The sequence below is a fragment of the Streptomyces sp. NPDC058157 genome, from assembly GCF_042884105.1.
Classification (GTDB): domain Bacteria; phylum Actinomycetota; class Actinomycetes; order Streptomycetales; family Streptomycetaceae; genus Streptomyces.
This window is the reverse complement of sequence record NZ_JBHVUQ010000038.1, coordinates 1-51449: the sequence shown is the minus strand read 5'-3', so window position 1 is coordinate 51449 and position 51449 is coordinate 1. Positions and strand designations below refer to the sequence as shown.

Below are 51449 nucleotides of genomic sequence, written 5' to 3'. Positions count from 1 at the left end.
AGGGGGTTGATCTCGGAGACCGCGCCGACGAACGTGGTCTTGCCCACGCCGAAGCCGCCCGCCACCACGATCTTCGCGGAGGTGGTGGAGCGAGCGGCACCGCCGTTAGAGCTTGCGAAGTCCACTGAGCACCCTTTCGAGCAGCGTTACGTCCGGCGTTCCGCCGGCCTCTCCATTGCCCGGCTGGTGGATCGCCACCATGCCGGCCTCCGCCAGGTCGGCCACGAGGATCCGGGCCACACCGAGCGGCATCGACAGCAGCGCGGAGACCTCGGCGACCGACTTCACCTCGCGGCACAGGGTGCAGATGCGCTGGTGCTCCGGCAGCAGGCCGGACAGGTGCATCGGGTCGGCCGTCGTGCTGACCAGGGCCTCGATGGCGAGCTGGTAGCGCGGCCGGGTCCGGCCACCGGTCATCGCGTACGGACGCACCAGCGGCTGGTCGCCTTCCGAGTACGAGTCTTCGTACGCATCGGGGTAGGCGGGGGGCGGGGTCATTGATCCTCCGGGCTGGACAGCAGTGGTCAGCGTGCCGTCTGAGGGGGCGGCCGGTGGGGGGGACTTGATGACGGCCTTCGGGGGTACTGGGGTTCCGGGACGCGGTCCCGGTCCTCCCGGCCGGAAGTACCGTCCGGCCGGGAGAGGGGGTGTCAGGTGAGCAGGCTCCCCTGGAGTTCCGCGCGCAGGTCCGGGGTGAGGACGTTGCCGGCGCGGTCCACGAGGAGGGCCATCTCGTAGCCGACGAGGCCGATGTCGCACTCGGGGTGCGCGAGCACCGCGAGCGAGGACCCGTCGGAGACCGACATGAGGAAGAGGAACCCACGGTCCATCTCCACCACGGTCTGGTTGACGGCGCCGCCCTCGAAGATCCGGGAGGCTCCGGCGGTCAGCGAGGTCAGACCGGAGGCCACGGCCGCCAGCTGATCGGCGCGGTCACGGGGGAAACCTTCGGACATGGCCAGAAGGAGTCCGTCGGCGGAGACCACCACCGTGTGGGACACCCCGGGGGTGTTGTCCACGAAGTTGGTGATCAACCAGTTCAGGTTCTGTGCCGCCTGGCTCATCGAGCTCAACTATCGCTCCTGCTGGTAAGTGGGGTCGATCTGGTAACTGCCGGTCGCCGGGCCGGAACCGGCCTGCCGTCCCTGCTGGATACCGCGTCGGAGGTTGGTGAGACGGCCGCGCACGTCGTCCGGTGCACGCGACACCTGCGGCCCGGCCGGGGCCTCGGCCTGCTGCTGGGCGGTACCGGCGACGAGGTTGGCCCGCGGCACCCGCCGGGGGAGCCCCGAGGTGGTGATCCCGCCGGCCGCGGGCTGGCGCACGCGCTCGGCCTGCCGCATCAGCTCGTCGTTGGGGGAGGACCGCCAGCTGACCTGCGGCGTGCTGCCGGTGACCGCCGTGGCGGGCTCGGCCGCGAGCTCCTGTCCCCGCTGCGGCAGCGGCTGCTGCTGCTGGGGGGCCGGCGCCTGCTGGGGCTGCTGCGGAACGGCCGGCGCCTGTCCGGCGGACGGGCCGCCGTGCTGGCCGGACCAGTTCGACTCCAGCGTATCGAAGATCGGACTGCGCAGCTCACCACCGGGCTGGCCCGGGGCCGGGGGCAGCGCCTCCGGCTGGTACGCCTGCGGGAGCTGCGGGGCCTCGGCACGCGGCGCGGGGGCGTAGCCGCCGGGCTGCCGGTCCTGGCCCTGCTGGTCCGCGTACCCGCCGACACCGGGGCCGCCGGGACGGGCGAACTGGCCCGTCGCGAACTGGCCCGTGGCGGACGGGTCGAGGTGGCCGGCGGGCTGCGGGCGCTCGAACTGGCCGGTGGTGGACGGGTCCTGGGGACCGCGCACGTCCGGGCGCTGGAACTGGCCGGTGGTGGACGGGTCCTGGGGACCGCGTACGTCCGGGCGCTGGAACTGCCCGGTCGTGGAGTTGCCGGCCGGCGGGTACGGGGCGTTGAAGTCGGGGCGGGCGAACTCCGCCGTCGAGCCGGGGCCCGACAGCTCGTCGTGGCCGCGCGGGGCCTCCTGCCCGGCCTGCCCGGCGCCCCAGCTGGTGGCCTGCGGCATCCCGGCGGCCGGACCGCCCGGGCCCGGGAGCTCCGGACGGCCCGCGGCGCCGCCCTGCGGCGGGAGCTGCGGACGCCGGCGCTTGACCGGGGCTCCGGGGCCGCCCTGCTGCTGCGGGGCCTGGCCCGGCTGCTGGACCGGGGCCGGACCGCCCTGGGGCGGCTGCGGACGCTCGAAGCCGCCGCCCTGGGCCGGGAAGACACCGGGGACGGAGGCCTGGGGCACGCCCGAGGGACGGGCCTGCGGGCCGCTGAAGAGGTTGTTGTCCTGGCCGGCCGGAGCACCGGCGGGGCCGCCCTGGCCACGGCCGGGCTGCGGAGCACCGCCGCCGAAGCCGCCCTGGCCCTGCGCCTGGCCCGTCGGAGCGGCGGGACCGCCCTGCGGACGGGGACCCTGGCCCTGCGGCCGCTGCTGCGGACCACCGGCCGGGCCGCCCTGGCCGGGCAGCGCGGGACGCTGCCCGCCGCCGACCTGGCCGCGCTGCTGGCCCGCGCCCACGGGGGGACGCGCGCCGGCGCCGGGGACCTGACCCTGGGCGCCGGGGGCACCCTGGCCGCCGGGGCCGCCCGCCTGGCCGCCCTGGCCCGGAACCGGACCCGGCTTCTTGCCGCCCTGGGCGACGTCCACCGGGAGCATGACGAGCGCGGTCGTACCGCCCGAGTCGGAGGGGCGCAGCTGGATGCGGATGCCGTGTCGCAGGGACAGGCGGCCGACCACGAACAGGCCCATGCGGCGGGAGACGGAGACGTCCACGGTCGGCGGCGACGCGAGCCGCTCGTTGATCGCGGCGAGGTCCTCGGGGGACAGGCCGATACCGGTGTCGTGGATCTCGACGAGCACCCGGCCGTCGGGCAGCGCGTGGCCGGTGACCTTGACCTTGGTCTGCGGGGAGGAGAACGAGGTGGCGTTCTCCAGCAGCTCGGCGAGGAGGTGCACGAGGTCGTTGACGACGCGGCCGGCGACGTCGGTGCCGGGCACCGCCGCCAGCTCGATGCGCTCGTACTGCTCCACCTCGGACGCGGCGGCGCGGAGCACGTCGACGAGCGGGACGGGGCGGGTCCACCGGCGGCCCGGCTCCTCGCCCGCGAGGACGAGGAGGTTCTCACCGTTACGCCGCATTCGGGTGGCGAGGTGGTCGAGCTTGAAGAGGGAGGAGAGCTGGTCCGGGTCGGCCTCGCGCGACTCCAGTTCGGAGATGAGCGACAGCTGGCGCTGGATGAGGCCCTGGGAGCGGCGCGAGAGGTTGGTGAACATCGCGTTGACGTTGCCCCGGAGGAGGGCCTGCTCGGCGGCGAGGCGGACGGCCTCGCGGTGCACGTCGTCGAAGGCCGCGGCCACCTGGCCGATCTCGTCGCGGGTGTGCACGCCGACGGACTCCACGGAGGTGTCGACGTCCTGCGGGTCCGACTCCGAGAGCTGCTTGACGAGCTCGGGCAGACGGTCCTGGGCGACGCGCGTCGCGGTGTCCTGCAGTCGGCGCAGCGAGCGGATCATGGACCGGGCCATGACGAAGGCGCCGACGAGGGAGACACCGAGGACGAGGAGGATCAGGGCACCGTTGATGATGGCGTCCTGCTGCGACTCGTTCTTGAGCTCGCGGGCCTTCTGCTCCATGTCCTCGAGCAGGGTCAGCTCGATGACCTTCATCGCCTGGAGCTTGGTGTCGTCGGCGTCGTACCAGTCCATCCAGGACCGGTTCTTCTCCTTGGCGAACTGTCCCTGGGTGCTCAGCACGCGGCGGGCGTAGTGGTCGGCGCTGCCGATCTCGGTGTTGCCGTCGCCGAGCGCCGCGAGGAGCTCCTCGGGCTTGCCCTGGTAGACGAGTTCGAAGGTCTTCTTCGCCTGGCTCTCGCCGCGGAGCGCGGAGAGGCCGTAGAGGCGGTCGTTCTCTTCCAGCTTGCCCGGCTTGTCGGAGCTCTCCAGCAGCGAGGCGGCGATGATGGCGCGCTGGATGGAGGCGTACTCCTTGGCGGAGGAGAAGGCGGCCAGGGCGCGGGTGCGCTTGATCATCTCCGGGTTGGAGGTGGCCTGTGCCATGTCCTGCGACAGCGAGAGCAGCGAGACGATCAGGGCGTTGTACTCGGTGACCGTCTGCTGGGCGCCGTTCATGTACGCCTTTTTGCGGATGTCCTCGATGCCGGTGAGCTGGCGGCCGATCTGCAGGATGTTGTTGCGGATCGACTTGAGGGTCTCGTCCTTGTCCTCCGCGCTGTCGACCTTGTCGGTCGCGGCGGCGAAGGCCTTGGCGGCGGAGTCGGTCTGGTCGCGCACGCCCTGGACGAGGCTGTTGGCCTTGCCGTCCCTGGTGATCGACATCGGGCCGGCCGACTTGTCCCGCTCCTCCTGGAGCATGGCGGCCAGGTTGGTGGCCTGCCGGGTCATCGTCGTCAGCAGCTGCATGTGCTCCAGCTGGGCGATGTCGTTGAGCGAGTCGTTGATGCGGAAGCCACCGAGGGTGGTGGCCGCGACGACGGGCAGGGTCAGCAGCGACACCAGTCGCGTGCTGATGCGCCAGTTCTGCATCGCGAGGCGCGAGCCCGAGCTGGGGGCCTTGGGTATCGCCTCGTCCTGCTCCACGGTCTCGGCCTTGGCCTTGCCCTTGGAGCGGCCCGCCTTCGGGGCCTTGCCGGACTTCCCGCGGCCCTTGGCCTTGCCCGAGGGGGTGGTTTCGAGCCCCGCCCCTTCGAAGGCCGGGCCGCGGCCCGGGGCGTGCTGGGGCGAGGCGCCACGGTCGGTCCCGCCGAGCGGCTCCTGCTCCGCCGCAGCTTCCCCTCGGCCCTGAAGGGCCTGGGGAGACCCCTTGCCATCCCTCTTGAATCGTCCCTGCACTAGCGTCGCAACCTCTGGACCAGGCGCCCCGCCGGATCAGCGGCGGAACGGTGTCGAGTCGTGGGGCACTGACGGCCCCATGGTGGTCGTCGGTGACCGGCGCGTCTCCCTGTCGATGCCACCGCGCTCGGCGCTCTCTTGCGCCACCTGCGCGCCGGCTGATACCCGCGGCGGTCTCGCGAATTCCAGCACAGTGGGGGATCTCCAACAAGGTGCGCGTGTCGCCCCGGCGAGCCGGTCACGGCTTGTGACAGACGGGCTACGCGACGTGGAAGTCCAATGCGGATGAATCGGACTTACGCCAATCAAAGCTCGCGCCTGGCAAGGTGTCCCAGTCGAGATGATCAGGAGCGGAATGGCGCATTCAGTGGCGCAATGTCCGTTTCGGGGGCGGCAATTGACTGTCAGTTATGTCCGTATTGCCCGCTGACTGGTGAGCAAACTCACACGCCTCTGGCTATTACCAACCGGTTCACTCGGGGATTCGGATGTTTAGCCTTGCCTGTTAAAGGGTTGGCGCCACATCCGGCGCAGCAGTCGACCCACACCCCACCAGCGAGCCGAGGGCCCGAAACTCCGATGAAGACGACGTCGATGATCCGCAACATAGCCAACCCCCGCCGCACCACCCTCGCGCACCTCAAGGACGCCGAGGACCTGCAGGCGGCCCCGGCCTCCCCGGAGCACCGCGTCGAGCTGCCCACCCAGACCGCGAACCCGCGCCGCACCGTCCTCATGGACGCCCCGGTCGCCGCCGCGCAGTAAAAGGAGCGCGAAGCGCCCGCCCCCACCGCGTTAGCCTGGAGTACGCAGACTCCAGCCAGCGGAAACACAAGAGGGGCAGACGCAGCAGGTGCGCATCGCCAGGTTCTCGATCGACGGCAACGTCGCGTTCGGCGCGGTCGAGGGCAGCACTGCCCTCGCGGCGTCCGAAGGCGAGCTCGTCCTCGACATCATCAAGGGCATCCCGTTCGCGGACTTCGAGCTCTCCGGCACGAAGGTCCCGCTGAGCAAGGTCCGGCTGCTGCCGCCCGTGCTCCCGAACAAGGTCGTGGCCGTCGGCCGCAACTACGCGGAGCACGCGGCGGAGCTCGGCAACGAGCTCCCGGAGGCGCCCATCACCTTCTTCAAGCCCTCCACGTCGGTGGTCGGCTCCGGCGACCCGATCGTCTACCCCTCCTTCTCCCAGGACGTCCACCACGAGGCGGAGCTCGCCGTGGTCATCGGGCGCATGTGCCGCGAGGTCCCGAAGGAGCGCGTCAAGGACGTCATCCTCGGCTACACCTGCGCCAACGACGTCACCGCCCGCGACGTCCAGCAGCGCGAGAAGCAGTGGGCCCGGGCCAAGGGCTTCGACAGCGCCTGCCCCCTCGGCCCCTGGATCGAGACCGGCCTGGACCCGGCGGCGATCGCCGAGGGCCTGACGGTGCAGTGCACCGTCAACGGCGAACAGCGCCAGCTCGGCCGCACCAGCGACATGGTCCGCTCCGTCGAGGACCTGGTCGTGCACATCAGCGAGGCCATGACGCTGCTCCCGGGCGACGTCATCCTCACGGGGACCCCGGCCGGAGTCGGCCCCCTCAACGTCGGCGACGAGGTCGCCGTCACCATCGAAGGCATCGGCACTCTCACCAACAGGGTGATCAAGCGTGGCTAACGCGAACGTCCGCGTACGTTTCTGTCCCTCCCCGACCGGCAACCCCCACGTGGGCCTGGTCCGGACCGCCCTCTTCAACTGGGCGTTCGCCCGCCACCACGGCGGTACGTTCGTCTTCCGCATCGAGGACACCGACGCGGCGCGCGACTCCGAGGAGTCCTACCTCCAGCTGCTCGACTCCCTGCGCTGGCTCGGCTTCACCTGGGACGAGGGCCCCGAGGTCGGCGGCCCGCACGCCCCGTACCGGCAGTCCGAGCGCATGGACATCTACAAGGACGTCGCGCAGAAGCTCCAGGACGGCGGCTACGCCTACTCCTGCTACTGCACCACCGAGGAGCTCGACACCCGCCGCGACGCCGCCCGCGCCGCCGGCAAGCCCTCCGGCTACGACGGCCACTGCCGCGAGCTGAGCGCCGAGCAGGTCGCCGCGTACGAGGCCGAGGGCCGCACCTCGATCGTCCGCTTCCGGATGCCCGACGAGACCATCACCTTCACGGACCTGGTCCGCGGCGAGCTCTCCTTCACCCCGGAGAACGTGCCGGACTTCGGCATCGTCCGCGCGAACGGCGCCCCGCTGTACACGCTGGTCAACCCGGTCGACGACGCGCTGATGGAGATCACGCACGTCCTGCGCGGCGAGGACCTGCTCTCCTCCACCCCCCGCCAGATCGCCCTCTACAAGGCGCTGATCGAGCTGGGCGTCGCCAAGAGCACCCCGCAGTTCGGCCACCTGCCGTACGTGATGGGCGAGGGCAACAAGAAGCTCTCCAAGCGCGACCCCGAGTCCTCGCTCAACCTCTACCGCGAGCGCGGCTTCCTGCCCGAGGGCCTGCTGAACTACCTCTCGCTCCTCGGCTGGTCCTTCTCCAAGGACCAGGACATCTTCTCGATCGAGGAGATGGTGGCGAAGTTCGACATCGACGGCGTCAACGCCAACCCGGCCCGCTTCGACCTCAAGAAGGCCGAGGCGATCAACGCCGACCACATCCGCCGGCTGGACCCGAAGGCCTTCGCGGACGCCTGCGCCCCGTGGCTGCGCGCCCCGCACGCCAACTGGGCGCCCGAGGACTTCGACGCCGACGCCTGGGACCGGATCGCCCCGCACGCCCAGACGCGTGTGACGGTCCTCTCGGACATCACCGCGAACGTGGACTTCCTCTTCCTCAAGGAGCCCGTCGAGGACCAGGCGTCCTGGGACAAGGCCATGAAGGGCGAGCCCGCGGCCCTGCTGACCACGGCCCGGGAGAACCTCCTCGCCGCCGACTGGTCGGACCCGGAGTCCCTCAAGCAGGCCGTCCTGACCGCCGGCGAGGCCCACGGCCTCAAGCTCGGCAAGGCCCAGGCGCCGGTCCGCGTGGCGGTCACCGGCCGCACCGTCGGCCTGCCGCTGTTCGAGTCCCTGGAGATCCTGGGCAAGGAGCGCTCGATCGCGCGCATCGACGCGGCCCTGGCGAAGCTCGCCGCCTGACCCGCGCCCTCCCGAAGGGGCGGCAGCCGATCCGGCTGCCGCCCCTTCGGCGTTGTCGGCGCCACGGCCTAGGGTGCGTGCAGTTGACCGCATGCTCCGTGGAAGGCCGAACCTTGCCCCTCACCGCCCCCGACTTCGACCGGTACTTCGAGCCGGGCCACACCTTCACCTACGAGAGCGGCGAGTCCGGCACCCTCGCGGTGGCCGTCGCGGGCGAGCTGTGGCTTCCCAGCGGCCGGGTGACCGCCTGCGACCCCTTCGTCAGCCTCGGCGGGGGATGGGCGGCCCCCTTCACCGTGCAGGTGGCGCCCGGCCGCTACCGCGCCGAGACGGCGGTGGCCACCCTCACCACCCCCGGCGCGGACCCCGGCGGTCCCCCGCACCTGCGCACGGCCGCCGCGCGCCTGGTGATCCGGGACGCGGCGACGGAGACGTGGGAGATGGCCGTCACCGAGGGGCAGGACGTCTCGGGGCTCGTCGAGGACGACGCGTACTTCGGCTACGGGGTGGACGCCGGTACCGGCTCGTTCTACGACCCGGCCGCCGACGGCTCCTTCCCGGACTGCGAGGGCGACGAGGGCCCCCTCTGGGACGCCTTCGAGCAGGCCGGCCACGGGCCCGGCCCGCACCTGGTCACGGGCGAGCACGGTCACAACCTCGTGGCCTTCGGCTCCGGCTGGGGTGACGGGCACTACCCGACGTGGGTCGGAAGGGACGCGGACGGCCGGGTCACCTGTTTCGTGACGGACTTCTTCGTCGTGCCCACACCGCAGGACGACCCGGCGTAGGCTCGCCGGTATGCCGATCCGCGCCGTGCTGTGGGACATCGACGACACCCTCTTCGACTACACGGGGGCCGATGCGGCCGGCCTGGCGCGGCACCTGGGGGACGAGGGGCTCGGCGACCGCTACGGAACGCCCGCCGAGGCCCTGGCCCTGTGGCGGAAGGCCACCGAGCTGCACTGGGCGCGCTTCTCCGCCGGTGAGGTCACCTTCCGCGGCCAGCGCCAGGACCGGGTGCGCGACTTCCTCGGGGAGCCCGCTCTGACCGCCGACGAGGCCGACGCCTGGTTCGAGCGCTACGTGGACCACTACAAGGCCGCCTGGGCCCTCTTCCCGGACGTCCTGCCCGCCCTGGACGCCCTCGCCGGCCGCTACCGCCACGGGGTGCTCTCCAACTCCTCCGAGGCCAACCAGGACCCCAAGCTGCGCCACCTCGGTCTGCGCGAGCGCTTCGAGGTGCTGGTGTGCGCCGCCGAGCTGGGGGTCAGCAAGCCCGACGCCGCCGCCTTCCTCGCCGCCTGCGACGCCCTCGGGCTGCCCCCGGCCGAGGTGGCGTACGTGGGGGACCAGCCGGAGATCGACGCACGGGGCGCGCGCGACGCGGGACTGACCGCCTTCTGGCTGGACCGGGACGGCGGACGGGGCCCCGGACCCGGGGGCGTACACCGGATCGAGGGGCTCGGAACCCTCCCCGACCTGCTGGCCGCTGATACCCGTTTTGGAGCACGGTCAGGCATCCGGTAATGTTCTTTCTGCGCCGGGGAGACGGGCCGAAAGGCCGGGAACCGGAGGCGCTAACCAAACGAAAGGCCCTCAGGGTCTTGAAGTTCGGTGGGCTATAGTGTAATTGGCAACACGAGGGTTTCTGGTTCCCTTATTCTAGGTTCGAGTCCTGGTAGCCCAGCGCAGTGCAGTAGTAACGCAGTGCTTTGCCCCCGTTGTGTAGCGGCCTAGCACGCCGCCCTCTCAAGGCGGTAGCGCCGGTTCGAATCCGGTCGGGGGTACAGATCCTTCCCGCAGGATCTCCAGGGTCGCTCCCGGAGGTTTTGATGCAGGATCGCTAGGGCCCCCGTTGTGTAGCGGCCTAGCACGCCGCCCTCTCAAGGCGGTAGCGCCGGTTCGAATCCGGTCGGGGGTACCAAGGTCTGGCTGGTCTAGACCATTGGGCTATAGTGTAATTGGCAACACGAGGGTTTCTGGTTCCCTTATTCTAGGTTCGAGTCCTGGTAGCCCAGCGCAGTACCGCAGTAAAGCTAGCCCCCGTTGTGTAGCGGCCTAGCACGCCGCCCTCTCAAGGCGGTAGCGCCGGTTCGAATCCGGTCGGGGGTACATGAGGGAGAGGCCCTCCGCGATCATCGCGGAGGGCCTCTTCGCTGTTCCCGGACGGGCGTGGGCCGGGGCACAAGTGTGGGCCCGGAGGCGCGAGTTCGGACGTGTGCGGCGTCGTACGCGCCCCCGGGCCCGGGGGTGTGGTGGAGCAGGGGCGGGGTGTCAGCCGGAGCGGCGCAGGGCCTCCGTCAGGCGGGCGGCCGCGTCGATGACGGCCTGGGCGTGCATGCGCCCCGGGTGCCGGGTCAGGCGCTCGATCGGACCGGAGACCGACACGGAGGCCACCACGCGGTTCGAGGGGCCGCGCACCGGTGCCGAGACGGACGCCACGCCGGGCTCCCGCTCGCCGATCGACTGCGCCCAGCCGCGGCGCCGTACGCCGGACAGGGCCGTCGCCGTGAAGCGCGCCCCCTGGAGGCCGCGGTGGAGCCGCTCGGGCTCCTCCCAGGCCATCAGGATCTGCGCCGCCGACCCCGCCTTCATCGGGAGTGTGGAGCCCACCGGGACGGTGTCCCGCAGGCCCGACAGCCGCTCGGCGGCCGCCACGCAGATGCGCATGTCGCCCTGACGCCGGTAGAGCTGCGCGCTCTCGCCCGTCACGTCACGGAGGTGCGTGAGCACCGGTCCGGCCGTGGCCAGCAGGCGGTCCTCGCCGGCCGCGGCGGCGAGCTCCGCCAGCCGCGGGCCCAGGATGAACCGGCCCTGCATGTCCCTCGCCACCATCCGGTGGTGTTCCAGTGCCACGGCAAGGCGATGTGCCGTGGGTCGTGCGAGCCCTGTCGCCGCGACCAGCCCGGCGAGGGTGGCCGGACCGGACTCCAGTGCGCTCAATACCAGAGCTGCCTTGTCGAGAACGCCGACGCCGCTAGAGTTGTCCATGAAACGATATTCACGTCTCACACTGTGAAACGCAAGTTCAAATTTTCCAAGAACCAGCGAGTCTGTATGTACGGGTCCACGAACCACTGGATCCGGGACGGTGAGCCGGAGGGAAAGAGCGATGGGTAGGACACTCGCGGAGAAGGTCTGGGACGACCATGTCGTCCGGCGCGCCGAGGGCGAGCCCGATCTCCTCTTCATTGATCTCCACCTGCTGCACGAGGTGACCAGCCCGCAGGCCTTCGACGGGCTGCGCCAGGCGGGTCGCAAGGTCCGGCGCCTGGACCTCACCATCGCGACCGAGGACCACAACACCCCCACCCTCGACATCGACAAGCCGATCGCCGACCCGGTCTCCCGCGCCCAGCTGGAGACGCTGCGCAAGAACTGCGCCGAGTTCGGTGTCCGCCTGCACTCGCTGGGTGACGTCGAGCAGGGTGTCGTGCACGTCGTCGGCCCGCAGCTGGGTCTGACGCAGCCGGGCACCACCGTGGTCTGCGGTGACTCCCACACCTCGACGCACGGCGCCTTCGGCGCGCTGGCCTTCGGCATCGGCACCAGCCAGGTCGAGCACGTGCTGGCCACCCAGACGCTGCCGCTGGCCCGCCCGAAGACGATGGCCATCACGGTCACCGGCGAGCTGGCCGAGGGCGTCACCGCCAAGGACCTGATCCTGGCGATCATCGCCAAGATCGGCACCGGTGGCGGCCAGGGCTACATCCTGGAGTACCGCGGCGAGGCCGTCGAGAAGCTCTCGATGGAAGCCCGCATGACCATCTGCAACATGTCGATCGAGGCCGGCGCCCGCGCGGGCATGATCGCCCCCGACCAGACCACCTTCGACTACCTGGAGGGCCGCGACCACGCCCCGACGGGCGAGGACTGGGACGCGGCGGTCGCGTACTGGAAGACCCTGCGCACCGACGAGGACGCCGTCTTCGACGCCGAGGTCGTCATCGACGGCTCCGCGCTCTCCCCGTTCGTCACCTGGGGCACCAACCCGGGCCAGGGCGCGCCGCTGTCCGCGAGCGTCCCCGACCCGGCTTCGTACGAGGACGCTTCGGAGCGCCTGGCCGCCGAAAAGGCCCTGGAGTACATGGGGTTGACCGCCGGCCAGCCGCTGCGCGAGATCAAGGTCGACACCGTCTTCGTAGGTTCCTGCACCAACGGCCGCATCGAGGACCTGCGCGCCGTCGCCGGCATCATCGGGGGCCGCAAAGTCGCCGACGGCGTACGGATGCTGGTCGTCCCGGGCTCCGTCCGGGTCGCGCTCCAGGCGGTCGAGGAGGGCCTGGACAAGGTCTTCAAGGACGCCGGGGCCGAATGGCGGCACGCGGGCTGCTCCATGTGCCTGGGCATGAACCCCGACCAACTGGCCCCGGGCGAGCGTTCCGCGTCCACCTCCAACCGCAACTTCGAGGGCCGGCAGGGCAAGGGCGGACGCACCCACCTGGTCTCCCCGCAGGTGGCCGCCGCCACCGCGGTCCTGGGCCATCTGGCCTCGCCCGCCGACCTGTCCGACGCCAACGCCACCGCCGGAGTCTGAGCCATGGAAGCCTTCACCACCCACACCGGCCGTGCCGTCCCGCTGCGCCGCAGCAACGTCGACACCGACCAGATCATCCCCGCCCACTGGCTGAAGAAGATCACCCGCGACGGGTTCGAGGACGGCCTCTTCGAGGCCTGGCGCAAGGACCCGGAGTTCGTCACCAACCGCCCCGAGCGCGCCGGTGCGACCGTCCTGGTCGCCGGCCCCGACTTCGGTACCGGCTCCTCGCGCGAGCACGCCGTCTGGGCCCTGCAGAACTTCGGGTTCAAGACGGTCATCTCCTCCCGCTTCGCCGACATCTTCCGCGGCAACTCGCTGAAGAACGGTCTGCTGACCGTCGTCCTGCCGCAGGAGACCGTCGACCGGCTGTGGGAGCTCACCGAGGCCGACCCGACCGCCGAGATCACCGTCGACCTGGTCGACCGCAAGGTCCGAGCCGAGGGCGTCGAGGCGGAGTTCGAACTCGACGACAACGCGCGCTGGCGTCTGCTGGAAGGACTGGACGACATCTCGCTCACCCTTCAGAACGAAGCCGACATCGACGCGTACGAAAGCACCCGTCCCGCCTTCAAGCCGCGCACGATTCGCGTCTGATTCCTGCCTGATCAGCGCTTATTCACCCTCGGGTGATCACATCGGCAACACCGTGCCCCCCGCCTCCCGGCGGGGGGCACAGCCGTATGTTGAGGCCCCGTGAGGCGACAACTCGCCCCAGATGGCACAATCTGTGCATGGAACGCGACAGTCAACTCGAGCTCTACGAACTCGTCGCGGACCGGTTGAAAGAAGCACACACAAGGGTGCGCGCACTGCAAGTCCCGGAGGGCGTAAGGATGGCGCTGTCCCGGAAGCTGTTGGTCGTCACTGCCGCGGCGAAGCACGATCTCGCCGACGCGGCAAGGCGCCTGGACAGGTTGATGAAGGACCTCGACGAGGGTCGATTCCCTGAAGGCGACTGATGCGAAGGAACTCCGTAACGGCTCTCATCGTTGCGGCACTAGGGTGATTAGCCCGTTTCGTGTTTGATTTGCGGTATATATCCGCCTAACGTGCGAAATAAGCTTGAACACATTCGTTCTGGCGAGGTCTCCGAAGGGGAAGACGTGAACAAGGCGCAGCTCGTAGAAGCGATTGCCGACAAGCTCGGCGGCCGCCAGCAGGCCGCCGACGCGGTCGACGCGGTACTGGACGCGATGGTCCGCGCGGTCGTCGCGGGCGACCGGGTCTCGGTCACGGGCTTCGGCTCGTTCGAGAAGGTCGACCGTCCGGCCCGCTACGCCCGCAACCCGCAGACGGGTGAGCGCGTCCGGGTCAAGAAGACCTCCGTTCCCCGCTTCCGTGCGGGTCAGGGCTTCAAGGACCTGGTCAGCGGCACCAAGAAGCTCCCCAAGGGCGACGAGGTGGCCGTGAAGAAGGCCCCGAAGGGCAGCCTGACCGGCGGTGCCTCGGCCACGGTCAAGAAGGCCGCCGCCAAGAAGGCCACCACGGCCAAGAAGGCCGCCGCGAAGACCGCGGCCACCAAGACCGCCGCGAAGAAGACCACGGCGAAGAAGGTCACCGCGACCGTCAAGAAGACGGCCGCGAAGACCACGGTCGCGAAGAAGACCACGGCCGCCGCGAAGAAGGCGGCCCCGGCGAAGAAGGCCACGACGGCGGCGAAGAAGACCACCGCCACCGCCAAGAAGACCGCCCCGGCGGCCAAGAAGGCCACCGCGACGAAGGCGCCCGCCAAGAAGACGGCGACGCGCAAGGCCACCGCGAAGAAGACCACCGCCCGCAAGAAGTAGGGGCACGAGTCACACACGCCGGGCCGGCTTCCCCCAGGGGGAGGCCGGCCCGCGGTGCGTTCCTGCGCAGGTCAGGGGGGTGGCGGGGGCGCCGGGCTAGAACGTCTGCAGGGTGACCAGGGTGATCCGCAGGGCCTCGCCCTCGCCGGCCGTCTCGATGCGCACCCGCTGCCCGGGCCGCAGCATCAGCAGGCCCCCCGCGTCGAAGGCCTCGGCCCCGAAGGGCACCGGGGTGCCGTCGTCCAGCAGCACGCTGCCGCTGCGGGTCTGGGAGTCGTACGTGTACGCGGTCGCCTGCATGAGCGCACTGTATCTGGCCGTGTGCCGGCCCACGCCGAGGGAGAGCGCCCTGCGCAGGTCCGGCCCGGTGTCCACGTCCCTGCGTACGCTCTCGACGCCGTCCAGGGCTATTTCCACCGCCCCCGAAGCGGAATGCCGGGCCCGGGACGGGCCGCCGAACGCGGGTGCCAATTCCACGTCCGGGCCGGCGGAAAGGAGCGTCGTCCCGATTCCCGCCGCATCGGCCAGAAATGCCCGGGGAAATGCGGAGGCGATATCGAGCACACGTAGCAATTCCGGCGCCCGCAGAGCGGGCAGGTCCGCGTTCATCGCGGCCAGCCGCGCCCCCGGCCGCCCCGCGCGCACGGCCCGCGCGCCGTGGTCCAGCGCGGCGTTGAGCCCCGCGCCCGGGGTGTCCGGCAGGATCCGCGCCCCGAGCCGGGCCAGTTCCGCCCCGGCCACCGCGTCGTCCGTGACGACCACCACATCCGCGACGGAGGCGCAGGCCAGCGCCCCCGCCACCGTGTCCTGCGCGAAGGCCAGGGCCAGCCCCGGACGGGAACCCCCGACGGCGGCCGCCAGCCGGCTCTTGGCCAGCGCCAGCGGCTTCAGCGGGACCACCAGGCTCCAGACGGCGTTCGTGGCGGACTCCTTCGCTCCGGTGCGCGGCCGCGCACCCGTCCCGGCCAAGGACGGGTCACGGCCCGGTCATCAGTCGGCCCATTGTCGCCTCAGACCGGCCGCAGGGGGCCCGCCGGTCCGGTCGGGGCGTACGGTGTTCTCGACAGAGACCGGACCCGGGGCGACACTTGTCCGGCCCACGAGGTGCCCAGCCACCCCAGCCACCGCTGGGAGGTGCCCCACGCCCCGGTCCTAGAGGAAGGTGCTCCGAGTGTCCCGCCGCAGAATCGGCTTCTGGTACCGCCTGGCGGCGGTCATCGCAAAACCGCCGCTGGTAGTGCTCTTCAAGCGGGACTGGCGGGGAACGGAGCACATTCCGGCCGACGGCGGATTCATCACCGCCGTCAATCACAACTCGTATCTGGACCCACTGTCCTACGCGCACTTCCAGTACAACACCGGGCGCGTGCCCCGACTGCTCGCCAAGGCCGGTCTCTTCAAGGTGCCCTTCGTCGGCGCGATCCTCCGCGGATCGGGGCAGATCCCCGTCTACCGCGAGACCACCAACGCCCTGGACGCGTTCCGGGCCGCCGTGGACGCCGTCGAGCGCGGCGAATGCGTGGCGTTCTACCCCGAGGGCACCCTCACCCGGGACCCCGAGATGTGGCCGATGGCGGGCAAGACCGGTGTCGCCCGCGTGGCGCTGATCACCAAGGCCCCCGTCATTCCGGTGGCCCAGTGGGGCGCCAACCTCGCGATGCCGCCGTACGCCAAGGAGAACAAGGTCCGCCTGTTCCCCCGCAAGACCCTCCAGGTCCTCGCGGGCCCGCCCGTGGACCTGTCGGCCTTCTACGGCAAGGAACCCACGCCGGAGGTCCTCAAGGGGGCCACCGAGGCGATCATGGCCGACATCACGAAGCTCCTGGAGGAGCTGCGCGGCGAGAAGGCCCCCGACCAGCCGTACGACCACCGCAAGGCCCGCGCCCAGCAGCGGCGCAAGGCCGCGGGGGAGGGTTCCAAGTGACGCGTCCCGTCAAGGCAGCCGTATTCTCCGCGGGCTCCTGGGGCACCGCCTTCGGCATGGTGCTCGCCGACGCCGGCTGCGAGGTCACCCTGTGGGCCCGCCGCCCGGAGGTCGCCGACGCCATCAACGGCGGCCGCACCAACCCGGACTACTTCCCCGGTGTGGAACTCCCCGCGAACCTGCGCGCCACCACCGATCCGGCCGAGGCCGCCCGCGGCGCCGACTTCACGGTGCTGTCCGTGCCCTCCCAGACCCTGCGCGGCAACCTCGCCGCCTGGACCCCGCTCCTGGAGCCCGACACCGTCCTCGTCTCCCTGATGAAGGGCATCGAACTCGGCAGCGCCAAGCGGATGAGCGAGGTCATCGAGGAGGTGGCCAAGGTCCCCGCCGAGCGCGTCGCCGTGGTCACCGGCCCCAACCTGGCCCGCGAGATCGTCGCCCGCCAGCCCGCCGCCTCCGTCGTCGCCTGTGTGGACGAGGCCGTGGCCCAGCGGCTCCAGGCCGCCTGCCACACCCCGTACTTCCGCCCGTACACGAGCACCGACGTCATCGGCTGCGAGCTCGGCGGCGCCGTCAAGAACGTCATCGGCCTCGCCGTCGGCATCGCCGACGGCATGGGCCTGGGCGACAACACCAAGGGCTCGCTCATCACCCGGGGCCTGGCCGAAGCCACCCGCCTGGGCCTGGCGATGGGCGCCGACCCGCTGACCTTCTCCGGCCTCGCGGGCCTCGGAGACCTCGTCGCGACCTGCTCCTCGCCGCTCTCCCGGAACCACACCTTCGGCACGAACCTGGGCCGCGGGATGACCCTGGAGGAGACCATCGCGGTCACCAAGCAGACCGCCGAGGGGGTCAAGTCCTGCCAGTCCGTGGCGGATCTGGCCCGCCGCCACGGAGTGGACATGCCGATCACCGACACGGTCGTCGACATCGTCCACCACGGCAAGCCCACGCTGGTCGCGCTGAAGGAACTCATGGGCCGCAGCGCCAAACCGGAACGACACTGACACCTTTCCGGACGCTTGAGCGGGTACCCTCGTGGCGATATGAGCAGCGAGAACCTCCCCCAGACCCCTGAGCAGCAGGGCCGCAAGCCCCGCGTGGCCGTCGTCTTCGGCGGCCGCAGCTCGGAACACGCCATCTCGGTCGTCACCGCCGGCGCCGTGCTGCGCTCCATCGACCGTTCCAAGTACGAGGTGCTGCCCATCGGCATCACCACGGACGGCCGGTGGGCGCTGACCGCCGACGCACCCGAGCGCATGGCCATCGCCGACCGCCGGCTCCCCGACGTCGAGTCCCTGGCGGAGTCCCCGGACGGCACCGTCGTGCTGCCCGTGGACCCCGCCAGCCGCGAGGTCGTCTACACCGAGCCGGGATCCGTCCCCAAGGCCCTGGGCGAGGTCGACGTCGTCTTCCCCGTGCTGCACGGCCCCTACGGCGAGGACGGCACCCTCCAGGGCCTCCTCGAACTCTCCGGGATCCCGTACGTCGGCTGCGGCGTCCTCGCCTCGGCCGTCGGCCAGGACAAGGACTACATGAAGCGGGTGTTCACCTCCTTCGGGCTGAACGTCGGCCCGTACGTGACCATCCGCCCCCGTGAGTGGGAGGCCGACCAGGACGCCGCCAGGGCCAAGGTCCTGGACTTCGCCGCCGAGCACGGCTGGCCGCTGTTCGTGAAGCCGGCCCGCGCCGGCTCCTCCATCGGCATCACCAAGGTCGACGACGCCTCCGGGCTCGACGCCGCCATCCGCGAGGCCCGCCACCACGACCCCAAGGTCATCGTGGAGGCCCTGCTGCGCGGCCGCGAGATCGAGTGCGGCGTCCTGGAGTTCGAGGACGGGCCGCGCGCCAGCGTGCCCGCGGAGATCCCGCCGGTCTCCAGCCACGACTTCTACGACTTCGAGGCGAAGTACATCGACTCCGCCACCGGTCTCGTGCCCGCCCCGCTCACCCCGGAGCAGACCGCCGAGGTGCAGCGGCTCGCGGTCGAGGCCTTCGAGGCCGCGTCCTGCGAGGGCCTGGTCCGCGCCGACTTCTTCCTCACCGAGGACGGCACCTTCGTCATCAACGAGATCAACACCCTGCCCGGGTTCACGCCGATCTCGATGTACCCGCGCATGTGGCAGGAGTCGGGCATCGAGTACCCGGAGCTGGTGGACCGCCTGATCCAGGCCGCCCTGCGCCGCTCCACCGGCCTGCGCTAGCCGCACCCGGCCCCGTACAGCCGACCGCCCGCCAGGAGGAACCCTGGCGGGCGGCGGTGTGCGCGGGGGAGGGGCCGCTCAGTACGAGGAGATCCCGACCGGCACGGCCTTGGCCACCGCGGCGGACAGACCCACGAGCATGCCCGCGTCCGTGGCATGCTCCTTGTCGACCCAGACCTCCGTGTAGGCGAGGCGCGACCCGGTGGTGAACTTCAGACCGCCGTCGGCCGGCCGTTCCACCAGCCAGCCGACGCCGTTCACCTCCACTCCGTCCGCCTTCGGATCGGCCATCTTGGCGGGCTTGGGGATGCCGCACCGCAGTACGATCGCCGAGCCGCCCCAAGCGGCGGTCAGGTCCGACTCCGGTGCGGTGACGCTCCGGTCCAGCCCGGACACCGACTCCGGGAGCTCCTTGTGCAGCGCGGCACAGAGCTCCGCGACGTCGGCGGGCGGCGCGGGCGGCGGAGTCACCCGGGCCTCGGAGGCCCCGGGGGCGCAGCCCGCCAGGGCCAGGCCCGCCGACAGGGCGGGCAGGGCCAGTAGACGCAGGGGCCGGCGGTGCGAAGACATCACCGGCCAAGAGTAGACGGGGGCTACAGATGGACCACGGGGCAGGTCAGGGTGCGGGTGATCCCCTCCACCTGCTGCACCTTGGCGACCACCATGCGGCCGAGATCGTCGACGGTGTCGGCCTGGGCCCGCACGATGACGTCGTACGGCCCCGTCACGTCCTCGGCCTGGATCACCCCCGCGATCTGCCCGATGGACTCGGCGACGAACGACGCCTTGCCCACCTCGGTCTGGATGAGGATGTACGCCTGTACCACGGAACCTCCAGGGCGGCCACGAGGATCATTTCCCCTAACCTTCGGGTGGGCCCGACAGAATCGGAAGGGCCGGGGGAAGAAGGGACGCCACGGTACCGCGTCGCCGGGTGCCGCGGGGAGACCCGCAGACCAGGCGCCACGCACAGCGGGGCGTACGCAGACCAGAAGTTGACGTATCTGTTGACGGTACCCAGAGCTGTGACGGCTCGCGACCGCAAGCGGACTTGCCAAGAAGGGGCACAGCGATGAAGGGCACTGTGGGCGAGCTGGGGGAATTCGGGCTCATCAGGGAGCTCACCTCACGGCTCACCACCACCCCGGCGGTCCGGCTCGGACCGGGCGACGACGCCGCGGTCGTGTCGGCCCCCGACCGGCGGGTCGTGGCCAGCACGGACATCCTGCTGGAGGGCAGGCACTTCCGGCGCGACTGGTCCACCGCCTACGACGTCGGCCGCAAGGCCGCCGCGCAGAACCTGGCCGACATCGCCGCCATGGGCGCCGTGCCGACCGCGATCCTCCTCGGCCTGGTGGTCCCGGCCGAGCTGCCGGTCACCTGGCCCACCGAGCTGATGGACGGTATCCGCGACGAGTGCCAGGTCGCCGGCGCGGCCGTGGTCGGCGGCGACGTCGTCCGCGGGGACACCATCACCGTCTCCATCACCGCCCTCGGCGACCTGCGCAACCACGAGCCCGTACTGCGCTCCGGCGCCCAGCCCGGCGACGTCGTGGCCGTCACCGGCTGGCTGGGCTGGTCCGCGGCCGGCTTCGCGGTGCTCTCGCGCGGCTTCCGCTCCCCGCGGGCCTTCGTCGAGGCGCACCGGCGCCCCGAGCCGCCGTACCACGCGGGCCCGGCGGCCGCCGGACTCGGGGCCACCGCCATGACCGACGTCAGCGACGGCCTGATCGCCGACCTCGGGCACATCGCCGAGGCCAGCCACGTACGGATCGACCTGCGCTCGGGGGCCGTGGACATCCCGACCCAGATGCACGACATCGGCCAGGCCGTCGGCGTCGACCCGCTCCAGTGGGTGCTCACCGGGGGAGAGGACCACGCCATCGTGGCCACCTTCCCGCCCGACGTGAAGCTCCCGGCCCGCTGGAAGGTCATCGGGGAGGTCCAGCACCGCTCCGCCCTGCCCCAGGTGACCGTGGACGGCGCCCCCTGGACCAGCACCGGCGGCTGGGACCACTTCGGGTCCGACCCGGTCGAGGGCGAGACCGCGTGAACGGGCACCCCCCGCTGTGCCTGACCGTCGCCGGATCCGACTCCGGCGGCGGTGCGGGCATCCAGGCCGACCTCAAGACGATGCTGGCGCTCGGGGTGCACGGCATGAGCGTGGTCACCGCCGTGACCGCGCAGAACTCCCTCGGGGTCAAGGGGGCCTGGGAGCTGCCCGCCGAGGCCGTCAGGGCCCAGTACCGGGCCGTGGTGGACGACATCGGGGTCCAGGCCGTCAAAACCGGGATGCTCTCCTCAGCCGTCCTGGTGGAGACCGTCGCGGAGCTGCTGGCCGGCACCGACGCCCCGGTGGTGGTGGATCCCGTCGGGGTCTCCAAGCACGGGGACCCGCTGCTCGCGGCCTCCGCGCTGGACGCCGTACGCGGGGAGCTGCTGCCCCGGGCCACCGTGGCGACGCCCAACCTCGACGAGGTGGCGCAGCTGACCGGGCTGGCCGTCGAGGACGAGGACGGCATGCGGCGGGCCGCCGACGCGGTCCTCGGCTTCGGACCCCGCTGGGCGCTGATCAAGGGCGGCCACCTCGCCGCCCACGGCGGGGAGGCCGTGGACCTGCTGACCGACGGCTCCGAGGAGCTGTGGCTGCGGGCGCCCCGCCACGACAACCGGCACACCCACGGCACCGGCTGCACCCTCGCCAGCGCCGTGGCGGCGGGCCTGGCCAAGGGACTGCCCGTCCCGGAGGCCGTCACGGCCGCCAAGGAGTACGTCACCGGCGCCATCGCCGCGGGCTTCGCGCTCGGCGGCGGCATCGGCCCGGTGGACCACGCCTGGCAGTGGCGCTGAAACCGTCAGGACAAGGCAAAAGGCCGGTTCACCAGAGGTGAACCGGCCTTCTTGGCAACCGGAAAGGGCTGCGCTACGACGACGGGAGGCGTCAGCGCGAGACCTTGCCGGCCTTGATGCACGAGGTGCAGGCGTTGAGGCGCTTCGGCGTCCCATTGACCACGGCACGGACGCGCTGGATGTTCGGGTTCCAGCGACGCGAGGTGCGGCGGTGCGAGTGGGAGATGTTGTTGCCGAAGCTCGGCCCCTTGGCGCAAACGTCGCAGTTGGCAGCCACAGGTCACTCCAAGACTTCAGATGCAATTACGGTGGAATCCGGCACACCGTAATCAGAGATCTGAAGTGGCTTGCCGGACGAATGACCCGACTCTCGACGGGCAACCTGAGCAGCATACAACGACTGCTTGGGTCCGAGAAAACTACCATGACGGGACCGGGCTCCGCCCCGGGGTCCCGGGCGGGCGGCCGTCCTTCGTTACCCTGCGGTGAACCCTGGCCCGCACAAGGAGGAACGCCCGGTGGCGCACGAGCCCGAGCCGCAGCCCGCCGACGAGTTCGACGCCGGGGCGGTGCGCACCTGGAGCGCCCTGGCCCTGGCCGCACTGGGCCGGTCCCGCACGGACATCGACGCGATCAACGTCTACCCCGTCGCCGACGCCGACACCGGCACCAACCTCTACCTCACCGCCGAATCCGCCGACCGCGCCCTGACCGAGGCCTTCGCCGCCGCGGCCCCCGGCGTGACCGACGGCACAGCCCCGGACACCGCCGCGACCTCCCTCCCGGAGGCCGTACGGGCCTACGCGCACGGCGCCCTCATAGGCGCCCGCGGCAACTCCGGCACGATCCTCGCCCAGCTCCTGCGCGGCATCGCCGACGTCCTCGCCGCCGGGCCCGCCGGCCACGCCCCCGGCCCCCTCCTGGCCCAGGCCCTCACCCGGGCCGCCGAGGAGGCCTACCAGGCCGTCGCCCACCCCGTCGAGGGGACGATGCTCACCGTCGCCGCAGCCGCCGCCCGCGCCGCCCGGGCCACCCCGGGCACCGCCGCCGACGTGGCCCGCGCCGCCTACGACGGAGCCCGCGCGGCCCTCGCCGAGACCCCCGGGCAGCTCGCCGCCCTCGGCAAGGCCGGCGTGGTCGACGCGGGGGGCTGCGGGCTGGTCGCCGTACTCGGGGCGCTGTGGCAGGCGCTGTCCGGCCAGGAACCCGAGCCCGAGCCGGTCCAGGGGCCGGCCGTGCCGGTCGAACGCGTCCCGGAACCCTGCGCCCAGGAGGAGGGCGGGCCCGGCTACGAGGTGGTCTACCTGCTGGAGGCCGCCGAGGAGGCCGTCGACCGGCTGCGCGCCGCGCTCGACGGGCTCGGCGACTCCCTCGTGGTGGTCGGCGGCGACGGGCTGTGGAACGTCCACGTGCACGTCGACGACCCCGGCGCGGCCGTCGAGGCCGGAGTGGAAGCCGGCCGCCCCCACCGGATCCGTATCACCCACTTCGGTGACGAACGCCGCCGCGCCAGCGCCCCGCGCGCCCAGCGGGCCGTCGTGGCCGTGGTCCACGGCGAGGGGCTGGCCGCACTGTGCGGCGAGGCCGGCGCGACCACCGTCCCGGCCCGGGCGGGCGAGCCCCCCGCCGTCGCCGACCTGCTCGACGCGATCCGCCGGGCCCACGCCCGCGAGGTGGTCCTGCTGCCCGGCGGCGCCGAACTCCGCGCGGCCGCGGGCGCCGCCGCGGAGCAGGCCCGCGCCGACGGGGTGCGCGTCGCGGTGATCCCGACCCGGTCCGCCGTCCAGGGCCTGGCCGCCCTCGCCGTCCACGACCCGGAGGCCGGCTTCGACGAGGACGTCGTCGCCATGACCGCCGCGGCCGGCGCCACCCGGTACGGGGAACTCGCCGTCGCCGAGCGGCAGTCCTTCACCTCCGCCGGCATCTGCCAGGCCGGGGACGTCCTCGGGCTCATCGACGGCGACGTCGCCGTCATCGGCGCGGGCCTGCCCGAGACGGCCGAGGCGGTCCTGGAGCGGATGCTCGGCTCCGGCGGCGAACTCGTCACCCTCGTCCTGGGCCCCGAGGCCCCCGAGACCCTCGCCGCGCGCCTGGAGGCGTACGTCCAGCAGCGCCACCTCGCCGTGGACACCGTCACCTACAGCGGCGGCAGGCACTCGGCGCCCCTGCTCATCGGAGTCGAATAGCGGCCGTGTCACAGGCATGGTGTGCAATGGAACACGTGCCCGCGCTCGACGAAGACCTCAAGAAGACCCTCGGCCCCGCCACCGCCAAGGTGCTCGCCGAGCAGCTCGGCCTGCACACGGCCCTGGACCTGCTCCACCACTACCCCCGGCGCTACGCCGAGCGCGGCGAGCTGACCTCGCTCGCCGACCTCGCCGACCAGCTCGACGAGCACGTCACGGTCGTCGCCCAGGTCGCCGACGCCCGGATCCTGACCTTCAACGGGGGCCGCGGCAAGCGGCTGGAGGTCACCATCACCGACGGCAGCGGCCGCCTCCAGCTGGTCTTCTTCGGCGCGGGCGTCCACAAGCCCCACAAGGAACTGCTGCCCGGCAGCCGCGCGATGTTCGCGGGCAAGGTCTCCCGCTTCAACCACAAGCTCCAGCTCGCGCACCCGGCGTACGAACCCCTCGGCGCCGACGCCTCCGACCGGGACGCCGCCACCGCCTTCGCCAACCAGCTGATCCCCATCTACCCGGCCTGCGCCAAGCTGGAGTCCTGGAAGATCGCCAAGTGCGTGGACGCCGTCCTGCCCCGGGCGCAGGAGGCCCTCGACCCGCTCCCGCCCGCCCTGCGCGACGGCCGCGGACTGGTCCCGCTCACCGAGGCCCTCCTCAAGATCCACCGCCCGGCGACCAAGGCCGACATCGAGGACGCCCGCCGCCGCCTGAAGTGGGATGAGGCCTTCGTCCTCCAGGTCGCCCTCGCCCGCCGCCGGCACGCCGACTCCCAGCTCCCCGCCGTCGCCCGCCGCGCGACCCCCGGCGGCCTCCTCGACGCCTTCGACGCGAAGCTCCCGTTCACCCTCACCGAAGGCCAGCAGAACGTCTCGAAGGAGATCTTCGACGACCTGGCCACCAGCCATCCCATGCACCGCCTCCTCCAGGGCGAAGTCGGCTCGGGCAAGGCACAGCCGCTCGACGCCCTGGTCCTGACGCCCAGGGGGTACCGCCCCATGGGCGATATCGCGGTCGGCGACGAGGTGGTGGTGCCGACGGGTGAGATCGCCGTTGTCGGAGGGGTTTTCCCCCAGGGGACACGCGACGTGTGGCGGATGGTGCTCTCGGACGGGAGCGCCGTCGAATGCGATGACGAACACCTGTGGATCGTGGGTACGAGCTGCGGTTGGCACCGGGGCCAGGAACCCAAGGTGATGACCACGAGGGAGATCCGAGCTGACCTGCACGAAGCCAATGGATCATCCAAGTGGTACCTGCCGGTGGCCGTCCCCGTGGACCTCGGGAGCGGTGTCGAACAACCTCTCGACCCCTACCTGATGGGCGTTCTCATCGGTGACGGTTCGTTCCGGCACGACCTGGGGCTGTCCACCGCCGACGCGATCCGCGACCTCGGTCTGTTGGGTGCGGCCTCGCACGCGACGTTCGTCCCGGGTGTCTACAAGAACGCGCCGCTCAAAGACCGCCTGGCGGTTCTCCAAGGGCTCATGGACACCGACGGGACGCTGGACGCGGACGGATTGGCCATGTCGTTCTGCTCGGCGTCCCAGCAGCTGGCGGAAGACGTGGCCTGGCTCGTGAGGTCCCTCGGCGGTCGAGCGCGCGTGTGGCGGAAGACGGCTGCCTTCGACGTTTCGGTTGCCCTGCCAGAGGAGTTCATGCCGTTCAGGCTGTCGCGCAAGGCGTCACGCGTGCGGCCGAGGCCGAAGTACAACACCTTCCGGCGCGGCATCAGGGCCGTCGAGTACGTGGGCGTCAAGCCGGTGCAGTGCATCCGCGTCGAACACCCGAGCCACGCGTACGTGACGGACAACTTCACTGTGACGCACAACACGATGGTGGCGCTGCGCGCCATGCTCGCCGTCGTCGACTCCGGCGGGCAGGCCGCGATGCTCGCGCCCACCGAGGTCCTCGCCCAGCAGCACCACCGGTCCGTCACCGAGATGATGGGCGAGCTCGCCGAGGGCGGCATGCTCGGCGGCTCCGATCTCGGCACCAAGGTGGTGCTGCTCACCGGGTCCATGGGGACCGCCGCCCGCCGCCAGGCCCTGCTGGACCTGGTCACCGGCGAGGCCGGGATCGTCATCGGCACCCACGCCCTGATCGAGGACAAGGTCCAGTTCCACGACCTCGGCCTGGTCGTCGTCGACGAACAGCACCGCTTCGGCGTCGAACAACGCGACGCCCTGCGCTCCAAGGGCAAGCAGCCGCCGCACCTGCTGGTCATGACCGCCACCCCCATCCCGCGCACCGTCGCCATGACCGTCTTCGGCGACCTGGAGACCTCCGTCCTCGACCAGCTGCCCGCGGGCCGCTCCCCGATCGCCACCCACGTGGTGCCCGCCAAGGACAAGCCCCACTTCCTCACCCGGGCCTGGGAGCGGGTCCGCGAGGAAGTCGAGAACGGCCACCAGGCGTATGTCGTCTGCCCGCGCATCGGTGACGGCGAGGACGATCCGAAGGGCAAGAAGAAGGCCTCCGCCGAGGACGAGGCCGAGAAGCGGCCCCCGCTGGCCGTCCTGGAGATCGCCGAGCAGCTCGTGCGCGGCCCCCTCGCCGGGCTCTCCGTCGAGGTGCTGCACGGGCGGATGGACCCGGCCGACAAGGACGACGTGATGCGCCGCTTCGCCGCCGGCGAGGTCAAGGTGCTCGTCGCCACGACCGTCATCGAGGTCGGGGTGAACGTCCCCAACTCCACCGTCATGGTCATCATGGACGCCGACCGCTTCGGCGTCTCCCAGCTCCACCAGCTCCGCGGCCGCGTCGGCCGAGGCTCGGCGCCCGGACTGTGCCTGCTGGTCAGCGAGATGCACGAGGCCAGCCCCGCCCGCGCCCGGCTCGCCGCCGTCGCCGCCACCCTCGACGGCTTCGAACTCTCCCGGATCGACCTGGAACAGCGCCGCGAGGGCGACGTCCTCGGCCAGGCCCAGTCCGGCGTCCGCTCCTCGCTGCGGATGCTCGCCGTCATCGAGGACGAGGAGGTCATCGCCGAGGCCCGCGAGGAGGCCGCCCGCGTGGTGGCCGCCGACCCCGAACTGGAGCAGCTGCCCGGACTGCGCACCGCCCTCGACGCCCTCCTGGACACCGAGCGGGAGCAGTACCTGGAGAAGGGCTGAGCGGCACGACCTATCGTGGGAGGCCAGAACGGAGGCCCCGGCCTCCCCCGACCGCCGCAGAGAAGGACCCCAGATGACCCGCGTGATCGCCGGCACCGCCGGCGGGCGGCGGCTGGCCGTGCCGCCCGGCACCGGCACCCGCCCGACCTCCGACCGGATGCGCGAAGGGCTCTTCTCCACCTGGGAGTCGCTGCACGGCGTCCAGGACTCCCGGGTCCTCGACCTCTACGGCGGCTCCGGCGCCGTGGGCCTGGAAGCCCTCTCCCGGGGCGCCGCCCACACCCTCCTGGTCGAGGCCGACGCCAAGGCCGCCAAGGCCATCCGGGACAACATCCGCACCCTGGGCCTGCCCGGCGCCGAGTTCCGGGCCGGCAAGGCCGAGCAGATCGTCGCGGCCGCCGCCTCCGGGGCGCCGTACGACATCGTCTTCCTGGACCCCCCGTACGCCGTCGAACACGGCGATCTCGGCGAGATCCTCCTCACACTCCGTACCAATGGCTGGCTCACCGACGACGCCCTCGTCACCGTGGAGCGCAGCACCAGGAGCGGCCCGTTCCCGTGGCCCGAGGGGTTCGAGCCGTTGCGCTCGCGCAAGTACGGCGAAGGCACCCTTTGGTACGGTCGCGCCGCCTCCACCAGCGAAGACTCATGAACGAGGGAGTTCAGTTGCGCCGCGCGGTCTGTCCGGGATCCTTCGACCCCATCCACAACGGGCATCTCGACGTCATCGGACGCGCCTCCAGGCTCTACGACGTCGTCCACGTCGCCGTGATGATCAATCCGGCGAAGAAGGGCCTGTTCACCGTCGAGGAGCGGATCGAGATGATCCGCGAGGCCACCGCCGGCTACGGAAACGTTCAGGTCGAGTCCTTCCACGGCCTGCTCGTCGACTTCTGCAAGCAGCGGGACATCCCCGCCATCGTCAAGGGCCTGCGCGCGGTCAGCGACTTCGACTACGAGCTCCAGATGGCCCAGATGAACATGGGCCTGTCGGGCGTCGAGACGCTGTTCGTCCCGACCATCCCGACCTACAGCTTCCTGTCCTCCTCGCTGGTCAAGGAAGTCGCGGCCTGGGGCGGCGACGTCGCCCACCTGCTGCCCGAGCACGTCCACACGGCGCTGATCGAACGGCTGCGCGCCAAGTGAGCCGGCGGGGCCGGGGCTGAGTTCCCCGGCCCGTCCCGGACGTCCCCCCGGTGGCCCTACAGTCGTCCCGTCAGTCCGAGGCGAAGAGAGCGCGAGCCACCCATGGACGTACAGAAGAAGCTGGACGAGATCGTCGCGGCCGTCGGCGGCGCCCGGTCGATGCCCATGTCGGCCTCCTGCGTGGTCAACCGCGCGGAGCTGCTGGCCCAGCTCGAAGAGGTACGTCAGGCCCTGCCCGGCTCGCTGGCGCAGGCCCGGGAACTCATCGGCGGCCGGGACCAGATGGTCGAGGAGGCCCGCCGGGAGGCCGACCGGATCATCGCCTCCGCGCACGCCCAGCGCGGCTCCCTGGTCTCGGACACCGAGATCGCCCGCCGCTCGCAGGACGAGGCGGACCGGATCCTCGCCGACGCCCGCCGGGAGGCCGCCGAGATCCGGGCCGAGGCGGACGACTACGTGGACGGCAAGCTCGCCAACTTCGAGGTCGTCCTCAGCAAGACCATCGGCGCCGTGGACCGCGGCCGCGAGAAGCTGCTGGGCCGCGGACCCGGCCTGGACGAACGGGGCCACGACGACAGCGGCGCCCCCGAGCCCAGCTCCGACCCGCAGGCCCGGCGGGAGCAGGCGGACGCGTACGTGGACACCAAGCTGGCCACCGTCGAGGCGGTGCTCGCCAAGACCCTGGAGGCCGTCGGCCGGGGCCGCCAGAAGCTGCTGGGCCGGGTCCCCACCGACGACCTCGGCGCACACATGGCCGCCCAGGACGCGGCCGGGGACCAGCAGGTCCGCCCGTCGAGCGACGCGGAGTTCCTGGCCGGACTGGCCGAGCCCGCGCCGCCGGCGGTCCCCGCCCAGGCGGCGCCGGTCTACGAGGACTACACCGCGGCGGCGTACGCCCTGCCCTACGCCGCGCAGCAGCAGCCGCAGCAGGACCCGTACGCGTACCAGGACCCGTACGCGGGCTACCAGCAGCAGGACCCGTACGCCGGCTACGCCCAGCAGCCCGACCCCTATGCCGCCTACCAGCAGCCCCAGCAGCCCCACCACCCGCAGCAGCCCGCGCTCGACGAGACCAGCTTCTTCGACACGAGCATGATCAACCTGGAACAGCTGCGCCGGTACGAACAAGGTCGTTAGGCCGGATTGGGCTCAGAGCGAAGCGCCGGGTATCCTGGCTGTTCGGTCGCGCGTATGCACCGCGATCCATGCTGCCCTAGAGCGGCGAAATTTTCGATCTTCAGCGATCTGTGAAAGCAGGAACGGCCCTGAACACCCGCCTCGACCACCGCAACCCCCTCGTGTTCGACACGCACGAGCTGGGTCGGCGTCCTGGTGCCATGCAGCGGCTGTCCCGTGAGATCGCTGCGCCGGCGGACTTCGGTCTCGTCGACGTCATCGGAGTGCCGGAAGGCGCCCCGCTGAAGATCGCCCTCCGCCTGGAGTCGGTCATGGAAGGGGTGCTTGTCACAGGCACCGTCCGTGCGAAGGCCGTGGGGGAGTGCGTAAGGTGTCTGGAGACCGTCGAGCGCGAGCTCAAGGCGGACTTCCAGGAGATGTTCTCGTACCCTGACGCCGACGACCGGGGCCGCCCCAAGGCGGAGCCGGCCGACGACGCCGAGGACGACGAGGACATGCTCTTCCTCGAGGACGGCTTGTTCGACCTCGAACCCGTGCTGCGGGATGTGGTGGTGCTCGCACTGCCCATGCAGCCGGTGTGCCGGGAGGACTGTCTCGGACTGTGCCCCGATTGCGGGGTCGGCCTGAACGACGACCCGGAGCACCACCACGACGCCGTCGACATCCGTTGGGCGGCATTGCAGGGACTCGTCACCGATCAGGGCGTCGAGAAGGACAACATGAGCGGCACTGCCTCTGACGGAGTTCAGGGCGCCGCCGAGAAGCAGGAGAAGTAGCCGTGGCTGTTCCGAAGCGGAAGATGTCGCGCAGCAACACGCGCCACCGCCGGTCGCAGTGGAAGGCTGCGGTCCCCACCCTGGTTTCGTGTGAGCGTTGCCAGGAGCCGAAGCTCCAGCACATCGCGTGCCCGAGCTGCGGCACCTACAACAAGCGCCAGGTCCTCGAGGTCTGAGCGGCTGGTGAGAGGCGCAATGTCTGAGCTGTCCAACGCTGAGAAGCAGGCAGACAGTAACAACGCGGCCTCGTCCCACACGCTTCTGGAAGGGCGGCTCGGGTACCAACTCGAGTCCGCCCTTCTGGTGCGTGCGCTGACCCACCGCTCGTACGCGTACGAGAACGGCGGTCTGCCCACCAACGAACGGCTGGAGTTCCTCGGGGACTCCGTGCTGGGCCTGGTGGTCACGGACACGCTGTACACCACCCACCCCGACCTGCCGGAAGGCCAGCTGGCCAAACTGCGGGCCGCGGTGGTCAACTCGCGTGCGCTGGCGGAGGTCGGCCGCGGCCTCGACCTCGGCTCCTTCATCCGGCTCGGCCGGGGCGAAGAGGGCACGGGGGGCCGGGACAAGGCCTCCATCCTCGCCGACACCCTCGAAGCGGTGATCGGCGCGGTCTATCTCGACAAGGGCCTCGACGCGGCCTCGGAGCTGGTCCACCGGCTTTTCGACCCGCTCATCGAGAAGTCCTCGAACCTCGGCGCCGGCCTGGACTGGAAGACCAGCCTCCAGGAGCTCACGGCCGCCGAAGGCCTCGGGGTGCCCGAGTACCTGGTCACCGAGACGGGTCCGGACCACGAGAAGACCTTCACCGCTGCCGCCCGCGTCGGTGGTGTCTCGTACGGCACCGGCACCGGCCGCAGCAAGAAGGAAGCGGAACAGCAGGCGGCCGAGTCCGCGTGGCGCGGGATCCGTGCCGCCGCGGACGAGCGGAAGGCCGCCGAAGCGGCGTCCGCCGCCGAGGGGGCCCCGGCCCCCGCCGACCCGGCGGCCCAGGCCTGACCGGCACTTCCTTCGGGTACCTCCCGCCCGCCCCTGCCACCGGCAGGGGCGGGCGGTCCCGTTTCCGGGCGGGCCCCCTGCCGCGCCGGGCCGCCCGGTAGGCTCGCGGCAGAGCCGGACGCCCGTACCCCCGTGCCGCCGCGTCCCGCGGAACCCGCTTGCCCTCCCGGAGGAACACCGTGCCCGAGCTGCCCGAAGTCGAAGTGGTGCGGCGTGGCCTGGAACGCTGGGTGGCCGGGCGGACCGTCTCCGCCGTGGAGGTGCTCCACCCCAGGGCCGTGCGTCGCCATCCGGCGGGCGGGGCCGACTTCGCCGCGCGCCTGGCGGGCGGGACCATCGGGGTGCCGCACCGGCGCGGGAAGTACCTGTGGCTGCCGCTGGAGGACCGGGACCTGTCCGTCCTCGGCCACCTCGGGATGAGCGGGCAGCTGCTTGTGCAGCCGGCCGGCGCCCCCGACGAGAAGCACCTGCGCATCCGGATCCGCTTCGCCGACGACGCCGGGACCGAGCTGCGCTTCGTCGACCAGCGCACCTTCGGCGGGCTCTCCCTGCACGAGGTCGCCCCCGGCAGCGAGGAGGGACTCCCCGACGTCATCGCGCACATCGCCCGCGACCCCCTGGACCCCCTGTTCGACGAGGGCGCCTACCACCTGGCGCTGCGCGCCAAGCGGACCACCCTCAAGCGGGCCCTGCTGGACCAGTCGCTGATCAGCGGGGTGGGCAACATCTACGCCGACGAGGCCCTGTGGCGCGCCAGGCTGCACTACGAGCGCCCCACCGCCACCCTCACCCGCCCCCGGAGCACGGAACTCCTCACCCATGTGCGGGAGGTCATGAACGCCGCGCTCGCCGTGGGCGGGACCAGCTTCGACAGCCTGTACGTCAACGTGAACGGCGAGTCGGGCTACTTCGACCGGTCCCTGGACGCCTACGGGCGCGAGGGCGAGCCCTGCCGCCGCTGCGGTACGCCGATGCGGCGCAGGGCCTGGATGAACCGGTCCAGCTACTTCTGCCCGCGCTGTCAGAGGCCGCCGCGCGCGGTGTCGTAGGTCTGCCGCGAGCCGAGGACCTCGTCCATGCTGCCCTCCACGAAGTGGATCAGGGCGAGCAGCCGGTCGGCGATCTCCCGGCCGAGCGGGGTCAGCTCGTAGTCCACCCGGGGCGGGTTGGTCGCCTGGGCCTCGCGCGTGACGATGCCGTCGCGCTCCAGTGCGTGCAGGGTCTGGGAGAGCATCTTCTCGCTCACCCCGTCCACCCGGCGGCGCAGCTCGTTGAAGCGGCGGGGGCCGTCGCGCAGGGCGCCCACGGTGAGGCTGCCCCAGCGGCCGGTGACGTGCTCCAGGGTCTCCCGGGAGGGGCAGGCGCGCGCGAAGACGTCGAACGGCAGGTCGGCCTCGGCGCTCTCGGCGCAGACGTCGGTACAGGCAGGGGTCTCCATACACCAAGCGTACCCCCGGGTAGCGCTAACTGTCTGCTTGCGCTTTCCAAAAGTTAGTGCTTCTCTGTTCGTGTCGCACCGCGGCGTACCGCGGCGCACCGGAACAGCCCTCTAGGAGCACAGCCATGTCTGCCACCATCCCCGCCCCCGTCGTCTCGATCGCCTACCACTCGGGCTACGGCCACACCGCTGTCGTCGCCGAGGCCGTGCGGGCCGGCGCCGCCGCGGCCGGGGCGACCGTGCACGTCGTCAAGGTCGACGAGATCACCGACGCCGAGTGGGAACTCCTCGACGCCTCCGACGCGATCGTCTTCGGCTCCCCGACCTACATGGGCACCGCCTCCGGCGCCTTCCACGTCTTCGCCGAGGCCACCTCGAAGCGCTGGTTCGGCGATGCCTGGCAGGACAAGGTGGCGGCGGGCTTCACCAACTCCGCCTCCAAGTCCGGAGACAAGCTCAACACCCTGCAGTACTTCCAGATGCTGGCCTCGCAGCACGGCATGAGCTGGGTGAACCTCGGCCTGAAGCCGGGCTGGAACTCCTCCACCGGCAGCGAGTACGACCTCAACCGCCTCGGCTTCTCCTCCGGCGCCGCCGCCCAGAGCAACGCCGACGAGGGCCCGGAGGCCGTGCACAAGGCCGACATCGCGACCGCCGAGCACCTCGGCCGCCGCGTCGCCGAGCACACCCGCGTGGTCGTCGCGGGCCGCGCGGCGCTGGCCGCGGCCTCGGCCTGACCCGCTCCGGGCCGGCGGCCGGTTCCGGAAGGTTCCGGAAGGTTCCAGAGGCTTCTAGAAGCCGAAGTCCTGGGTCCACCAGGGGCCGCCGGCGCCGAAGTAGACGCCCACGCCGAGGGTGCGGAATTCGCAGTTGAGGATGTTCGCGCGGTGGCCCGGGCTGTTCATCCAGGACTCCATCACGGTCTTGGCGTCGCCCTGGCCGCGTGCGATGTTCTCGCCGCCCATCCCGGTGATCCCGGCGTTCTGCGCCCGCTGCCAGGGGGTGTTGCCGTCCGGGTCCGTGTGGTCGAAGAAGCCCCGTACGGCCATGTCCTTGCTGAAGGCGGCGGCCAGCGAGGCCAGCGGCGGGTTCGCCCGGACCGGGACGCAGCCCGCCTGGGCCCGCTCCTGGTTGACCAGGGCGAGGACCTCCGCCTCCGCGGACGGGTTCGCGACCCCGGCGACCGGGGGCCTCGGCGCCGCGGGCTTGGGGGCGGCCGCCTTCGGGGGCTGGGCGGCGGTGGTCTTCTCCGGCTCCTTGGTCGGGGCCGCGGGGGTCGGGGTCGGCGTCGGCGAGGCCGAGGGGGACGGCGAGGCCGAAGGGCTCGGGGAGGCCGGGACGGTCGCCGACGGGGTGCCCGCGCCGGGTCCGTCGGAGGCGCGGCCGGAGAGGTTCGCGAGGCCGCCCTGCTCCAGTCCGCGCTCCGGGCTCGGGGTGGGCTTCGCCAGGGCCTCGGTCTTGCCGGAGGAGCCCGCACCGACGTACGGGAAGGAGCCGCCGACCGGTACGAAACCGGTCGTGACGGCCGCCGTACCGAGGGCCACGGCCACGGAGACGCCGAGCAGGCCGTTGCGCACGGCGGTGCGCCTGACACCGCGGCGCGGCGCGGCGTGGAGTCGGTGGCGTCCCATCGGTCGCGGCCCCTCTTTGCAGGATCAACGTTTGCTCACCCGAACGGGTGAGTCATTGGTGGGGGACTGTAGCCCATGCCGCAAGGGGGGCGAGGGGATCAAGGGGCCCCCGCCCGGTTAGCGTTCTTGCATGAACGAAGATGTCCGCATGACCGCCTGGGTGCGCGGCCGTGTACAGGGAGTGGGCTTCCGCTGGTTCACCAGGGCCAATGCCCTGGAGATCGGCGGGCTGGCCGGCTTCGCGCTCAACCTCGACGACGGCCGGGTGCAGGTGGTGGCCGAAGGTCAACGTGAGAATTGCCACCGGCTGCTCGACTGGCTCCGAGAGGGCGACACGCCCGGCCGGGTGGACGGCGTGACGGAGATATGGGGCACACCGCGCGGCGGATACGACGGCTTCGAGATCCGGTGATCTATCGACTGATCATGAACTGATCAGATCCCCGGTCGGTCCGCACCCGGTCGGAACTGCGCATTCGCCGTCGACCCGTTGCCGTCGGGGGTGAACCGTGGAAGGCTCGGAGACGAGGATGATCTCCACGCCCCCTGCGAGGGCCGGGATGCCCGCCGATACGGGGCGTGATCGTGTTGACCGTCAAACTTTTTGGTGAGACGCTGGAAGCCCCGCGCACCTGAGCTGTTTGGCAGTGCTGGCAGTAGGCAGCGTTAGCGAGTGCAGTGACTGACAGTCGCTGCCGGACATCCGCGGGTGCGATTCCCTCACGACCCACACCGCTTCGGTCGGTCACTCAGTGTGGAGGACCATCCATCATGGCAAAGGCGCTTCTCGGTTACGTCGGCGGCTCCGACCCGCGACTCCTCGCCGAGATGCGACGGCTTCAGCAGCGCGTCCAGGACCTCGAGTCCGAGCTCGGACGGATCCAGTCCGAGAACGACGCTCTGACCGCGGCCGCCGCTCAGCACGGGGACTCGCTGCTCGGCAGCATGGACCTCGACGTATCCCAGGCGGAGCCTGCGCTCACCTGATCCGCGACTCACCCCGTCGTTCGACTCCTGCCCGGCACGATCTGCAAGGGCCCCGCACGATCTGCAAGGGACGCTCCGGCGTCCCTTCTTTCTTGCGGTTGCACCTCGCGGCTCCTGCGACGGACCGCCCCCGGCGGCGGTCCGACCACCGGCCCGGTGCGCCAGACGGCGCATTGGGCCAGGTGGGGGGCTGATTCCTTTAACGTCTGATCTGCCCTGCACCTTCATGGGTGAAACCGAACGTGAAAGGTAGAGTCCGGCGGCGTGCACCTCAAGTCCCTGACCCTGCGCGGCTTCAAATCCTTCGCCTCCGCCACCACCCTCCGCTTCGAGCCGGGCATCACCTGTGTCGTGGGCCCCAACGGTTCCGGCAAGTCCAACGTGGTGGACGCGCTGTCCTGGGTCATGGGGGAGCAGGGGGCCAAGACCCTGCGTGGCGGCAAGATGGAAGACGTCATCTTCGCCGGGACGACGGGCCGCCCGCCGCTGGGCCGTGCCGAGGTCTCCCTCACCATCGACAACTCCGACGGCGCCCTGCCCATCGAGTACGCCGAGGTCACCATCACGCGGATCATGTTCCGCGGCGGCAGCAGCGAGTACCAGATCAACGGGGACACCTGCCGGCTCCTCGACATCCAGGAACTCCTCTCCGACTCCGGCATCGGCCGCGAGATGCACGTCATCGTCGGACAGGGCCAGCTCGACTCCGTCCTGCACGCCGACCCGATGGGCCGCCGCGCCTTCATCGAGGAGGCCGCCGGCGTACTGAAGCACCGCAAGCGCAAGGAGAAGGCGCTGCGCAAGCTCGACGCGATGCAGGCCAACCTCGCGCGGGTGCAGGACCTCGCCGACGAGCTGCGCCGGCAGCTCAAGCCCCTGGGACGGCAGGCGGCGGTGGCCCGGCGGGCGGCCGTCATCCAGGCGGACCTGCGCGACGCCCGGCTGCGGCTGCTCGCCGACGACCTGGTGGAGCTGCGGTCCGCGCTGGCCGCGGAGGTCGCCGACGAGGCGGCCCTGAAGGAACGCAAGGAATCGGCCGAACGGGCCCTCGCAGAGGCGCTGCGCCGCGAGGCCGAGCTGGAGGAATCGGTACGGCGGCTCGCGCCCCGGCTCCAACGGGCCCAGCAGACCTGGCACGAGCTCGCACAGCTGGCCGAACGGGTGCGCGGCACCGAATCCCTGGCCCGGGCGCGGGTCAAGAGCGCGTCGGCGCCGGTGGAGGAGGAGCGGCGCGGCCGTGACCCGGAGGACATGGAGCGGGAGGCCGCGCGGATCCGGGAGCAGGAGGCGGAGCTGACCGCCGCGCTCGAAGCCTCCGAACGGGCGCTGGAGGACACCGCCGAGCACCGGGCCGAGCTGGAGCGGGCCCTCGCGGAGGAGGAGCGGCGGCTGCGCGACGCGGCGCGGGCCGTCGCCGACCGGCGCGAGGAGCTGGCCCGGCTGACCGGCCGGCTGGGCGCGGCCCGGTCCCGGGCGGGGGCGGCCCAGTCGGAGATCGACCGGCTGGTGGCGGCCCTGGACGGGGCGCGGACCCGGGCCGAGGAGGCGCGGGAGGAGTACGAGGCGCTGGCCGAGGAGGTCGGCGGGGCGGATGACCCCTCCGCCGAGGAGGGGGAGTACGAGGCCGCGCGGACCGCGCTGGAGGAGGCGGAGGCCGCGCTGGCGGCGGCCCGGGAGGCTCGGACCTCGGCGGAACGGTCCCGTGCGGCGGTCTCGGCGCGGCGGGACGCGCTCGCGCTGGGGCTGCGGCGCAAGGACGGCACCGGCGCGCTGCTCGCGGTGCGGGAGCGGCTGGCGGGGGTGCTGGGGCCGGCGGCGGAGCGGGTGTCGGTCGAGGCGGGGTACGAGGTCGCGGTGGCGGCGGCCCTGGGCTCCGCCGCGGACGCGGTGGCCGTGGCGTCCGCCGGCGCCGCGGCCTCGGCGATCCGGCACCTCCGGGAGGCCGACGCGGGCCGGGCCACCTTCCTGATCGCCCCGACCCCGGGCTCGGGCCGGGGCCCGGGGGTGGTCCCCGGGCAGGCCCCGGGGCCGGGTGGCCTCGACGTCGGCGGTGTCGGGCTGCCAGGGCAGGCCCAGGAGCCGGGGGATCTCCCCCACCCCGCCCCTTCCCGAAACCGGGGCTCCGCCCCGGACCCCGCGCCTCAAACGCCGGCGGGGCTGGATGTGCGGGGTTCCGCCCTGGACCCTGTGCCTCAGGCGGTGGCGGGGCTGGATGTCGCCGCTGTGGTGGCGGCGGGGCTGCTGGATGTGCGGGGTTCCGCCCCGGATCCCGCGCCTCAAGCGGCGGCGGGGTACCGCGAGGCCGCCGGGCTGGTGCGGGGGGACGCCGAAGTGGTGCGGGCCGTCGCGTGGGTGCTGCGGGGGTACGTGGTCGTCGGGAGCCTGGAGGAGGCCGAGGCCGTCGTCGCCGGGCGGCCCGAGCTGGTCGCCGTGACCGCCGAAGGGGACGTCCTCGGGGCGCACCTCGCGCACGGCGGCTCCGCCGGGGCGCCCAGTCTCATCGAGGTGCAGGCCGCCGTGGACGAGGCCGACGCCGAGCTGGCGCGGCTGGAGCCCGAGTGCCGGGAGTCGGCCGCGGCGGAGGAGGCCGCCCGGGTGCTGCGCGCCGGCGCCGTCGCCCGGGTCGAGGAGCTGGACGGGCTGCGCCGGGCCGGGGAGCAGGCCAGGGCCGGGGCGGCGCAGCAGCTCGGGCGGCTCGCCGGGCAGGCGAAGGCGGCCCTCGGTGAGGCGGAGCGCGGCGCCCTGGCCGTGGCCACCGCCGAGGAGGCCCTGGAGCGTGCGCGGGTCGACGTCGAGGAGTGCGCGGAGCGGCTCGCCGCCGTCGAGGAGACGCCGGTCGCGGAGGATCCCGACACCTCCGCCCGGGACCGGCTCGCCGCCGACGGCGCCAACGCCCGGCAGACCGAGATGGAGGCCCGGCTCCAGCTGCGTACCCACGAGGAGCGGGTCAAGGGCCTCGCGGGCCGGGCGGACGCCCTCGACCGGGGGGCCAGGGCCGAACGGGAGGCGCGGGCGCGCGCCGAGCGGCGCCGGCAGCGGATGCGGCACGAGGCCGAGGTCGCGCGGGCCGTCGCCGACGGGGCCCGGCAGCTGCTGGCGCACCTGGAGGTGTCCGTCGGCCGGGCGGAGCGGGAGCGTACGGCCGCCGACGCGGCCAAGGCGGTCCGTGAACGGGAGCTCGGCGAGGCCCGCGGCCTGGGCCGTGACCTCAAGGGCGAGCTCGACAAGCTGACCGACTCCGTGCACCGGGGCGAGGTGCTCGGCGCCGAGAAGCGGCTGCGCATCGAGCAGCTGGAGTCCCGCGCCCTGGAGGAGCTGGGCGTGGAGCCGGCCGCGCTGGTGGCGGAGTACGGACCCGACCAGCCGGTCCCCCCGTCCCCGCCGGCCGAGGGCGAGGTGCTCCCGGAGGACCCCGACCACCCCCGCAACCGCCCCGGCCCCTTCGACCGGGCCCGGCAGGAGAAGCGGCTCAAGGCGGCCGAGCGCGCCTACCAGCAGCTCGGCAAGGTCAACCCGCTCGCGCTGGAGGAGTTCGCGGCGCTGGAGGAGCGCCACCGGTTCCTCAGCGAGCAACTGGAGGACCTGAGGAAGACGCGCACCGACCTCCTTCAAGTGGTGAAGGAGGTGGACCAACGGGTCGAGCAGGTCTTCACCGAGGCCTACCGGGACACCGCCCGGGAGTTCGAGGGGGTGTTCTCGCGGTTGTTCCCCGGCGGCGAGGGCCGTCTCGTGCTCACCGATCCGGAGAACATGCTGGCCACCGGCGTGGACGTCGAGGCGCGGCCGCCCGGCAAGAAGGTCAAGCGGCTGTCCCTGCTGTCCGGCGGCGAGCGCTCCCTGACGGCGGTGGCGCTGCTGGTCTCCATCTTCAAGGCGCGCCCCAGCCCCTTCTACGTGATGGACGAGGTCGAGGCGGCGCTGGACGACACCAACCTGCAGCGGCTGATCCGGATCATGGAGGAGCTCCAGGAGAGCTCCCAGCTGATCGTCATCACCCACCAGAAGCGGACCATGGAGGTCGCGGACGCCCTCTACGGCGTCTCGATGCAGGGCGACGGGGTGTCGAAGGTGATCAGCCAGCGCCTCCGCTGAAGGCCGATTCTTTAAGAAGTGAAGCCAAGGCCCTAGGTCTGAACCTAATGTGACCTTCACATTGACTATTGACTTCAGGAAATGAACACATAGGCTCTGGGCTGTCTCCCGGCTCCGGGTGGTGCCCGATCTTGACCTGTGCGCCACTAGGAGAACGGACAGAACCCCCCACGGAGCTCACCTTGACCAGCAGCACAGCGCAGTCTGCGGCGTCGGGCGGCGGCGGAAACGCGTCCCAGCCCGATCACCTCGGCCACGTCATCTTCATCACCGCGGCCGCCGCGATGGGCGGTTTCCTCTTCGGATACGACAGCTCCGTGATCAACGGTGCCGTCGTGGCCATCCGCGACCGCTTCGACATCGGCTCCGGCGCGCTCGCCCAGGTGATCGCCGCCGCGCTGATCGGCTGCGCCATCGGCGCCGCCACCGCCGGCCGGATCGCCGACCGGATCGGCCGCATCCGCTGCATGCAGATCGCGGCCGTCCTGTTCACCGCGAGCGCCATCGGCTCGGCCCTGCCCTTCGCCCTCTGGGACCTGGCCGCCTGGCGCGTGATCGGCGGCTTCGGCATCGGCATGGCCTCCGTCATCGGCCCCGCCTACATCGCCGAGGTCTCCCCGCCCGCCTACCGCGGCCGGCTCGCCTCCTTCCAGCAGGCCGCGATCGTCATCGGCATCGCCATCTCGCAGCTGGTCAACTGGGGCATCCTGAACCTCGCCGACGGCGACCAGCGCGGCAAGGTCGGCGGCCTGGAAGCCTGGCAGTGGATGCTCGGCGTGATGGTGGTCCCCGCCGTGCTCTACGGGCTGATGTCCTTCGTCATCCCGGAGTCCCCGCGCTTCCTGATCTCCGTCGGCCGCACGGACGAGGCCCGCAAGGTGCTCACCGAGGTCGAGGGCGCGCGCACCGACCTCGACGCCCGCGTCGCCGAGATCGAGAACGCCATGCGCTCCGAGCACAAGTCCACCTTCAAGGACCTGCTCGGCGGCCGCTTCGGCCTGCTGCCCATCGTCTGGATCGGCATCGGCCTCTCGGTCTTCCAGCAGCTCGTCGGCATCAACGTGATCTTCTACTACAGCTCCTCGCTGTGGCAGTCCGTCGGCATCGACCCGACCAGCTCGTTCCTGTACTCCTTCACCACGTCGATCATCAACATCATCGGCACGGTGATCGCGATGATCTTCGTCGACCGGATCGGCCGCAAGCCCCTCGCGCTGATCGGCTCGGCCGGCATGGCGCTCTCGCTGGGCCTGTGCGCCTGGGCGTTCTCCTACAAGACCACCGTCGCCGGTGAGATCTCCATGCCCTCGGCCCAGGGCACCGTCGCCCTGATCGCCGCGCACGCCTTCGTGCTCTTCTTCGCCCTGTCCTGGGGCGTGGTGGTCTGGGTGCTGCTCGGCGAGATGTTCCCCAACCGCATCCGGGCCGCCGCGCTCGGTGTGGCCGCGGCCGCCCAGTGGGTCGCCAACTGGCTGATCACCGTCACGTTCCCGACCCTCTCGGACTGGAACCTGTCGGGCGCGTACGTCATCTACACGGTCTTCGCCGTGCTCTCGATCCCCTTCATCCTCAAGTGGGTGCCGGAGACCAAGGGCAAGGCGTTGGAGGAGATGGGGTAACCAAACCCCGCCACCACCCCCTCCCCTCCGCGGCGCTGCCCCGGCTCAGTCCCTGAGCCGGGGCAGCACCCTTTCGCACAGCAGCCGCAGGCTGCGCCACCCCTCCTCCAGGGGCATCCCGCCGCACAGCGGGTGCAGCACCAGGTTCCCCGCCTCGCCCGTCTCCCGGCCGAAGGCGACGGCCTCCTCCGGGGAGAGGATCCGGTAGACCCCCTCCGCCCGCAGCTCCGCCACCGTGCGGGCGCCGGAGCGGACCGCCGAGCGGATGTCCTTCGACTGCCAGGAGGCGTACATGCCCGCCTCGTGCAGGAAGTGCTCCCCGTACTGCTCCCAGGCCCGGTCCGGGTCCTCCGCGACGTGCAGCAGCGGCGTCCGCTCCGCCGGCATCATGCAGAAGCCCTCGGTGCCGTACTCGGCGAGCCGCTCCCGGTAGTACGCCTCCAGCTCCGGCAGGTGCGCGCTCGGGAAGAAGGGCAGCCCCAGCCGGGCCGCCCGCCGCGCCGCCGCCTTCGAGCTCCCGCCCACCAGCAGCATCGGGTGCGGCTGGGTGTAGGGCACCGGGGTCACCTTCACCGTGCGGCCCCGGAACTCGAAGGGCTCGCCGGTCCACGCCTTGAGCAGGGTCTCCAGGAGCTCGTCCTGGAGCCGGCCGCGCCGCCCCCACTCCACGCCGTGCTGCTCGTACTCCTCGGGCCGGTAGCCGATCCCCGCCACCGTCACCAGTCGGCCGCCGCCGATCAGGTCCAGCACGGCGATGTCCTCGGCCACCTTCAGCGGATCGTGCAGCGGGCCGATGATCGCCGAGACGGTGACCGCGATCCGGCGGGTGGCGCCGAGCACCGCGCCCGCGAAGGCGAAGGGGGAGGGCAGCCAGTGGTTGTCCGTCCCGTGGTGCTCCTCCGTCTGGATCGTGTCGATCCCGTGCTCGTCGGCGTAGCGGGCCATCTCCACCGCCGCCTGGTAGCGGGCGGCGAGGCTCGCCGGGGTGCCGTTCGGGTCGACGAGGTTGAAGCGGGCCACGGTGATGGGCATGGAGGGGTTCCCCTTCGCCGGATGCGGTCGGTCGGGCGAAGGGGGAGGCTAGCTGACGGAGCGTCAGTTGGACAGGGTCCCGGCGGGCTCGCGCTCCGGCTCCGCGGCCGGCCCGTGGGCCGTCCGGGCGGGGGAGGCCGTGCGCGGCAGCGCGGCGTACAGCGCGCCGGAGGTCAGGATGCCGGCCACCCAGCCCAGACCGTTCTCGCCGATCCAGGTCGAGGCGAGCGGGCCGGTGAACCAGTCCACCTTGGTGAACAGCGTGCCCACCACCAGGGCCAGCCCCCAGGCCGTCATCGCCTGCCAGGCGAACCCGCCCCGGTACCAGTAGGCGCTGGTGCGGGTGGTGTCCAGCAGCGCCGCGCCGTCGTAGGAGGTGCGGCGCAGCATGTCCACGCCGAAGACCCCGATCCAGGCGGAGAAGGCCACGGCCAGCAGGGTCAGGAAGGAGATGAACGAGCCGAAGAAGCTGGTCGCCACCACCATCAGCAGGAAGCCGAAGACCAGGCTGATGACCGCGTTGACGCTGACCGCCCAGGTGCGCGGCACCTTGAGGCCGAGGGTCTGCGCGGTGAAGCCGGCCGAGTACATCGACATCGAGTTGATCAGCAGCATCCCGAGGAGGGCGATCAGCAGGTACGGTACCGCGATCCAGGTGGGCAGCAGCTCGCCGATGAAGGAGACCGGGTCCTGCGCGCCGGCCAGGTCCGGCGTGCCGACGGCCATCACCGCGCCCATCAGCACCATGGGCAGTACGACCACGCCGGCGCCCCCGATCGTCGCGCCGACCACGCCCTTGCCGGAGGCGGTGCGGGGCAGGTAGCGGGTGAAGTCCGGGCCGGACGGCACCCAGCTGATGCCGCCCGCCGCGATGGTGCCGATGCCCGCGATCATCATCGCCGTCGAGCCGGCCGGCTTGCCGAGGACGGCGGACCAGTCGGTGGTGACGAGCAGGTAGCCGAGCACCAGCACGCTGAACGCGCCGAAGAGGTACGTCGACCAGGTCGAGCAGACCCGCAGCGCCTTGATCCCGAGCCCCGACACCACGAAGGTGCAGCCCACGAAGAACAGCAGGGTGACCACGATCAGGGCGGTGCTGCTCTTGACGTCGAACAGCAGGTCGAGCACGGTCAGGACGGCGTAGGCGCCGCTGACCGCGTTGATCGTCTCCCAGCCCCAGCGGGCCACCCAGATCAGCGCCCCGGGGAAGAGGTTGCCGCGCTGGCCGAAGACGGCCCGCGACAGCGCCATGCCGGGGGCGCCGCCGCGCTTGCCGGCGATCGAGATCAGCCCGACCAGCCCGTACGAGACGACCGGCGCGGCCACCGCGACGACCAGCACCTGCCAGATGTTCAGCTTGTTGAAGATCACCAGCCCCGCGCCCATGGTGAGCAGCAGCACGCTGATGTTCGCGGCCACCCAGGTGGGTATGAGCTCGCGGACCCGCCCGCCGCGCTCGCCGTCCGGGACGGGCTCCAGGCCACGGCTCTCGACAGCGCCGTCGACGGCCTTCTCTTCAGCAGGCATGGGTACTCCGTGGAAGCGGGTGGGGACAATCCGCCCATCATCGTAGAAGTGGCGTTAAGACCACAAATGGCGGACCGGCGCCTGGTGAGAACGTCCAAGGTCCGGGGGTGGGGGTGGCCCGTGGCAGATACTGGGGTGGTTATGGAAATCCTGATCCTTGCTGTAGTCATCGCCCTGGTCGCGGTCGGCGCGATCAGCGGGCTCGTGGTCAGCAGCCGCAAGAAGAAGCAGCTGCCCCCCACGGCGCCGCCGAGCACGCCGACCATCACTGCCCCGCCTGCCGAACCGCAGGTGGGGGAGGACGCCGTAGAGACGGCGGAAGAACCGCGCCGCACCATCGAGGAGGTCGGGCTCCCGGAGGCGGAGGCCGAGGCTGCTCCGGTGGAGGCGCCGGCGGCGGAGCCCGAGGCCCCGGCCGCCCCCGAGATCGAGGTGCCCGAGCCCACGGCCGGCCGCCTGGTCCGCCTGCGCGCACGGCTCGCCCGTTCGCAGAACTCCCTCGGCAAGGGCCTGCTCACGCTGCTCTCGCGCGAGCACCTCGACGAGGACACCTGGGAGGAGATCGAGGAGACGCTCCTCATCGCCGACGTCGGCGTCGCCCCCACCCAGGAGCTGGTGGAGCGGCTGCGCGAGCGGGTCAAGGTGCTCGGCACCCGCACCCCCGCCGAGCTGCGCGGCCTGCTGAAGGAGGAGCTCGTCGCCCTCGTCGGCACCGACTTCGACCGCGCCGTGAAGACCGAGAGCACCGCCGACACCCCGGCCGTGGTGATGGTCGTCGGCGTCAACGGCACCGGCAAGACCACCACCACCGGCAAGCTGGCCCGGGTGCTCGTCGCCGACGGCCGCAGCGTGGTCCTCGGCGCCGCCGACACCTTCCGCGCCGCCGCCGCCGACCAGCTCCAGACCTGGGGCGAGCGCGTCGGTGCCCGTACCGTGCGCGGCCCCGAGGGCGGCGACCCCGCCTCGATCGCCTTCGACGCGGTCAAGGAGGGCATCGCCGAGGGCGCGGACGTCGTGCTCATCGACACCGCCGGCCGCCTGCACACCAAGACCGGCCTCATGGACGAGCTCGGCAAGGTCAAGCGCGTCGTGGAGAAGCACGGCCCGCTGGACGAGGTCCTGCTGGTCCTCGACGCCACCACCGGCCAGAACGGCCTGACCCAGGCGCGCGTGTTCGCCGAGGTCGTGGACATCACCGGCATCGTGCTCACCAAGCTCGACGGCACCGCCAAGGGCGGCATCGTCGTCGCCGTCCAGCGCGAGCTGGGCGTCCCGGTCAAGCTGATCGGCCTCGGTGAGGGCGCCGACGACCTGGCCCCCTTCGAGCCGGAGGCGTTCGTGGACGCCCTGATCGGCGACTGAGCGGACGCACCCGCCCCGCAGACGAGTGCCCCCGTGTCCGGAAACCCGGTACGCGGGGGCACTGCCGTATGCCGGGGGAGGGCGTCAGCGCCGGAAGCGGTGACAGGTGTAGGCGAGGGTGCCCAGCAGGAGCCGGGCCTGCGGGGGCCCGCCCGCACAGTCCAGGGCGGGCCGACGGAGCCAGCCGGCCGGGCCGAGGCCCGCGTGGTCCGAGGGCGGGGCGGTCAGGAAGGAGCCGTGGCCCAGGGCGCGCAGGTCCAGGTCCGCGTCGTCCCAGCCCATCCGGTACAGCAGCTCGGGCAGTTCGGCGGCGGCGCCGGGGGCCACGAAGAACTGGGCCCGGCCGTCCGGGGTCGCCGTCACCGGGCCGAGCGGCAGGCCCATCCGTTCCATCCGGACCAGGGCGCGCCGTCCGGCCTCGGCGGAGACCTCGATGACGTCGAAGGAGCGGCCGACCGGGAGCAGGATCGCCGCGCCCGGATACTCGCCCCAGATCTCGGTGACCTCGTCCAGGGTGGCGCCGCCGGGGACGGTGGGAGCGAAGTCCAGCGGATGCGCCCCCGGCGTGAGGCAGTTCGTATGACCGCAGGAGCAGTCGCGGGCCGGAGCCGCGGCGCGGGCGCCGGGGACCGCGTCCCAGCCCCAGAGGCCGGTGTACTCCGCCACCGTCGTGCACTCCGAGGTGCGGCCGCGGCGCCGGACGCCGGAACGGAATTCCTTGGTGCTGCGGCTGCCGCCGATCGTGAAGCCCATGCCCATGCCCCCTCCAACGGGTCGGACGCGCCGGTGGTTACGACGTCGGCGAGACCTCTCGGGAGCCGGGTGAAGCACGCCTTCCACCCGGGCCGCCCGGCGCACTCCTCGCCGCGCGCGCCCCGAGCGCACTCCCGTCCAACCGTTCCGTTTCGCCTTCCTGTCAAGTGAATCGCGCCTGGCCGGTGGCGAGTTCATTCGAAGGGGTGGCGAATGGTGGCGTTTCCGGGATCGACCTCGCCGACGGGGTGATCGTAGGATTACTTTCGGTGCACGAACCCCGGAGGCGGGCCCATCCGTGGGTATGCCGGAGGCAATGCGTGGAGGACCTGTGAAGGTCCCAGGCGGCAGCGGTCGCCCCGGCCAGGGTTTCGTGTGAAGAGGCGATGCGGATGGGGGCGTTCCAGTGAGCGGCAGCGGCGCAAGCGGAACGGGCGGGGAATCAGCCGACCGCAACGAACAGCTGACCTCGTGGTTCGTCCGCAGCGGCTGGTCCAAGGGCGAACTCGCCCGCCAGGTCAACCGCCGGGCCCGCCAGATGGGCGCCCACCACATCAGCACCGACACCTCCCGCGTCCGCCGCTGGCTCGACGGCGAACAGCCCCGCGAACCGGTGCCGCGCATCCTCTCGGAACTGTTCTCCGAACGCTTCGGCGCCGTCGTCGCCATCGAACAGCTCGGCCTGCGCAGCGCCCACCAGACCCCCTCCGTCTCCGGCGTCGACCTGCCCTGGGCGGGCCCGCAGACCGTGGAACTGCTCAGCGAGTTCTCCCGCAGCGACCTCATGCTGGCCCGCCGCGGCTTCCTCGGCACCTCCCTCGCGCTCTCCGCCGGCCCCGCCCTCATCGAGCCCATGCAGCGCTGGCTCGTCCCGGCCCCGGCCGCCGACCCCGGCCCGCGCGACGCGGCCCCCTCCGGCTACCGGCCGCCCCGGCTCTCCGAACCGGAACTCGACCTCCTCGAAGCCACCACCGTGATGTTCCGCCAGTGGGACGCCCAGTGCGGCGGCGGGCTGCGCCGCAAGGCCGTCGTCGGACAGCTCCACGAGGTCACCGACCTGCTCCAGGAGAACCACCCGGCCCCCGTGATGAAGCGCCTCTTCAAGGTGGCCGCCGAACTCGCCGAACTCGCCGGCTGGATGAGCTACGACATCGGCCTGCACCCCACGGCCCAGAAGTACTTCGTCCTCGCGCTGCACGCCGCGAAGGAGGCCGGGGACAAGCCGCTGGGCTCGTACATCCTCTCCGGCATGAGCCGCCAGATGATCCACCTCGGCCGCCCCGAGGACGCCCTGGAACTCATCCACCTCGCCCAGTACGGCAGCCGCGACTGCGCCGGACCCCGCACCCAGGCCATGCTCTACGCCATGGAGGCCCGCGCCTACGCCAACATGGGCCAGCCCAGCCGCTGCAAGCGGGCCGTGCGCATGGCCGAGGACACCTTCGGCGACGTCGGCTTCGGCGGCGAACCGGAACCCGACTGGATCCGCTTCTTCTCCGAGGCCGAACTCAACGGCGAGAACTCCCACTCCTACCGGGACCTGGCCTACGTCGCCGGGCGCAGCCCCACGTACGCCTCCCTCGCCGAACCCGTCATGGAACGGGCCGTCGAACTCTTCGCCAAGGACGGGGAGCACCAGCGCTCCTACGCCCTCAACCTCATCGGCATGGCCACCGTCCACCTGCTCCAGCGCGAGCCCGAGCAGGCGGCCGTCCTCGTCGACCAGGCCCTCGACGTGGCGCGAAAGGTACGCTCCGAACGGGTGAACACCCGGCTCCGCAAGACCGTCGACACCGCCGCCCGTGAATACGGCGACGTCGCCGAGGTCGTCCGGCTCACCGACCTCCTCGCCTCCCGCCTCCCCGAGGCCGCCGAGGCCGTCTGAGCCGCCCCGCGGCCCGGGAACCCCGCCTGACGGGCACCGGAGCCCCGCCTGACCCTCACATGACACGGACCGGACCCGGACCTCACCGGTTCATTCAGGCGTAACACGCACGACCTCTTCGTCACCGGAGCGAAACACCGAGCGGCGCCGCCGGAAACCGGCCTGCGCGAACCTCAGGGCCAATAACCGGCCAGACCTTACGCCGCCGCTCAGGTACCCCACGATCGCCCGCACGCGAACGTACCGACGACGAGGAGACGCCGATGGCATCAGCCATCACGACCCTCGCTGCAGACGCCCCGACCCTGTCTGCCGCGAACACCGGGTTCATGCTCATCTGCTCCGCCCTGGTCATGCTGATGACCCCGGGACTCGCCTTCTTCTACGGAGGCATGGTCCGCGTCAAGAGCAGCCTCAACATGCTGATGATGAGCTTCGTCAGCCTGGGGATCGTCACGATCCTGTGGGTGCTCTACGGCTTCAGCCTCGCCTTCGGCACCGACTCCGGCTCGGTCATCGGCTGGAACTCCGACTACGTCGGCCTCAGCGGCATCGGCCTCACCGAGCTCTGGGACGGCTACACCATCCCCGTCTACGTCTTCGCCGTCTTCCAGCTGATGTTCGCGGTCATCACCCCCGCCCTGATCAGCGGCGCCCTCGCCGACCGGGTCAAGTTCAGCGCCTGGGTCCTCTTCACCGCCCTGTGGGTCACCGTCGTCTACTTCCCCGTCGCCCACTGGGTCTGGGGCACCGGGGGCTGGCTGTTCAAGCTCGGCGTCATCGACTTCGCCGGCGGCACCGCCGTCCACATCAACGCCGGCGCCGCCGCCCTCGGCGTCATCCTCGTCATCGGCAAGCGCGTCGGCTTCAAGAAGGACCCGATGCGCCCCCACAGCCTCCCCCTCGTGATGCTCGGCGCCGGCCTCCTGTGGTTCGGCTGGTTCGGCTTCAACGCCGGATCCTGGCTCGGCAACGACGACGGCGTCGGCGCCGTCATGTTCGTCAACACCCAGGTCGCCACCGCCGCCGCCATGCTCGCCTGGCTCGGCTACGAGAAGCTGCGCCACGGCTCCTTCACCACCCTCGGCGCCGCCTCCGGCGCCGTCGCCGGCCTCGTCGCCATCACCCCCGCCGGCGGCTCCGTCAGCCCGCTCGGCGCGATCGCCGTCGGCGCCATCGCCGGTGTGCTGTGCGCCATGGCCGTCGGCCTCAAGTACCGGTTCGGCTACGACGACTCCCTCGACGTGGTCGGCGTCCACCTCGTCGGCGGCGTCGCGGGCTCCCTCCTCGTCGGCCTCTTCGCCACCGGCGGCGTCCAGTCCGACGCCAAGGGCCTCTTCTACGGCGGCGGCTTCGAGCAGCTGGGCAAGCAGGCCGTCGGAGTCTTCTCCGTCCTCGCCTACTCCCTCGTCGTATCGGCGATCATGGCCTTCCTCATCGACAGGACCATGGGGATGCGGGTCGCCGAGGACGTCGAGGTCTCCGGCATCGACCAGGCGGAGCACGCCGAGACCGCCTACGACTTCAGCGGCGCCGGCGGCGGCATCTCCGCCCGCCCCGCCGCCTCCCACGCCCCCGCGGCCGCCGCCAACAAGAAGGTCGACGCATGAAGCTGATCACCGCGATCGTCAAGCCCTACAAGCTCGACGACATCAAGGAAGCCCTCCAGGCCTTCGGGGTCCAGGGCCTGACCGTCTCCGAGGCCAGCGGGTACGGCCGCCAGCGCGGCCACACCGAGGTCTACCGCGGCGCCGAGTACACCGTGGACCTCGTACCGAAGATCCGCATCGAGGTCCTGGCCGACGACGACGAGGCCGAGGAGCTGGTCAACGTCATCGTCAGCGCCGCCCGCACCGAGAAGATCGGCGACGGCAAGGTCTGGAGCGTCCCCGTGGACTCGGTCGTCCGGGTCCGCACCGGCGAGCGCGGCGCCGACGCCCTCTAGCGGACCACGGGAGCCACGGGTGACGAGCGTCGAAGAGACCACGCAAGACCCCACCGGCCCCGGACCCGGCGGGTACGCCGAGGCCCGGCTGCGCCTCCTCGCGGAGGAGGCGCGGTCCGGGCCGTCCCGGCGTTCCGGCCTGTCCGCCCTGACCGACCGGTGGCTCGACGAGCTGTTCGCCACCGCCGCGCAGGAGACCGGGGTACGCGGCGCGGCCCTCGTCGCCGTCGGCGGCTACGGCCGCGGCGAACTCTCCCCGCGCAGCGACCTCGACCTGCTGCTGCTCCACGACGGAAAGGCCCGCCCTCAGGCACTGGGCGCCCTCGCCGACCGCCTCTGGTACCCCGTCTGGGACACCGGGGTCGCCCTGGACCACTCCGTGCGCACCCCCGGCGAGGCCCGCAAGGTCGCCGCCGAGGACCTCAAGGCCCACCTCGGACTGCTCGACGCCCGGCTCGTCGCGGGCGACGCCGGACTCCTCGCCGGACTGCGCACCTCCGTCCTCGCCGACTGGCGCAACCAGGCCCCCAGACGGCTGCCGCAGCTGCACGCCCTGTGCCGCGAGCGGGCCGAACGGGCCGGGGAGCTGCGCTTCCTGCTGGAGCCCGACCTCAAGGAGGCCCGCGGCGGCATCCGCGACGCCACCGCCCTGCGGGCCGTCGCCGCCTCCTGGCTGGCCGACGCCCCGCGCGAGGGGCTCGACGGGGCCCGGCGCCGGCTGCTGGACGCGCGCGACGCCCTGCACCTGGTCACCGGCCGGGCCACCGACCGGCTCTCCCTCCAGGAGCAGCCCCAGGTCGCCGCCCGGCTGGGGCTGCTCGACGCGGACGCGCTGCTGCGCGAGGTGTACGAGGCCGCCCGGGTGGTCGCCTACGCGGGCGACGTCACCTGGCGGGAGGTCGGACGGGTCCTGCGGGCCCGGTCCGCCCGGCCGAGGCTGCGGGGGCTGCTGGGCACCCGCGGCGCGGCGGCCGCCGCCGAACGGGCGCCGCTGGCCGAGGGGGTCGTGGAGGCCGAGGGGGAGGCCGTGCTGGCGCTGGCCGCCCGGCCCGAACGGGACCCCGTGCTGCCCCTGCGGTTGGGCGCCGCCGCCGCGCAGGCCGGGCTGCCTGTCTCGCTGCACGCCGTACGCCGGCTCGCGGCGCAGGCCCGGCCGCTGCCGGTGCCCTGGCCGGCCGAGGCGCGGGAGCAGCTGCTGACCCTGCTGGGCGCGGGGGAGCCGATGGTGGCTGTGTGGGAGGCGCTGGAGGCGGAGGGGCTGATCAGCAGGCTGCTGCCCGACTGGGAGCGGGTGCGCTGCCGGCCCCAGCACAACCCCGTGCACACCTGGACCGTGGACCGGCACCTGATCGAGACCGCCGTACGGGCCTCCGCGCTGACCCGCCGGGTCGGCCGGCCCGACCTGCTGCTGATGGCGGCCCTGCTGCACGACATCGGCAAGGGCTGGCCCGGCGACCACTCCGTCGTCGGCGAGACCATCGCCCGCGACATGGCCGCCCGGGTGGGCTTCGACGCCGAGGACACCGCCGTGCTGGGCACCCTCGTACGCCACCACCTGCTGCTCGTGGACACCGCGACCCGCCGCGACCTCGACGACCCGGCGACCGTCACCGCGGTGGCCCGGGCCGTCGGATCCACGGGCACCCTGGAGATCCTGCACGCCCTGACCGAGGCCGACGCCCTCGCGACCGGGCCCGCGGCCTGGAGCACCTGGCGGGGTTCCCTGGTGGCCGACCTGGTGCGGCGCGTCGCCGCCGTGCTGAGCGGGGCCCCGCCCGCCGACCCCGAGCCGGACCTCCCCACCGCCGAGCAGGAGCGCCTGGCGCTGGAGGCCCTGCGCACCGGGGAGCCCGTGCTCACCCTGCACGCCCGCCAGGAGGAGGACGACGCCGTCGGGGTCGAGCTGGTCGTGGCCGTGCCGGACCAGCCCGGGGTGCTCCCGGCGGTGTCCGGGGTGCTGGCGCTGCACCGGCTGACGGTACGGGCGGCGGACCTGCGGTTCCTTGAGCTCCCGGACCACCTGGGGGAGGTGCTCGTGCTGCGGTGGCGGGTGGCCGCGGAATACGGGGCGCTGCCGCAGGCGGCCCGGCTGCGGACGGACCTGGTGCGGGCGCTGGACGGCTCCCTCGACGTCCCGGCGAAGCTGGCGGCCCGCGAGGCGGCCTACCCGCGCCGGCGCGGGGTCGTCCCCCCGCCGCCCCGCGTCACGGTCGTCCCCGACGTCTCGCCCCTGGCCACGGTCCTGGAGGTCCGAGCCCCCGACGCGGTGGGGCTCCTGCACCGGATCGGGCGGGCGCTGGAGTCCGCGGGGGTGCGGGTCCGCAGCGCGCACGTCTCCACCCTGGGGGCCAACGCCGTGGACACGGTCTACGTGGTCGACCCGGACGGCAAACCCCTGCCACCCGCGACGGCGGCCGCCGTCGCGTCGCAGATCCAGTCGGCCCTGACGTAGCCACCCACCTCAAGCGCCGGGGGGGCTGTTGTCAGCCCCGCCGGCGATTGAGG

45 protein-coding genes, 5 tRNA genes and 2 pseudogenes are annotated in these 51449 nt (G+C 72.1%); 38 read left to right on the top strand and 14 right to left on the bottom strand.

Going from position 1 to position 51449, the window contains the following annotated elements; genetic code table 11:
* The 4 genes and pseudogenes from ACFVXK_RS12775 to ACFVXK_RS12760 form a co-directional block, all read right to left on the bottom strand.
* Positions 1 to 125: pseudogene (locus ACFVXK_RS12775) on the bottom strand (ATP/GTP-binding protein); the annotation flags it as partial.
* A complete protein-coding gene (locus ACFVXK_RS12770; RefSeq protein ID WP_045952696.1) occupies positions 106 to 498 on the bottom strand; it encodes a DUF742 domain-containing protein in 393 nt (130 codons plus the stop codon). The gene ACFVXK_RS12770 and the pseudogene ACFVXK_RS12775, both read right to left, overlap by 20 nt.
* Before the next feature lie 152 nt (positions 499 to 650).
* On the bottom strand, positions 651 to 1064 hold the full coding sequence (locus ACFVXK_RS12765) for a roadblock/LC7 domain-containing protein (protein WP_042820501.1): 414 nt from the start codon (positions 1062 to 1064) through the stop codon (positions 651 to 653).
* 9 nt (positions 1065 to 1073) lie between these two features.
* Complete coding sequence (locus ACFVXK_RS12760; RefSeq protein ID WP_389611516.1) at positions 1074 to 4886, bottom strand: nitrate- and nitrite sensing domain-containing protein; 3813 nt, start codon at positions 4884 to 4886, stop codon at positions 1074 to 1076.
* A gap of 579 nt (positions 4887 to 5465) precedes the next feature.
* Here ACFVXK_RS12760 and ACFVXK_RS12755 point away from each other — a divergent pair.
* The 10 genes from ACFVXK_RS12755 to ACFVXK_RS12710 all read left to right on the top strand — a co-directional run bounded on the left by ACFVXK_RS12755 (position 5466) and on the right by ACFVXK_RS12710 (position 10123).
* Positions 5466 to 5651 carry a hypothetical protein gene (locus ACFVXK_RS12755; protein WP_389611515.1) on the top strand — a complete coding sequence of 62 codons (186 nt, stop codon included), beginning with the start codon at positions 5466 to 5468 and terminating at the stop codon, positions 5649 to 5651.
* Between the two features lie 88 nt (positions 5652 to 5739).
* Entirely contained in the window at positions 5740 to 6543 is an 804-nt protein-coding gene (locus ACFVXK_RS12750) for a fumarylacetoacetate hydrolase family protein (protein WP_389611514.1), read from the top strand.
* Positions 6536 to 8011 carry a glutamate--tRNA ligase gene (gene gltX / locus ACFVXK_RS12745; protein WP_389611513.1) on the top strand — a complete coding sequence of 492 codons (1476 nt, stop codon included), beginning with the start codon at positions 6536 to 6538 and terminating at the stop codon, positions 8009 to 8011. The genes ACFVXK_RS12750 and gltX overlap by 8 nt, the downstream gene beginning before the upstream one ends.
* A gap of 113 nt (positions 8012 to 8124) precedes the next feature.
* Complete coding sequence (locus tag ACFVXK_RS12740) at positions 8125 to 8799, top strand: DUF4241 domain-containing protein (protein WP_389611512.1); 675 nt, start codon at positions 8125 to 8127, stop codon at positions 8797 to 8799.
* Between the two features lie 10 nt (positions 8800 to 8809).
* Positions 8810 to 9538, top strand: a complete 729-nt coding sequence (locus ACFVXK_RS12735) for an HAD family hydrolase (protein WP_389611511.1) — start codon at positions 8810 to 8812, stop codon at positions 9536 to 9538.
* A gap of 88 nt (positions 9539 to 9626) precedes the next feature.
* Positions 9627 to 9698, top strand: a tRNA-Gln gene (locus ACFVXK_RS12730).
* Between the two features lie 27 nt (positions 9699 to 9725).
* A tRNA-Glu gene (locus ACFVXK_RS12725) sits at positions 9726 to 9798 on the top strand.
* Positions 9799 to 9859: 61 nt separating this feature from the next.
* Positions 9860 to 9935 (top strand) — tRNA-Glu (locus tag ACFVXK_RS12720).
* A 22-nt stretch (positions 9936 to 9957) separates the two neighbouring features.
* A tRNA-Gln gene (locus ACFVXK_RS12715) sits at positions 9958 to 10029 on the top strand.
* A 21-nt stretch (positions 10030 to 10050) separates the two neighbouring features.
* Positions 10051 to 10123: transfer RNA gene (locus ACFVXK_RS12710), tRNA-Glu, on the top strand.
* A 162-nt stretch (positions 10124 to 10285) separates the two neighbouring features.
* Here ACFVXK_RS12710 and ndgR read toward each other — a convergent pair.
* Positions 10286 to 11002 carry an IclR family transcriptional regulator NdgR gene (gene ndgR, locus ACFVXK_RS12705; protein ID WP_007266782.1) on the bottom strand — a complete coding sequence of 239 codons (717 nt, stop codon included), beginning with the start codon at positions 11000 to 11002 and terminating at the stop codon, positions 10286 to 10288.
* Between the two features lie 121 nt (positions 11003 to 11123).
* On the opposite strand from ndgR, the gene leuC reads away from it, so the two are divergent.
* The 4 genes from leuC to ACFVXK_RS12685 all read left to right on the top strand — a co-directional run bounded on the left by leuC (position 11124) and on the right by ACFVXK_RS12685 (position 14338).
* A complete protein-coding gene (gene leuC / locus ACFVXK_RS12700; RefSeq protein ID WP_389611510.1) occupies positions 11124 to 12548 on the top strand; it encodes a 3-isopropylmalate dehydratase large subunit in 1425 nt (474 codons plus the stop codon).
* A 3-nt stretch (positions 12549 to 12551) separates the two neighbouring features.
* A complete protein-coding gene (gene leuD / locus ACFVXK_RS12695) occupies positions 12552 to 13145 on the top strand; it encodes a 3-isopropylmalate dehydratase small subunit (RefSeq protein ID WP_344170395.1) in 594 nt (197 codons plus the stop codon).
* A gap of 137 nt (positions 13146 to 13282) precedes the next feature.
* The gene (locus ACFVXK_RS12690) at positions 13283 to 13510 is read left to right on the top strand and encodes a hypothetical protein (RefSeq protein ID WP_079429951.1); all 228 of its coding nucleotides are present in this window, start codon (positions 13283 to 13285) and stop codon (positions 13508 to 13510) included.
* Positions 13511 to 13654: 144 nt separating this feature from the next.
* On the top strand, positions 13655 to 14338 hold the full coding sequence (locus tag ACFVXK_RS12685; protein WP_389611509.1) for an HU family DNA-binding protein: 684 nt from the start codon (positions 13655 to 13657) through the stop codon (positions 14336 to 14338).
* 303 nt (positions 14339 to 14641) lie between these two features.
* On the opposite strand, the pseudogene cofC reads toward ACFVXK_RS12685, so the two are convergent.
* Positions 14642 to 15307, bottom strand: a pseudogene (gene cofC / locus ACFVXK_RS12680) (2-phospho-L-lactate guanylyltransferase); the annotation flags it as partial.
* A 202-nt stretch (positions 15308 to 15509) separates the two neighbouring features.
* Here cofC and ACFVXK_RS12675 point away from each other — a divergent pair.
* Genes ACFVXK_RS12675 through ACFVXK_RS12665 form a run of 3 tightly spaced genes read left to right on the top strand, consistent with a single transcriptional unit; the run spans position 15510 to position 18466 of the window.
* Positions 15510 to 16262: a lysophospholipid acyltransferase family protein gene (locus tag ACFVXK_RS12675; RefSeq protein WP_389611508.1), complete on the top strand. Its 753-nt coding sequence runs from the start codon at positions 15510 to 15512 to the stop codon at positions 16260 to 16262.
* Entirely contained in the window at positions 16259 to 17269 is a 1011-nt protein-coding gene (locus ACFVXK_RS12670) for an NAD(P)H-dependent glycerol-3-phosphate dehydrogenase (RefSeq protein ID WP_389611507.1), read from the top strand. Before ACFVXK_RS12675 ends, ACFVXK_RS12670 begins: the two co-directional genes overlap by 4 nt.
* A 39-nt stretch (positions 17270 to 17308) precedes the next feature.
* A complete protein-coding gene (locus ACFVXK_RS12665; RefSeq protein WP_389611506.1) occupies positions 17309 to 18466 on the top strand; it encodes a D-alanine--D-alanine ligase family protein in 1158 nt (385 codons plus the stop codon).
* 78 nt (positions 18467 to 18544) lie between these two features.
* Here the strand turns inward: ACFVXK_RS12665 and ACFVXK_RS12660 are convergent, their stop codons facing one another.
* Both ACFVXK_RS12660 and ACFVXK_RS12655 read right to left on the bottom strand, forming a co-directional pair.
* The gene (locus tag ACFVXK_RS12660) at positions 18545 to 19036 is read right to left on the bottom strand and encodes a DUF3515 domain-containing protein (RefSeq protein ID WP_389611505.1); all 492 of its coding nucleotides are present in this window, start codon (positions 19034 to 19036) and stop codon (positions 18545 to 18547) included.
* Positions 19037 to 19059: 23 nt separating this feature from the next.
* Positions 19060 to 19293: an Lrp/AsnC ligand binding domain-containing protein gene (locus tag ACFVXK_RS12655; protein WP_385520004.1), complete on the bottom strand. Its 234-nt coding sequence runs from the start codon at positions 19291 to 19293 to the stop codon at positions 19060 to 19062.
* 245 nt (positions 19294 to 19538) lie between these two features.
* Between ACFVXK_RS12655 and ACFVXK_RS12650 the strand changes: the two genes are divergently transcribed.
* Entirely contained in the window at positions 19539 to 20519 is a 981-nt protein-coding gene (locus tag ACFVXK_RS12650; RefSeq protein ID WP_389611504.1) for a thiamine-phosphate kinase, read from the top strand.
* Complete coding sequence (gene thiD / locus ACFVXK_RS12645) at positions 20516 to 21316, top strand: bifunctional hydroxymethylpyrimidine kinase/phosphomethylpyrimidine kinase (RefSeq protein ID WP_389611503.1); 801 nt, start codon at positions 20516 to 20518, stop codon at positions 21314 to 21316. The genes ACFVXK_RS12650 and thiD overlap by 4 nt, the downstream gene beginning before the upstream one ends.
* A 91-nt stretch (positions 21317 to 21407) precedes the next feature.
* On the opposite strand, the gene rpmB is transcribed toward thiD, so the two are convergent.
* Positions 21408 to 21593 (bottom strand): 50S ribosomal protein L28, encoded by a 186-nt coding sequence (gene rpmB / locus ACFVXK_RS12640; RefSeq protein WP_007266795.1) that lies wholly within the window; start codon positions 21591 to 21593, stop codon positions 21408 to 21410.
* Between the two features lie 241 nt (positions 21594 to 21834).
* Here rpmB and ACFVXK_RS12635 point away from each other — a divergent pair, with 241 nt between their 5' ends.
* The 9 genes from ACFVXK_RS12635 to mutM all read left to right on the top strand — a co-directional run bounded on the left by ACFVXK_RS12635 (position 21835) and on the right by mutM (position 31722).
* A complete protein-coding gene (locus ACFVXK_RS12635; protein ID WP_389611502.1) occupies positions 21835 to 23502 on the top strand; it encodes a DAK2 domain-containing protein in 1668 nt (555 codons plus the stop codon).
* Between the two features lie 26 nt (positions 23503 to 23528).
* On the top strand, positions 23529 to 26612 hold the full coding sequence (locus ACFVXK_RS12630; protein ID WP_389611501.1) for a helicase-related protein: 3084 nt from the start codon (positions 23529 to 23531) through the stop codon (positions 26610 to 26612).
* Positions 26613 to 26685: 73 nt separating this feature from the next.
* The gene (gene rsmD / locus ACFVXK_RS12625) at positions 26686 to 27264 is read left to right on the top strand and encodes a 16S rRNA (guanine(966)-N(2))-methyltransferase RsmD (RefSeq protein WP_389611499.1); all 579 of its coding nucleotides are present in this window, start codon (positions 26686 to 26688) and stop codon (positions 27262 to 27264) included.
* A gap of 14 nt (positions 27265 to 27278) precedes the next feature.
* Complete coding sequence (gene coaD / locus ACFVXK_RS12620; RefSeq protein ID WP_389611518.1) at positions 27279 to 27758, top strand: pantetheine-phosphate adenylyltransferase; 480 nt, start codon at positions 27279 to 27281, stop codon at positions 27756 to 27758.
* Positions 27759 to 27860: 102 nt separating this feature from the next.
* Positions 27861 to 28895: a DivIVA domain-containing protein gene (locus ACFVXK_RS12615; RefSeq protein WP_389611498.1), complete on the top strand. Its 1035-nt coding sequence runs from the start codon at positions 27861 to 27863 to the stop codon at positions 28893 to 28895.
* A 128-nt stretch (positions 28896 to 29023) separates the two neighbouring features.
* Positions 29024 to 29671, top strand: coding sequence for a YceD family protein (locus tag ACFVXK_RS12610; RefSeq protein WP_389611517.1), 648 nt, complete (start codon positions 29024 to 29026; stop codon positions 29669 to 29671).
* A gap of 2 nt (positions 29672 to 29673) precedes the next feature.
* Positions 29674 to 29847 carry a 50S ribosomal protein L32 gene (rpmF, locus tag ACFVXK_RS12605; protein ID WP_003965982.1) on the top strand — a complete coding sequence of 58 codons (174 nt, stop codon included), beginning with the start codon at positions 29674 to 29676 and terminating at the stop codon, positions 29845 to 29847.
* 19 nt (positions 29848 to 29866) lie between these two features.
* Positions 29867 to 30673, top strand: coding sequence for a ribonuclease III (gene rnc, locus ACFVXK_RS12600; RefSeq protein WP_389611497.1), 807 nt, complete (start codon positions 29867 to 29869; stop codon positions 30671 to 30673).
* A 179-nt stretch (positions 30674 to 30852) separates the two neighbouring features.
* Positions 30853 to 31722 carry a bifunctional DNA-formamidopyrimidine glycosylase/DNA-(apurinic or apyrimidinic site) lyase gene (mutM, locus tag ACFVXK_RS12595; protein WP_389611496.1) on the top strand — a complete coding sequence of 290 codons (870 nt, stop codon included), beginning with the start codon at positions 30853 to 30855 and terminating at the stop codon, positions 31720 to 31722.
* Here mutM and ACFVXK_RS12590 read toward each other — a convergent pair.
* Positions 31695 to 32111: a winged helix-turn-helix transcriptional regulator gene (locus tag ACFVXK_RS12590; RefSeq protein ID WP_389611495.1), complete on the bottom strand. Its 417-nt coding sequence runs from the start codon at positions 32109 to 32111 to the stop codon at positions 31695 to 31697. The genes mutM and ACFVXK_RS12590 overlap by 28 nt on opposite strands.
* 125 nt (positions 32112 to 32236) lie before the next feature.
* Between ACFVXK_RS12590 and ACFVXK_RS12585 the strand changes: the two genes are divergently transcribed.
* Positions 32237 to 32848, top strand: a complete 612-nt coding sequence (locus ACFVXK_RS12585) for a flavodoxin family protein (RefSeq protein ID WP_358892719.1) — start codon at positions 32237 to 32239, stop codon at positions 32846 to 32848.
* A 54-nt stretch (positions 32849 to 32902) separates the two neighbouring features.
* Here ACFVXK_RS12585 and ACFVXK_RS12580 read toward each other — a convergent pair whose 3' ends face one another.
* Positions 32903 to 33742 (bottom strand): CAP domain-containing protein, encoded by an 840-nt coding sequence (locus ACFVXK_RS12580; protein WP_389611494.1) that lies wholly within the window; start codon positions 33740 to 33742, stop codon positions 32903 to 32905.
* A gap of 130 nt (positions 33743 to 33872) precedes the next feature.
* On the opposite strand from ACFVXK_RS12580, the gene ACFVXK_RS12575 reads away from it, so the two are divergent.
* From ACFVXK_RS12575 to ACFVXK_RS12560, 4 genes are all read left to right on the top strand, one after another.
* Positions 33873 to 34154 carry an acylphosphatase gene (locus ACFVXK_RS12575; RefSeq protein WP_389611493.1) on the top strand — a complete coding sequence of 94 codons (282 nt, stop codon included), beginning with the start codon at positions 33873 to 33875 and terminating at the stop codon, positions 34152 to 34154.
* Positions 34155 to 34513: 359 nt separating this feature from the next.
* Positions 34514 to 34729 (top strand): hypothetical protein, encoded by a 216-nt coding sequence (locus ACFVXK_RS12570; RefSeq protein ID WP_042810367.1) that lies wholly within the window; start codon positions 34514 to 34516, stop codon positions 34727 to 34729.
* A 264-nt stretch (positions 34730 to 34993) separates the two neighbouring features.
* Positions 34994 to 38821: an AAA family ATPase gene (locus ACFVXK_RS12565; protein WP_389611492.1), complete on the top strand. Its 3828-nt coding sequence runs from the start codon at positions 34994 to 34996 to the stop codon at positions 38819 to 38821.
* 182 nt (positions 38822 to 39003) lie between these two features.
* Positions 39004 to 40440 carry a sugar porter family MFS transporter gene (locus ACFVXK_RS12560; protein ID WP_389611491.1) on the top strand — a complete coding sequence of 479 codons (1437 nt, stop codon included), beginning with the start codon at positions 39004 to 39006 and terminating at the stop codon, positions 40438 to 40440.
* Positions 40441 to 40485: 45 nt separating this feature from the next.
* Here the strand turns inward: ACFVXK_RS12560 and ACFVXK_RS12555 are convergent, their stop codons facing one another.
* Positions 40486 to 41472, bottom strand: coding sequence for an LLM class flavin-dependent oxidoreductase (locus ACFVXK_RS12555; protein WP_389611490.1), 987 nt, complete (start codon positions 41470 to 41472; stop codon positions 40486 to 40488).
* Between the two features lie 63 nt (positions 41473 to 41535).
* Positions 41536 to 42999 carry a cytosine permease gene (locus tag ACFVXK_RS12550; protein WP_389611489.1) on the bottom strand — a complete coding sequence of 488 codons (1464 nt, stop codon included), beginning with the start codon at positions 42997 to 42999 and terminating at the stop codon, positions 41536 to 41538.
* Between the two features lie 141 nt (positions 43000 to 43140).
* On the opposite strand from ACFVXK_RS12550, the gene ftsY reads away from it, so the two are divergent.
* Entirely contained in the window at positions 43141 to 44361 is a 1221-nt protein-coding gene (gene ftsY, locus ACFVXK_RS12545) for a signal recognition particle-docking protein FtsY (protein WP_389611488.1), read from the top strand.
* 84 nt (positions 44362 to 44445) lie between these two features.
* On the opposite strand, the gene ACFVXK_RS12540 is transcribed toward ftsY, so the two are convergent.
* A complete protein-coding gene (locus ACFVXK_RS12540; protein ID WP_389611487.1) occupies positions 44446 to 45114 on the bottom strand; it encodes a bifunctional DNA primase/polymerase in 669 nt (222 codons plus the stop codon).
* Positions 45115 to 45520: 406 nt separating this feature from the next.
* Between ACFVXK_RS12540 and ACFVXK_RS12535 the strand changes: the two genes are divergently transcribed.
* The 4 genes from ACFVXK_RS12535 (at position 45521) to ACFVXK_RS12520 (ending at position 51396) form a co-directional block, all read left to right on the top strand.
* Positions 45521 to 46999, top strand: a complete 1479-nt coding sequence (locus tag ACFVXK_RS12535) for a hypothetical protein (protein ID WP_389611486.1) — start codon at positions 45521 to 45523, stop codon at positions 46997 to 46999.
* A gap of 263 nt (positions 47000 to 47262) precedes the next feature.
* On the top strand, positions 47263 to 48609 hold the full coding sequence (locus ACFVXK_RS12530; RefSeq protein ID WP_389611485.1) for an ammonium transporter: 1347 nt from the start codon (positions 47263 to 47265) through the stop codon (positions 48607 to 48609).
* A complete protein-coding gene (locus ACFVXK_RS12525) occupies positions 48606 to 48944 on the top strand; it encodes a P-II family nitrogen regulator (protein ID WP_079429980.1) in 339 nt (112 codons plus the stop codon). The genes ACFVXK_RS12530 and ACFVXK_RS12525 overlap by 4 nt, the downstream gene beginning before the upstream one ends.
* Positions 48945 to 48963: 19 nt before the next feature.
* Positions 48964 to 51396, top strand: coding sequence for a [protein-PII] uridylyltransferase (locus ACFVXK_RS12520; protein ID WP_389611484.1), 2433 nt, complete (start codon positions 48964 to 48966; stop codon positions 51394 to 51396).
* Positions 51397 to 51449 lie beyond the last annotated feature (53 nt).

What these genes read in the sequence shown, in the direction of transcription:
- rsmD (WP_389611499.1), top strand. Translation starts at nt 26,686, where the DNA reads ATGACCCGCGTGATCGCCGGCACCGCCGGCGGGCGGCGGCTGGCCGTG.
- leuC (WP_389611510.1), top strand. Translation starts at nt 11,124, where the DNA reads ATGGGTAGGACACTCGCGGAGAAGGTCTGGGACGACCATGTCGTCCGG.
- ACFVXK_RS12615 (WP_389611498.1), top strand. Translation starts at nt 27,861, where the DNA reads ATGGACGTACAGAAGAAGCTGGACGAGATCGTCGCGGCCGTCGGCGGC.
- ftsY (WP_389611488.1), top strand. Translation starts at nt 43,141, where the DNA reads ATGGAAATCCTGATCCTTGCTGTAGTCATCGCCCTGGTCGCGGTCGGC.
- leuD (WP_344170395.1), top strand. Translation starts at nt 12,552, where the DNA reads ATGGAAGCCTTCACCACCCACACCGGCCGTGCCGTCCCGCTGCGCCGC.
- ACFVXK_RS12585 (WP_358892719.1), top strand. Translation starts at nt 32,237, where the DNA reads ATGTCTGCCACCATCCCCGCCCCCGTCGTCTCGATCGCCTACCACTCG.
- ACFVXK_RS12665 (WP_389611506.1), top strand. Translation starts at nt 17,309, where the DNA reads ATGAGCAGCGAGAACCTCCCCCAGACCCCTGAGCAGCAGGGCCGCAAG.
- ACFVXK_RS12660 (WP_389611505.1), bottom strand. Translation starts at nt 19,036, where the DNA reads ATGTCTTCGCACCGCCGGCCCCTGCGTCTACTGGCCCTGCCCGCCCTG.
- ACFVXK_RS12630 (WP_389611501.1), top strand. Translation starts at nt 23,529, where the DNA reads ATGGAACACGTGCCCGCGCTCGACGAAGACCTCAAGAAGACCCTCGGC.
- ACFVXK_RS12650 (WP_389611504.1), top strand. Translation starts at nt 19,539, where the DNA reads ATGAAGGGCACTGTGGGCGAGCTGGGGGAATTCGGGCTCATCAGGGAG.
- ACFVXK_RS12530 (WP_389611485.1), top strand. Translation starts at nt 47,263, where the DNA reads ATGGCATCAGCCATCACGACCCTCGCTGCAGACGCCCCGACCCTGTCT.
- ACFVXK_RS12735 (WP_389611511.1), top strand. Translation starts at nt 8,810, where the DNA reads ATGCCGATCCGCGCCGTGCTGTGGGACATCGACGACACCCTCTTCGAC.
- rnc (WP_389611497.1), top strand. Translation starts at nt 29,867, where the DNA reads ATGTCTGAGCTGTCCAACGCTGAGAAGCAGGCAGACAGTAACAACGCG.
- ACFVXK_RS12525 (WP_079429980.1), top strand. Translation starts at nt 48,606, where the DNA reads ATGAAGCTGATCACCGCGATCGTCAAGCCCTACAAGCTCGACGACATC.
- ACFVXK_RS12770 (WP_045952696.1), bottom strand. Translation starts at nt 498, where the DNA reads ATGACCCCGCCCCCCGCCTACCCCGATGCGTACGAAGACTCGTACTCG.
- ACFVXK_RS12570 (WP_042810367.1), top strand. Translation starts at nt 34,514, where the DNA reads ATGGCAAAGGCGCTTCTCGGTTACGTCGGCGGCTCCGACCCGCGACTC.
- ACFVXK_RS12580 (WP_389611494.1), bottom strand. Translation starts at nt 33,742, where the DNA reads ATGGGACGCCACCGACTCCACGCCGCGCCGCGCCGCGGTGTCAGGCGC.
- ACFVXK_RS12755 (WP_389611515.1), top strand. Translation starts at nt 5,466, where the DNA reads ATGAAGACGACGTCGATGATCCGCAACATAGCCAACCCCCGCCGCACC.
- ACFVXK_RS12540 (WP_389611487.1), bottom strand. Translation starts at nt 45,114, where the DNA reads ATGGGCTTCACGATCGGCGGCAGCCGCAGCACCAAGGAATTCCGTTCC.
- ACFVXK_RS12555 (WP_389611490.1), bottom strand. Translation starts at nt 41,472, where the DNA reads ATGCCCATCACCGTGGCCCGCTTCAACCTCGTCGACCCGAACGGCACC.
- ACFVXK_RS12690 (WP_079429951.1), top strand. Translation starts at nt 13,283, where the DNA reads ATGGAACGCGACAGTCAACTCGAGCTCTACGAACTCGTCGCGGACCGG.
- ACFVXK_RS12550 (WP_389611489.1), bottom strand. Translation starts at nt 42,999, where the DNA reads ATGCCTGCTGAAGAGAAGGCCGTCGACGGCGCTGTCGAGAGCCGTGGC.
- ACFVXK_RS12575 (WP_389611493.1), top strand. Translation starts at nt 33,873, where the DNA reads ATGAACGAAGATGTCCGCATGACCGCCTGGGTGCGCGGCCGTGTACAG.
- ACFVXK_RS12765 (WP_042820501.1), bottom strand. Translation starts at nt 1,064, where the DNA reads ATGAGCCAGGCGGCACAGAACCTGAACTGGTTGATCACCAACTTCGTG.
- ACFVXK_RS12590 (WP_389611495.1), bottom strand. Translation starts at nt 32,111, where the DNA reads ATGGAGACCCCTGCCTGTACCGACGTCTGCGCCGAGAGCGCCGAGGCC.
- ndgR (WP_007266782.1), bottom strand. Translation starts at nt 11,002, where the DNA reads ATGGACAACTCTAGCGGCGTCGGCGTTCTCGACAAGGCAGCTCTGGTA.